Raw genomic sequence first — 57,671 nt, 5'->3', positions numbered from 1 at the left:
GGGATTCCGTCAACATTAACCGCCGAGCTTCTTGCAAACGCACCGTTTTCTGGTATTGCAATGGGCTCATCGCCGTTACGCGTTTGAAATGCTTATGAAACACCGATATGCTCATATTTACGGATTTTGCGAGTTGACTGATCGCCAGCGGGCGGTCATATTGCCGAATGATGAATCGGATGGCTTGAGCGATGTTATAGGAATGGCTTCCGCTGGTCGCCATTTGATAAAGAAGCGCACCTTGTTCGCCTTGAAGTATTTGATACAGAACTTCTTGGGTGATAAGCGGTGCCAGGACTGGAATGCCCTGAGGCTCGTCGAGCAGCTGCATGAGCCGCAAGACGACTTCGAGCAACGCAGGAGACATTTGGTTTACGGTTATCCCTCGGATGGTTTCTGATTCTGCGGAAGCTGGCCGATTCATTTTTTCCACGATTTCCAGGATGACGGCGGCGTCGAAGCTCAGTTTCAAACTGAAATAGGGAATCACGGGAGAAGCTTCGACTATTTTACCTATGATGGGCAATTCAACGGAAGTTACCAAGTATGTCGAAGGATCGAACCGGTACATTTCTCCAGCCAACGTGGCCGTCTTCACACCCTGCGCTACGACGCAAATAGATGGTAGGTTGACGGACTCCAGCGGTTCCGACACATGAGTGGCATGCATCAGAGACAAATTAGGAACGGCCGTTCGATATATTCCGCTAGTGGGGGCATGGCGATGGATCAAAAGCGCCAATTGCTGCAAAAGTTGGTTCATACGCTGTGATTCGTCCATAGTGTCCATGTAGGCCATCCTTTCCAGGGAGAATGATCTTACTTTTATTATAGGGAGGCGAAAGAGAATTAGGCAAGAATCGAACAGGAATAGTCTAACGGGGCGAAACGAATATTTACTATAATGAGATAGCAAGGTTTGGTGAATAATTTATAGATCCACTACATGATAAAGGAGAGGAAAGGGAATGAGCTTGAATGGAAAAGTCGCAATTGTCACTGGGGCGTCGCGCGGCATTGGCCGGCAGGTGGCCATTCAATTAGCACGCTCCGGAGCGAAAGTGGCGGTCAATTATTCCTCGAGCCGTGACAAAGCGGACGAGGTTGTAAAGACGATTGAGCAATTTGGCGGTCAGGCGGTAGCCGTCCAAGCAGACGTGAGTAAAGTGAACGAAGTTGAAGCATTGTTCTCGGAAACACTGGAGAGATTCGGACGTTTGGACATCCTGGTCAATAATGCTGGCTTCATGGAAAACCATACGATCGCGGACGTAACGGAGGAGTGTTTCGATCGGCATTTCGCGCTCAACGTGAAAGGGACTTATTTTGCTTGCCAACAAGCGATGAAGCATATGGCGAAAGGCGGAACCATCATTAACTTCTCGACGTCCGTCTCGGGCGCGATGCTCCCAACATACAGCGTTTATGCCGCAACGAAGGGGGCGGTCGAACAGTTGACTCGCCAATTAGCCAAAGAATTCGGTCCCAAGGACATTGTCATCAATTGCATCGCGCCCGGGCAAGTGGCAACCGATTTGTTCCTGAACGGCAAGACGCCAGAGTTGGTCGATTCGTATCGTCGAATGAACGCATTCGGTCGGCTTGGTGAACCGGAAGACATTGCGAATGCTCTCGAGTTGCTCGTTAGCGACAAAGCCCGTTGGATAACGGGACAGACAATTCGCGTAAACGGAGGGTTTAACTGAATATTGAGGAAGCTGGTTTTGAGAAAGAAGAGACGAACGGACAACGGGCAGCAGCGTTGGTGGCTCGCCTCTTTTTTTTCGCCTTCATGACAAAATTAAAGGATGACCTAAAACTTGCCGTTACAGACAGCACGGAGAACCATACCATAAGTAACGACGAATTTTTTTGACGAAAACCTTTTTGGAAAGGTATAACAGAATTATCTCGAGGATGCAATGGGTATGATTAGTGTTGCGACGGAGAGTTAAGGTGACAATCTATTCTTTACTGATCGTTCTCAATATGCTATATTGATGACGGGAGGGAAATGAAATGGCGAGAAGCAAGGAGTTTGAAGAGCAAGCGGTATTGGATAAGGCGATGAGACTCTTCTGGGAACAGGGTTATGAGAAGACGTCCATGACCGATCTGGTCGAGCACATGGGAATCCATCGCAGAAGTTTGTATGACACATTTGGCGATAAACATCAGCTGTTTCTGAAAGCTATAGATCGTTTTGATAATAAAATAACCGCCTCGCTTGCAGGAGGAATTAAACGCTCCAAGACTGCAACGGAAGCTCTTCAATTTATTTTTGAATTCATGATTATTGGAGAAGAGGACTCACCTCCCGGATGCTTAATGGTGAATTCGGCCGTGGAATTGGCAGCACGAGATCCCGATGTGGATACAAAGTCCACTGAAGCGTTCACAACAGCAGAGCAGCTGCTCAAAGAAATTATTCTTTGGGGGCAACGGGACGGCGAATTCACCACTGAGTACGAAGTCGATGAATTGGCGGAATATCTACATAATGTTGGGGTTGGGTTAAAAGTAATGGCAAGAACCTCAGTTGCTAAAGAGAAACTTTGCCGTATCGCCCATGTATCGATGAAATTTTTAGAAAAATGATGGAGTCATTTTTTCTTCATTTTAGAACGGTCGTTCCCAAAAATATCAGTCGCCTCCTTGCCAATAGCCATTTCTCCCTCATGCAATAAATGTTTGCGCGTATTTTAGAATGATCGTTCTTATACATGAACCGAAGCAAATAAACGATGAGGAGGTAAACAACATTGCATCATACATCAATCTTGGCCAAGCCATTGACACTTAAGAATGGAGTGACCATCAAAAATCGCTTTTTTAAAGCGGCGCTGAGTGAAACCTTGGCTAAAAAAGACGATGGCCCAAGTCGTTTGTTGGTTAATCTGTATCGAACATGGGCAAGAGGGGGAGCAGGACTTCTTATAACAGGGAACGTTATGATCGATCGACGAGCAAAGGGAGAACCCGGAAACGTTGTTGTTGAAGACGAACGTGATCTGGTTCTGCTCGAAGAATGGGCTAAAGCGGGTACTGAAAATGGAACACATCTATGGATGCAGCTAAATCACCCTGGAAAACAATCACCCAAGATGTTATCCCAAGATCCGGTCGCGCCAAGCCCGATCCCTCTTTCTGGCGATATCAAGGGTTTCTTTAATCCCCCTCGAGCTCTTACTGCCGAAGAGATTGAAGATCTAATCCTACGTTTTGGAAATTCCGCAAGAATTGCGAAAAAAGCAGGGTTTACAGGTGTTCAAATTCACGCAGCGCATGGATATCTGATCAATCAATTTTTATCTCCACATCATAATGGGCGCAGCGATGAATGGGGCGGCAGCTTAGAGAATCGAATGAGATTCCTAGTTCGGGTATACACGGAGATTAGAAAACAAGTCGGTGAGCAGTTTCCGATAGGTATAAAATTGAATTCTTCGGATTTTCAGCGGGGGGGCTTTACAGAAGAGGAGTCCATGCAAGTCGTTAAAAAGATATCCGAATTAGGGATCGATTTAATCGAGATCTCCGGCGGGAACTATGAACAACCAAAGATGTTAGTTGCAGAAGCGAGAGAAAGCACTAAGAAACGAGAAGCTTATTTTCTGGAATTCGCGGAGAAGGTAAGAAAGATAACTAGTTCTCCATTAGTCGTAACGGGGGGATTTAGATCTTTAGATGGAATGACAAAAGCTTTAACCGATAGTGGAATCGATATGGTTGGAATAGGAAAGCCATTCGCTTTAGTTCCCGACCTTCCGAATCAAGCTTCCCAAGGAAAATTTACAAGTATTACTACAAATCCTATAAAAACTGGCGTTAAAAGTATTGATAAGAGTGCCTCCCTGTTAGAACTTGGGTGGTATGAGCAACAGTTACTAAGGATTGGTAAAGGAAACAAGCCAAAGCCCAATTATAACGTGTGGAAATCACTGTTTCGCATCCTGTTGACACAAGGCACTGCTGCGTTCAAAAAAAGAAGAAGTTAAGAAAGGATGGTAAGACAATGTCTAAGCAAGAGATGATGAGAGCGATCGGATATTACGAACCGGGAGAAGGAGTACCGCCGTTTCAGGAGGTTGTAGTGGAGAGACCAAAAGCGTCAGGGCGGGATTTGCTCGTCGCAGTGAAGGCGGTATCCGTCAATCCGTCGGATTGGCGGTCGCACAAGGACAAAAAACCGGACGATTCGTCGCTAACGATAGCCGGTCGGGACGTAGCCGGGGTTGTGGTCGAAGCAGGACCGGATTGCAATTTATTCAAAGTCGGCGACGAAGTTTATTATGCTGGAACCATCATTCGCCCCGGCGGATTCAGCGAGTTTCACTTGGTCGATGAACGAATTGTCGGCAAAAAGCCGAAAAGCCTCGATTTCGCGCAGGCAGCGGCTTTACCGTTGACAACCATTACAGCGTGGGAAGCTTATTATGACCGCCTGGGCATATCTAAGAATCCATTGGATAATGAGGGCAGAAGTATCTTGATTATCGGGGCTGCGGGGGGCCTCGGATCGATTGCTACTCAACTGGCCAAGCTTGCCGGTCTTACGGTCATCGCTACGGCCTCGCGTCCCGAGTCAATCGAATGGACGAAAGAACACGGTGCCGATCATGTTATCGATCATCATAAACCGCTTGAGCCTCAGCTAAAGGAGCTTGGCCTGAATGGCGTTCCGTATATTTTTGTTTTGAATAACCCGGATCAGCATTTGAATGAGATGAAGAAGGTGATTTTGCCGCAAGGGAAAATCTGCTCGGTTTTGCCATTTGAACAGCCGGCTGACCTTGGTGAATTGTTTGTAAAAAGCGTGACTTTTGCTTGGGAATTGATGTACACTCGTTCGGCATTTCAGACGGACGATATGATTGAACAGCATCGGTTGCTTAACGAAGTGTCTAATCTCGTGGATGCGGGGAAAATACGAACGACGATAAAAGAGCTTATCACGCCAATTAATTCCGCCAACCTGAAGGAAGCATTTCACAAGAGCTTGTCAGGCAGCACAATCGGTAAAATCGTATTAGAAGGATTTGAATAAAAGCCTGAGCAGACGGCGTATCACAAATGACGGCTAAATTTTAGTTGGAAGAGCATGAAAAACAATGTGTACGTTAAACTAAAAGCTAGAAGTAGTGAGAACGTAGCCCAAGCGAATACGTGGGAGCGTTCTTCTTTTTATGTTGAGCTAACGGGCAGGATAGTTCCAATATGTAGAATTGTAGGACAACCAACTCCGTGGAAATATTATGTCATTCAAAAAAGAACATGACGATTCTTTACTGATCGTTCTCAATATGCTATATTCATTGAGGGAGGGAGATGGGAATGGCGAGAAGCAAGGAGTTTGAAGAGAAAGAGGTTTTGGATAAGGCGATGCGGCTCTTTTGGGAGCAGGGGTACGAGAAAACGTCCATGACCGAGTTGGTTGAGCATATGGGTATTCATCGAAGAAGCTTGTATGATACTTTTGGAGATAAGCATAGTCTGTTCCTGAAAGCGATGGATCGGTTTGACGACAAAATCAGTGCCGCGCTTGCAGGAGGGGTTAGACGATCCAAGACCGCATCGGAGGCATTACAGTTTATTTTTAGCTTCATGATCGACGGGGATGAGGACTCGCCAGCCGGCTGCTTAATGGTGAATTCGGCCGTAGAATTGGCGGCACGCGACGTAGAAGTGGACAACAAGGCCACGAAAGCATTCACGACAGCAGAGCAATTGCTCAAGGAGATTATTCTTTGGGGACAGCGTGAAGGTGAATTCACCTCCACATACAATGCTGAGGAATTGGCTGAATATCTGCATAATGTATGGATTGGGTTAAGGGTAATGGCAAGAACCTCGGCTTCCAAAGAAAAGCTTCACCGTATTACTCATATTTCGATGAAACTTTTGGAAGAATGAGGGTAATCAGTTCAGATATGAAAAGTCTCCCTTCTGCTAACCCATGTTCTTTCAGATCGATTTATTTTATACCTTTTTTAGAATGAACATTCTCAAAAATAATCGCAGAAAGAAGCTCTAAAGCTTTGCTTTACAATGAAGTTTATCAGCGCAGTTAAAATAACAAACAACACAACACACAAAAACAACAGGATAAGGTACGCAGTTTTTTTTGCGAAATTGGGAATGATCGTTCTCAATAAGGAGCGAATATTGAGCAATACTCGCTACCGTATCTACTACGCATCAAAACGCAGACCGAATAGCTTCAAAAAACAATTTCATAAACAAAATACGATAAAAGGAGACATAAAATGAATATTTCTCAACAAGTTGCATTTGTCACTGGCGCGAACCGAGGTTTTGGTCGCCATCTCGCCCTTGAACTTATATCCAGAGGGGCTAAGGTGTATACCGGAGCCAGAAATCCAAAGTCCATTGACATTCCCGGTGCAATTCCTGTAAAGCTTGATATTACGAACCCTCAAGAGGTAGCGGCAGCTGCTATGGCCGCTCAAGATGTTACGCTTCTGATCAACAATGCAGGCTCTGCTACAGGAGCTACTTTGCTTGACGGTGATCTTGATCAAATACAGTTGGAATTTAATACGCACTTCTTTGGCACATTATCCATGATTCGCAATTTCGCACCTATTCTTATTAATAATGGTGGGGGATCCATACTGAATATCCTTTCCGCATTATCATGGTTCAGTAGTGGCGGGAGTGAAGGCGCTTATTCGGCTGCAAAGGCGGCTGCGTGGGCAATGACGAACGAGTTGCGCTTAAATCTGTATCCTCAAAATGTGAGAGTAGCTGGCTTGCATGTGGGCTTTATGGATACAGACATGACATCAGGCATTGAAGCTCCGAAGTCCAACCCTGCTGATATTGCAAAAATTGCAATTGATGGAATAGAGTCCGATAGCTTTGAAATTCTTGCTGATGAACCGAGCCGTCAACTCCAGCGTGCTCTCGCTGGCGGTGTAGCTGCTATTTACCCACAGCTTAAATGATGATAGTTATCTGATTAATCAATTTATTGGGGAGAATTCTAATACACGATCGGATAAATACGGTGGATCGATAAAGAACAGAGCTCGCTTTGCAATTGAAGTAACGAAAGCAATCGTTGAAGAAATTGGAGCAGAACGAACAGGCTTCCGTATTTCGCCAGGAACACCTCTTAACGGAATTAATGAAGGCGAACACGGTCCTGAAGTTTATCTTCACCTTGTAAAAGAATTAGCTCAATATAATTTAGCTTACCTCCATGTTATGCATTTAGGGAACGAAACACTGCTCCGAGAAATTCGCAACATCTGGCCAAATCCATTATTAGTCAATAGAGCTGGACGGGCTCTACAAGATCTTAGTGTAGATATTGATAATGGCCTTGCTGATATGGCGCCAGTCGAAGTATGGTCATTAGCTAATCCGGACTTAGTTGAACGTCTTAAAAAAGGCTTTCCTTTGAATGAAGCAGATCGTAAAACATTGTACTCTGGTAACGGAAACGAGGGTTACACAGATTACCCTACGATGAAAGAACTTCAATCCCAACAACAGTAACATGGATATTGCTTTAAGATGGCGTACAAGTTAAAGTACGCCATCAATTTTTCCAATAAACGAATGTGGAATTAAGATAAATGAGAAAAGGAGAAGATGAAGAATTGAAAGCTGCACAAATGAAAAAATATTCAAAACAAATCCAAGTAGAAATAAACAATATAAAAATACCGGAAATCAATAACCATGAGGTTCTTATCAAAGTAAAGGCTGCAGGTGTAAATCCCTTAGACATCCTAATTTTAAATGGTAGTATTCGCATGATTGCCGATTATGACTTCCCTTTAACTTTAGGAAACGAACTATCCGGCGTTATTGAGGCTGTTGGAAAAGATGTTGTGAAATTCAAGGTTGGAGATCCCGTTTATACGAGGCTACCAATAAATAAAATCGGAGCTTTTGCTGAGTATGTGGCAGTTCATGAGGATGCGATTTCCGTTATGCCTAAAAATCTTTCTTTTATTGAGGCCGCCGCGGTACCCCTCACGGCTTTGACTGCATATCAAGCCTTGCATGATGTACTTCATGTTCAGCCTGATAAAAAGCTATTTATTCCTGGAGGAACCGGTGGCTTTGGTACGATGGCAATCCCGATTGCCAAATCAATGGGGTTATATGTGATTACGAGCGGCAGTGAAAGAGGTAGATCACGTACACTGTCCATCGGCGCTGATCAATTCATTAACTATAAAGAGGAAAATTATTTTGATTTGCTATCTAATATTGATTACGTTATCGATACATTAGGGGCAAAAGAGATTAAAACGGAACTTGCTATTCTTAAACCCCAAGGGAAATTGGTATCATTAAAGGCTTTACCCAATTACCGCTTTGCTGTTGAAAATAACTTTCCGATATGGAAAAAGCTATTGTTTGGTTTAGTAGGTGCTCGTTTAGATCGATTAGCAGTTAAACAGAATAAAGAATATCACTTCTTATTCGTGTCCGCCAATGGCAGGCAATTACAAAAACTGACGAAACTAGTTGAGGATGAAGATATTAAGCCTGCTATAGATTCAGTTTACAAATTTGATGACATTAATATGGCTTTAAATAAAGTTTCTACTGGCCACTCCGAAGGAAAAGTGATTATAACCTTATAAGGATCGGATCATAAGTTAAATTTAGAGGCACCATTTAACTGGGTGTCTCTAAATTTAGCAAAAATGGGGAGTTTGCGGACACTCCCTTTGAGCTAACATTGTCTGTTATCAAATGTCTACTTCACATTAATTCAATAAGTCGAAATACATAGTATCCTTATACCCCAATGGCAGCAACCTAATAAGCAAATATAGAGAACCTCATAGACTATTTAATTTACCGTCTTATTGACAAAATCAATCTCATTTCTGATCCCTTTATGGGCGTCATTCCACAGGCCCTTTGTCAAGCGAATACGCAGCAGGCATGTGTTAGGGTCCTCGTCGTTATTGGCTTCGTAATACCAATCGGCGAATATTGTGCGCAGCTTTGTCATCATCTCCGCGTTTTTCTCGTCACACACCCAGCCCAGGTTTTCACCAATACCATCTGCCGTAAAGTTTTCGACAATGATACAAACGGCGACTTCGGGGTTTTGGGCGATCTGCTGCATCTTGTTTGAGGTCGCGTAGGTGACGGTGTAGAATGCGCCGTCCTCATAATAGGCGTCCACAATGCGGGCGGCGGGACGACATTTGCCATCGGCCCCCGGTTCCAGCGCGATGGTGGACAGAGAGATCAGGCCGTCCTTGTTACCTACTTGTTCTTCCAGCAGCCTCATGGCTTCGTCGTACTTGTTCATTTTATTACCTCCTAAGGTGCAATAAGGCATATATTATTAAATTTATCAGTGTAAAATCCTATTGCATGTGATGAAAAATACGATAATAGTGGGAAATGAAGGTATTTTTGTATGATTAGAATCATGATATCGAGATGCTGGAGCCCTTATTGAAAAAGTTCTTCTTAAAGAAGCAAGGTACAGCATAATTCTGCTAAGATTAATGAGTATTGCTTTCCGTTGGGCTGCACGTTAAGATTCAAGTACAGTTGTTACCGCACATTACAGGCTAAACGAGTATAAAGGAGAATAATCTCATGGAAGTAACCGCGCAGCAAGTGTCGGAATGGATGGTCAAGGAAATCAGGTTAAAGGGATCACTATACCAGACCGATGCGATTGAATATGTGAAGGCCAATTTCGGTGAGCAATTTGTATTCGTGAATGAGAATGGAAATGCGTCGCTGTCCAAAGAGGTAAAGAAGGCTTTCCGCAAGCTCCACGGCGGCCGAATTGCCTGGGACCGTGACGGTTTCTTTTGGGCTTGGACCTGAGGTTCTTATTCTTCAATTGGGAAACAATAAAATACACAAGGGCCGTCCAGAAGGCAGCTTTCACTGACTTTTTTGGACGTACTTGAGGGCAGATTATTATAGTTGTACTCAATGATACATATGGAGTGATGACCTTGAGATACAACGAGTACATTCGCCTGAAAACAGATAGATATCAATCTGTAGGAAAGTTTGGCGACAATATCTACGCGTATGAAGTCCTAACGGGGATCACCGACACCCCGGAGTACCACCAAATTTCTAAGGAGGAATTTGAATCGTTTGAAATTTGGAGCCAAGAGTATAATACGGAAAAATTATATGAAATCATTAACCGCCCTGTCATCTGCAGCGGCTACCTGGGAAGAGCGGAATTGAATACTTCATTGCTTCGTGATATGTAGTCGTATATTTTCAGGGTACAATTTGTGGGTAATTGAATTATCAATTCAAGTAAAGAAAGGACAGGGGGCAGTTCATGCCAGCCTATCCTTTCTTAATAGATGATGATCAACGCGTAATGAGTTTGTCTTTCGACTGAGGTTTACAGATCGATTCTCCAGTTGCCCATCCTCTTGGCGACTTCCGGATCGTGGTACGATAAGAAGAGACTTTCCCGCGTATCGAGGGTCGAAGTTTGTTCCATATTGTTCGCGCGGGGCTCAAAATCGAAAATGTCGATGTTTTCGACGATCCGCTCTTTGTGCACCGATTTTGGAATGACAACGACTCCACGCTGAACCAGCCAGCGAAGCACAATCTGGGCGATGGACTTGTTGTGTTTTTCTGCGATCGAGGCCAGCACTTCGTTGCCGAACCGTATCATAAGTAGCGGCAAGTATTTGAGTTTCAATTAATGCTTTTGTTACTATTCACCTGTATCCAATGTGGAAACCCCATGGAAGAAAGCGAGAAGATGCACTCGAACTTAGCCAATACGCGTCCCAACCAGACCATACGGTAGAGGATCACCGACAAACCTTGTAGGGTCCATTGCACACCTTCTTGCCGCCAGCAGGAAGGTTCGCATAGGGACGCAGGGTAAACAAAAACCATCCGCAGCAGGTGCGATAGGATCCTGCCACGGATGGTTTTTTTTAGAGCGCTTCGCCTACTCGATGAACCCGCAGCAGGTTGGTGGCTCCGGCGCAGCCTGCAGGGACACCTGCGGTGATGACCACCAGGTCGCCATCTTGTACGTAACCGGCCGACTTGGCCAGTTTAACGGCATCTGCTACAGCTGCATCCGTGTTGAAAGCGGACTCGCTGCGGAGCAGCGGGGTTACACCCCAGGTCAAGGACAGGGCGTACAGCACGCTCTCCTTGGTGGATACGGCAATGACCGGTGCAGCCGGCTTGTGCTTGGCGATCATCCGGGCGGTAAAGCCGCTTTCGGTCAGGGCGAGGATGGCCTTGGCGGAGAGCTCGAGGGCGGCGCGGGCAACGGCTTCGCCGATGGCGCCCGTTATGTCGATGGCGGCGGCCCCGTCACCCTTGCAGCTGCAGTGGCCGTAGCGTCCCATGGCGGACTCGGCGCGGGCGGCGATGCGGGCCATGGTCTCGACGGACTCCAGCGGGTACTTGCCTGCGGCGGATTCGCCGGACAGCATGACGCAATCGGTGCCATCGAAGATAGCGTTGGCGACGTCGCCCGCTTCCGCACGGGTCGGACGCGGGTTCATCTGCATGGATTCCAGCATGTGGGTGGCGGTGATGACCGGTTTACCGGCCTGGTTGCACTTCTTGATCATCTCTTTCTGAACCAGCGGCACGTCCTCCACCGGCAGGTCTACGCCCAGATCACCGCGGGCAACCATCAGGCCGTCGGCTACGCTCAGGATGGCGTCCAGGTTCTCCACGCCCTCGTCATTTTCGATCTTGGCGATGACTTGGATATGGCCGGCCTTGTGCTCGCTGAGGATATGTTTGATCTCGAGAATATCTTCGGGTTTGCGGACGAAGGATTGGGCGATGATGTCGATGTTCTGCTCAATGCCGAATTTGATATGCCGGACGTCCTTCTCGGTTACGCCAGGAAGGCTGGTTTTGACTCCCGGAACGTTGACGCCTTTGCGCTGCTTCAGCTTGCCGCCGTTTTTGATGAGGCAGGTGATCTCGGTGCCTTCGGCCTTTACGACCTCCAGACGGACCAGACCGTCATCGATCAGGATGATGCTGCCGGGCTTCACATCTTGGGGCAGCTGCTTGTAGGTGACGTGGATGCGGTCCTTGGTGCCGAGTACTTCTTCGGTGGTCAGAACCACGGTTTCACCGGGTACCAGCTCCGCGTAGTCCGAGGCCATTTTACCGATGCGGATCTCCGGACCTTTGATGTCGAGCATGACGGCAACGTATTGGTTCAGCTCCTTGGCTGCTTCCCGGATGCGGCGGATGCGCTCCGCGTGCTCGTCCAGCTCTCCGTGGGCGAAGTTCAGGCGGGCGACGTTCATACCGGCTTGGATCAGCTTCCGGAGCATTTCGGGGCTTTCGCTGGAGGGACCGATGGTACAGACGATTTTAGTTTTGCTCATGCTTTTTCTCTCCTTAATCATTAACGTTGAACCATTGTGAAAATTTTCCCTAACCCATATAATAAAGCATAACGATTCATCAGAAAAATATATATATTTTCGTTATCCATCAATTTTGATGTAGAAGGCAGGTCATCTTATGAATCTTCACGCCCTTAAAATATTCCACACCATCGCCGAAAAAGGCGGAGTCACCCGCGCCGCGGAGGAATTACGGATCAGCCAGCCTGCGGTTACGGCCCAGGTACGCAACCTGGAGAAGGAGCTGGGCATCCAGCTTTTGGCCGCCAAAGGGCGTGGTATTCTATTGACCGATGCGGGTCGGATGCTGGCCAGCCACGCCAAACGACTGTTTGCGTTGGAGCGTGAGCTGGATGAAGCGGTCCGGGAATACAAGGCCGGGTTCAGCGGGATCCTGCGGATCGTTGCCACCTATCTGCCAGCCAATCTGCTGCTGCCGGAATGGCTGGCTCTCTACAAGCAGGAGCATCCCTCCGTGGAAGTGGTCCTGACGACGGCCAACTCCCGGGAAGCGGTGGAGGGGCTGCTGCAGTACGATGCGGAGGTAGCCGTCTACGGAGGCGGCTGGGAGGAGCAACCGGGCATCGAATGGGAGGAGCTTCTGGAGGACGAGCTCTGGTTTATCGTCCCCAAAAACCATCCATACGCCGGGAAGGAAATTACATTAGCGGAAATGATGAAGGTTCCCTTCATTCTGCGTGAAGAGGGAAGCTCTACCCGTGAGCGTCTCTTCTCCTTGTGCCGGGCATTGAACGTGAATCCTCCCAAGGTCGGTCTGCAATTTAACGGGGTGAACGAGATGGTTCGGGCCGTCATGGCGGGCTACGGAGCTATCTTTATCTCTTCCCTGGCCGTAAGGGACCATGTGGAGCGCGGGGATGTGGACCGTGTGATGGTCAAAGGCGCTTCGCTGCTGAATCCGATTGCCGTCTGTACCCGGAAGCAGGAGATGTTGTCGCCGGCAGCGGCCGCATTCCTCTCACTGGTTCGGGAGCATTCGAAAGGACGGGCAGGTAATTAACTGTTTCGATGGGGCGGGTCACTTCCACATCCCGACTATGAATGAGATTTGAACCGATTACGATGTATCATATTAATTCCAACATATGGTATTATTAGTGCGGACAGATAAGAATATCATTTGTAAAAGGGGTTTATTATGATAGAGCCAATGTTTGAAAATCAAACAGAGTCACAATTAAAGGTGTTAAGTGAAATCAGTACGATTTGTGCAACAATTGGATGCAAATTCTAGTTGCGTGGTGGATGGGCAATCGATTTTTTACTTGGGAAGGTCACCCGTCCACATGACGATATAGACTTGATAACGTGGATACAAAACAGAGAGCAGTTAGAGTGCGCTCTTGCCGAAGCTGGTTATTGAACAGACTCCTGTGAAAGAGCAGTTTCGTGGGAGACAGTCTGATTTTCGCAAGGATGACGTAGACATTACATTTGGCTACATCACCAATACCAATGATGGAAGCATTATTATGAATGACTTGCCAGAGTGGGTATGGCGACACGATTCGTTGTTACCACAGAGCTTTATGCTAAACGGATTATCGGCTCATGTCTTAAACCCTCGACAACTTTTGGAGGAAAAGGAAGTTTACAAACAAATTGGCAGGGAACCTCGATCCAAAGACGAAGATAGCAAAAAGATATTGCATCGTATAATAGCAGAGTTAAATGGACCATTGGGACGAGATACTTAGTGCTAGAAAGCCACTCCATATGTCAGGAGCGGCTTCTTTTATATATGCTGATGTACTCTTTGTGGTCAAATTGTAATTTGTGCTTAGATACAGCGCGGGGAGCAATATCCTAAATATGGGCAAGTTTTTTGCGCACACGACAAAACGGTGCACGAGATGTCGGATGGGTGTTTACGAACCTTGCTATTCTAAAACTGAAGGGAGGTTATTCGAGTGGATTTGCTGGGAAGTCTAAACAAAGCCTTAGAGTATATTGAAGGAAACCTTACGGAGGACATTGACTTGAAGGAAGCGGCTAAACTGGCTCATTGTTCGGAGTATCATTTTTCAAGAATGTTCTCGTTCCTCGCGGGCATCACGCTATCGGAGTACATCCGTCGGAGGCGCTTGACACTAGCTGCATTTGAGCTTCAGACCAGTAATTTAAGAATTGTGGATGTGGCAGTGAAATACGGATACAACTCGGCAGATGCCTTCTCCAGAGCCTTTCAGGGTTTGCACGGGATCTTGCCCTCATCGGTAAAGTCTCATGTCACATCTTTAAAAGCTTATCCGCGAATGACCTTCCAATTAACCATCCAGGGAGGAAGCGCTATGAATTACCGTATTGTAGAAAAAGAGCCGTTTCGTATCGTAGGCATCATGAAGAGAGTACCCATCCAATTTAACGGAGTAAATTCAGAAATTTCATCAATGTGGAACAACTTAACTAGCGATCTCATCGATCAGCTCAAGAAGCTTTCTAATATCGAACCGTTGGGAATCATTCAAGCGTCGACGAATTTTTCCGAAGGACGGATGGTGGAAAATGGGGAGCTTGATCATTATATCGGTGTAGCTACCACACTAGAATGTCCTGAGCAACTGGCGAAATTAGAGGTCCCTTCGAGAACCTGGGCAGTTTTTGAAGCCATAGGGCCGTTTCCAGATACATTGCAGAACGTGTGGGGGCGCATATATTCTGAATGGTTCCCCTCTGCAAATTACGAGTTAACCACGGGACCGGAAATCTTATGGAATGAAAGCAAAGACGTATCATCCCCAACGTTTAAAAGTGAGATCTGGATACCTGTTGCGAAAAAGTGAACGATGGATAAAGGCTAGCCGAGAAGGCTGGCCTTAACTTGCCGTAAAGGCAGCGCGGTGAACCGTATCACAAGTAAGCTCAAAGTCGTGATAAATTTTAAGCATTCATGACGAAATTCTCGCCAGCTTGTTATAATAAAAATATTCGAAGTAAGGGAACCAGGAAATGGAGTGAACGGTATGGCAGATGCTTGGAATACATCCTACACACTCATGCATAAAAATGAACCTGTGGCTGAGATTGAACTGGATGTAGAGACAGTCTCCATTTCAGCGATTGGACAAGTCTATGCCAAGCAGCATGTGCCTGTAGGAATACCTGTCAAGAAGGGGAAAATAGATCGGGCAGCGCTGAATGAATGGTGGAGAGGACGCGCAATTCCGGCCAGCCGGGACGGAATTAAAGAAGCGCTCCTGGAGCTGAATTTGCCTACGACTCAAAAACTGCTGGATAAAAGCTACGGACTCAGCTTGTCCGATCAATATTGGATTCGTCCTTCTGCATCGGGTTTGATGTGGAGTGCCATTAACTTTTTCGACAATTCCTTTTCGGAGGACGTGGGGAATGTGTTGTTCGGCAAAGGCTCATCCGATGCAATGAGTCTGATGTCGCCGGACAATACCTCCGATGGTTGGCTAAAGAAGAAATGGACGATTATAGACGGAAAACGCTTTCTGGTCAAAGGAGGAAGCGGGGCTACTCAGCAGGAGCCGTACAATGAAGTGATTGCCAGCAAGATTATGGAGCGGCTAGGCATCCCCTATGTTCCGTATACGCTGATGGAGCAGGAAGATTATCCTTACAGTGTTTGCGAAAATTTCATAACCCCGCAGACAGAGCTGATTACCGCTTGGTATGTGATGCATACCCAGCAAAAGCCTAATCATATATCGGTGTATCAGCATTACGTGAACTGCTGTAAAGCGCTAGGCATCCCCGGCATTGTTGAGGCGCTTGATCGGATGATGGTTGTGGATTACCTTATTGCCAATGAAGATCGGCATCAGAACAATTTTGGCGTGATCCGACAAGTGGAGACATTGGATTGGATCGGGCCAGCTCCGATTTATGATAGCGGATCATCCCTTTGGTTTTCCAAGCCGCTTGGCTTGATTAGTGCAGACAGCAAGCTGACCTGCAAGCCGTTCAAGCAGAATCATGATGAGCAGATCAAGCTGGTGACCTCCTTCGATTGGCTGGACTTGTCTTTATTGGACCAAATTGAAGATGAGGTAAGGAATATTTTCCGTGGTTCGCTTTTCGTAGACGAGGCTCGCTGTCAAGCGATTTGCCTAGCTTTACGCGGACGAATTGAGCGTTTGCAAGAAATTATTCATACTCGTGAGCCTCAGGCGTGGGTAGATGACCATAGGGACGATGTGAGAGGGAACGTTGCGTACAGCGGTCAGCAGGAGGAAGAAGATGAGTGTTGAATGCTCTATGAGAATAAAAATCGTGACAACGGATTGATGGTTGTCATTATTTTATATTGACAAGTAAAAGGGTGGAGAACAGCGGGATGCTCCATCCTTCTTTTTTTACATCCAAATTTCGCCGTTACCTCCGTTACGGTGAACCACACTATAAATAACGCAATATTTCATAATAGCCATTATGTCTAGCATGTACGCCGCTGGCTCCTTGCGGAGCAAGCCGACGTATCATACATTGGTAAATAGGAATGCTATCAGGTCCCGAAATTCACGAGGAAAAGTTATCGATAATGAAATTATCTGGGAGCGGGGATGCATGTGAAATTGGAGCGGTTGATCTCCATCATTTATAAGCTGTTAAATCATGAAGTTCTCTCCGCATCCATGCTGGCTGAAGAGTTTCAAGTTTCCCAAAGAACGATCTATCGTGATATTGATGTCATCTGTGCCGCCGGATTCCCCGTTGTTTCGTATCAGGGTAGTAATGGGGGATATGGCATGATGGACGGTTACAAAATGGATAAAAGTTTGCTCGGTTCGTACGATATCAATTCACTGATTACTGTACTCCGAAGCTTATCTACCGTGTTTGATGACAAGCGAGCGCAAGGCACCATCGAAAGACTACAGACCATTGAGGCGGAAAAACGTGACGTAAGCTTATCTGTAGACTTGGAAACCTACCGCACAGAGTCTGATGCACTTCGTAATATACGAATGGCCATTGCCCGTCAAACTATCGTCCGATTTGATTACATCAATGCGAGGAATGAACATACTACTCGTTATTTAGAGCCTGTGCGACTTTATTTTAAATACCGTAATTGGTATGTTTACGGGTTTTGCCGAACTCGGCTGGATTACAGGGGATTTAGACTATCTCGGTTGATGAATTTGTCTCTGACACAAGAAACCTTCGAACCACATCAGGATATACCGGAGGAAGGGGAAGCGTTAAATAAGGCTGTGAACGAACAACCGGTGGACGTCCTGATCCGAGTAAATAAGGAGGCTTTAGCGGAAGCCTTGGATCAGTTTAATCAGGTGGATAAGGATTTTCATGACGATGGGAGTATGACGATGCGGATTCCTGTCTTCAGGCCATTGGAAGCAAAATGGTTATGGACGATTCTGATGGGGTTCGGAGGTGGAGCTGAAATCCTCGAGCCCCTCGAACTGCGGAGGGTCATAAAGGAGCGGCTTCAAAAAGCACTCCAGCTTTATGAAGATGTATGACAGACTGCTGTCATACATCTTTTTTTATTATGAGGATAGAAGACAAATCAATAGCAAAGGAGACTAAAGTCATGAATCATCCTGAAGGAAATCACATGCTGGTCGATTTATCAATTTTAGGAGACATCAATTGGATTGCTGTTGCACTCGCTACGGTGGCAATCTCTTTACTGGGAGGTGTATGGTTTACTCTTTTCTTCGGAAAAGCTTATGCTCGTGCTTTAGGAAAGGAGAGTTCACCCAAAGAAAAGCCAGCTCCTATATTTATCGCGGGTCCCTTTGTTTGCGGCTTCGTAACCGTCGTTGCAATGGCCATTTTGATTCAAGCCTTCCAAATTCAATCCGTACGGGATGCGATCATTTTCGGTGGCATTGTTGGAGCAGGTTTACTGGCTGCAACGACCGTCAACACAGGAATAAACCCAAACATTCCACGGCCTCTATTATATGGGCTTGTCAGCGGAAGTTATTTTTTACTATCCGGTTGGATAGTCAGTCTCATACTTGTAGCCATGGGTTGATGGGGTGCAAACCCCAAAGGTGGGCTCTATGGAAATTGAAAGGCTGGTCCCTTTAAGATCGAGGGCAGAATTGAGGAACTGGCTACAGGATTATGGTAAGACGGAAACCTCTTGCTGGATTGTAATCAGTATGACGCCCAGACCCGATACGGTGTTATATTTAGATGCTGTCGAGGAGGCCTTATGTGTTGGATGGATCGATGGAGTCAAAAAGAAAATATCCGAAACGGAGCTTGCGCAGAGGCTGTCGCCTAGAAGACCGAGAAGCTCCTGGACTGAGTTGAATAAGGAACGCGTCCGCCGGCTTGAGAAGCTGGGACTAATGCGGGACGAAGGCCGTAGGGTGCTTCCTAAAATGGATGCAGGCTCCTTTAAGCTTGATCGTGATATTGAACAAAAGCTGAAAGAGGAAAGGCAGATTTATATTAATTTCATGGCATTCCCGGACCTATATAAAAGAGTCCGGATAGACACCATTCAAAGCATTAGGAACCAGCCTGAATTATTTGAGAGCCGATTAAACAAATTTATAGCTAACACCAGAGAAAACAAAATGTATGGCAATTGGCATGATCATGGACGTCTGCTTGATTATTAAGAAGGGGGCTATTACATCGCCTGATCAGTGGGCATTTAGCTTGAATAGACTATTCCCATATAAAAGGGTATGGGTATGGAAATAGCGAAAGAATGTTAATAGAAAATTATGCTTGCACCTTACGTAACGTCATCTTTTATAGTTAAGCTACCGGTAAACAGTTAGCGCTAACGAGGGAGTTGCTATGAAACGATATTGGAAGGTAGGGGACCTCTCCAAAATAACGGGACTCACCGTACGAACTTTGCGATTCTACAATCAAATCGGGTTGTTCTCGCCGTCCGGTCAGACGGAGTCCGGTCACAGGCTTTACGATGAGTCCGACCTGTCGCTTCTGCAGCAGATTTTGTCGCTTAAAGAGCTAGGCTTATCCCTTGAAGAGATCAAGTCAGCCCTCTATGGGGAACGGATTAGTCCGCTGGAGATCGTTAATCTACAAATGGCCCGGATCAAGGAGCAAATCAAGCTGCAGCAAAATCTCCTTGAACAGCTTCAACATGTATCCAAGCTGATGCAGGGGAAGGCGCCGTTAGCTGTTGAGGATTTCACACAACTTCTGCAAGCGATGAAAATAAATCATGAGAAGTTGATCATCGAACGGCGTACGAGCTGGGAGTACCGGTTGGATGTACTGGGAGATTTTCTAACCCATGATAAGGAAGAAATGAAATCAGAGGAGGACAAACTTTGACTGAACGCTTCGTCAAACACGCTACTTTCGTCGTTGAGCGGACCTACGCCGCGTCGCCTGCGAAGGTCTACCAAGCTTGGGCCGACCCGGCCGCTAAATCAAAGTGGTTCTCCAAGCCAGAGATCTTCGAATTCCGTGTCGGAGGGCGTGAATATAGCCGCGGGGGTCCGCCGGAGGGACCGGTCTTTACTTTCGACGTCTGCTACCAAGAAATTATTCCGGAGCAGCGCATTGTTTATAGTTATACCCTAGATTCGGACGACATAAGAATCTCCGTTTCTATCACAACGATCGAGCTCATCCCGACCGTTGGCGGCACGAAGCTGATTTTTACTGAGCAAGGAGCCTTTTTCGATGGGTATGATACACCGGAAGTACGGGAGCATGGAACGAAAGAAATGCTTGATGCACTAGGCAAAACGCTCTAAGGGGGATAAGGCATGACACCGATTGTGGGAAAAAATGAAGTTATAAACTCGCGTAAGTTCGACTTTCCGCTGGAGTTGGTCTTCAAAGCATGGACGACCCCCGAGCAACTGGCTCGCTGGTGGGGACCGAAGGGATTTACCAATACGTTTGAAGAATTCGAATTTACGCCGGGAGGCCATTGGCGTTTTGTCATGCACGGACCGAATGGCGTAGACTATCCCAATCACAGTGTCTTTGAGGAGATCGTACCGTTGGAACGCATCGTGATCCGCCATCTGAACACCCCCGAATTTCTGTTGACGGCCACTTTCGAGGGGATTGACGGTGTAACAAAAGTGACTTGGCGCCAGCAATTTATGAAATCGGCAGCATTCAATCAAGCGAAATCGTTCTTGGCCGAAGCTAATGAACAGAATTTAGATCGGCTGAACGATCTGCTTTCCGAATGTAGTGGATAAATGGAGGGGTACCGGGAGGTACCCCTCCAAGACTTGCCGTTACAAACAGGATGGAGAGCTGCATTATAACCCCCGTATTACCTTCGTTTAGCCAGGGAGAATGGGCTGGATTCGGAGGAAATAGTGGAGTCCATTACGCATCTCGCCTTCTATCTCGGGTGGTCGCGTGCCGCTTCCGCACTTTCGGTCGCTAAGAGTATCTTTTCAATATAAGATGAAAATATAAAAACAGGAAAATAATGGGTTCCCTTAACCGTTGAAGGGCGCAGAATGAGAAACTAACGGAGGATTATGAGCATCGAAGTAAAGCCCCATTCCGTGAATATTATTCAAATCAAATAAGATGGTAGCGACAAATTAGTGGCACGGGAATGAGAACCCGTGCCACTTTACGATATGTTGCAAGAGTAGATAGTGATAAACGGTTTAGTATATTTTGCTGATAGAACCGTTCGGTGGCTTGAATTCAGAGTGCATTACCCACGTCCTGTTAGTTTGGGAATCAGCATCCGCAATACGAACAATTATCATATAATAACTAGTTTATGATATATTTATTGAGGTGTACGGTACGGAATAGCATTGCAAAAGGAAGGGATTTTGATGAAACAGGTTTATCAAGAAGCTAAAGAGTTTGCGAAGTCTTACATAGCGCCTTACACGGATCAGACAGATAGAGACGCTAGATTCCCTGAAGAATCTTTTAAAGAGCTGGGTGAGAAAGGCTTTTTTAAACTTTTGATTCCGGAGGAATACGGCGGATTCGGCAAAGGACTGGAGGAGCATGCTCAAGCTTGTCATGCATTTGCGGAGACCTGCTCTACGACAGCTCTTTGCTACATGATGCATAATGTTGCGGTTATGTGCCTGGTAACGCACGGTAGCGATGAGCTGAAGAAAAGGGTGTTTACGGACATCGTTGAAAACGGAAAATTCATGGCTTTGGCCTACAGTGAATTCGGGACAGGCACTCACTTCTATAAGCCGGAAATGGCTACTGAGGTTAACGGCGATCTCACAACGTTTAACGGAAAGAAGAGCATGGTTACGTCGGCATCCCACGCGTCTTACTATCTTGTTCTTGCCCCCTCTGTGGAAGAAGGAAAGATCAACAACTGGGTAATTCCTCTGGAAGCAGAAGGTCTATCTTTTGAAATGTCAGGCTGGCAGGGACTGGGGATGCGAGGCAATTCCTCTTGTCCGATGAACGTCGATCATGTCACGCTGGACTCATCTTACCGCATCGGAGCAGAAGGCTCAGGCGAGGAGCAGGTATTTAATGTCGTCGCTCCGTTCTTTATTACAGGGCTCGCAGCCGTGTACGGAGGCACGGCCCTCCATATGTTTGAGGTAGCAAGCAGCCATGCTGTGAGCCGAAAATATCCGGATGGAAGCTCGTTAGCCCATATTGAAACCGTCCAAATTCACTTGGGGAATATATACAAGCAGGCGACCGCGGCGAAAGCGATGACGATGGAAGCGGCGAGAGCCGGTGCGAACGGAGAAGCGGACGCACTTACCAAGATTTTGGCGGCGCGGGTTTTTGCTTCGGAAGCGGCTATCGAATGTGGAAGACTGGCGATGAGAGTAGGCGGAGGTAAAGCTTACAATAAGGCTCTTCCGCTCGAAAGACTGCTCCGGGATTCTTATGCCGGTCAAATTATGGCTCCAAGTGCCGATGTGTTGTCGGTATGGCTTGGAAAAGCATTAACGGGTCAGATGATTCCCTAAGAAGTAAAGGAGTGAGCTAAGATGGGTCAAAATACAATTAAAGTAGGGGCCGTCATTTATGATCCTCGGGTTACCGTCATCTGGGGGATCATTGCTGATTTTTTCAAAGAGGAAGGCATGGAGATCGAATGTGTCTTCTATAAGGACTATGAGGGACAAGTTGATGGCCTGATGAATCGGGAGATCGACATTGCCTGGAATTCGCCGCTCGCTTGGCTGGATACGTACTTAAGAACCGAGGGCAAATGCCAGATCAGCTCCATGAGAGATACGGACAGAGACAGAAAGACGATCTTCGTCGTTCGCAAGGACAGCGGCATTACCGATCTCGAGGGGCTGAGAGGCAAGACGATTGGCTTTGGAGCCATCGACTCTCCTCAAGCACGGTTGATTCCCATCAATCATCTGCATAAGCATGGGCTTGAATATGGAGCGGACTATGTAGAGAAACGGTTTGATATCGGCGTGGGCCTCCACGGGGACCATGTTGGGGGCGAGCTGGATGCCTTGAAAGCACTCATAGCGGGAACCGTTGACGCATCTGTCATGCTGGACTTAAATTTTGAGGCTTGGAAGAAAGACGGCACTTTGGATGAGAATCAAATCGTAAGCATTGACGCAACAGATCTCTTTGACCACTGCATTTTCACAGCACATCCTGATTTTTCGACGGAGCGGTTTGTGGAGTGGCAGAACGTGCTTCACCGGATGGATTATACGAATGAAGCTCATCAGAAGATGATGGATTTGGAAGGCCTCAAGCAGTGGGTCGAAGGTAGAATTACCGGATTCCAGCAGCTGAGAGAAGCCAATGACTATTTAAACTTCTTCAAATAAGTTCAGGTAAGCAACCTTTAAGGAAAAGAGAAGCGTGGAACATTCCGCTACTTCTCTTTTCCTTATCTATATTTATATTTATATTTACTTTGGGAGAAACGAACAGATGAAAAAACAGCTACCCTTATTTCCTACCTCCTTAATCGGAAGCATGCCCAGATCCAAATTGGTGCTAAGCGCCCTAAGAATGATGAGAAGTGGCCGGATTGATCCGAGCGATTTCAATCGGCTCATTGAAGAGGAAACAGGCAAGGTCGTCAAGCTTCAGGAGGAGCTGGGGATGGATGTGATCACCAGCGGCGAGCTGGGACGAGATAATTATGTGTCCTTCGTCTCCGATAAAATTGGCGGCGTTCAAATGATGAGCATGAGTGAAATGCTCGATTATGTGGAGGATAAAAAGGCTTTTGAAGAAATGCTGACTATACTTGATGTTCCGGCGGTGAGCCTGAAAAATGCCATTTGTGTAGGCAAGCTCCAGTATAAGGGCGATATTGTGGCGAATGAGCTTTTGAGCTTGAAGAAGTTCACCGACAAACCGGTGAAGATCACATTGCCAGGGCCCTATCTGCTTACCCGCTCGATGTGGCTTCCAAGTCTCTCCGGTAAGGTCTATGGGAGCAAGGAGGAGCTTGGGCAGGATGTGATCCGGATCATGAAGGAGGAGATCGACCACCTGATCAGTATAGGGGTTGACGTGATTCAATTGGATGAACCGGTATTAACTGAAGTGGTGTTTACGGAGGGCAAGCCAAGGTCGTTTATGTGCGCAGCGCTTTCCGAGAGAAAGGACCCGAAGGAAGAGCTTGAATTTGCCGGAGCTTTGATCGGAGCGTTGATGGAGTATATCGACCGGACAAGGACGGTAGCTTCGCTCCATGTATGCAGAGGGAACTGGAGCAAAAATGAAAGCACCTTATTGACCGGACCTTATACACCGCTGCTCGAATTATTTGCCAAGGTGAGTCCCGATCTGCTGGCGCTTGAATTCTCCACACCAAGGGCAGGAGAGCTAGACTCCTTACTAGCCGATTCCAGAATTGCAGCGAATGCAGCGCTAGGTTTAGGTGTCATCAATCCGCGTACGGATGAAGTGGAGGCGGTTGATCCGATCGTCAGAAGAGCTCAAGAAGCCATGAACTATCTTCCAAAGGAGCGATTGTGGCTGAATCCCGACTGCGGCTTCGCAACCTTTTCGAATAGCCCCGTCAATGTGCTTGAGACGATTTCAGATAAAATCCGTGCGTTAACCGAAGCAGCTTCTATCTTAAGGAGTAGCGTGTATGAAGCGGGGAAATGACGAAAGAAACGCCTTGTATGAGTCCAAAATGTTCGATGTCACCTTTAGAGCAACCTCGAATGATCTTTCCACGGTGAAGATTTATACGAGTAAAACCAGCTTTCAAATCGAAAAGCAAATCAGCTTTGACTCGGAGTATCCATCCATCACCAGTCTGGAATACTTCGCAGGATCTGTTTTAAGCAGCATGCTTTTGTCGTTTTTGGAGCAGTCGAAAAAGAGGGGCTCTATCATGGAAGAGCTTGAAGGAGTATTGAGCCTTTCTCTAGCGAACCCGTTAACCTTAATTGGTGTAAAAGGGTACGAGGAAGAACCTTTTATCTCTAAAATGGCAGTAACTATTTATTTATATGTTGAGCTGGAGGGCAAGGAGTTTGAAGACTTTTGCGCGGAAGCCCTTGCTAACTCTCCGATTTACAATACGTTAAGAAGATCAATGGAGTTCGAGGTTCTATTTAAAAAGCTTGTATGAGTTATTTGGAAGGTGTATAACTACTACAACCGAATAGACTAAAATGGATATGACAATCCAGACAACAAAATAAGGGAAGGAGAGTTATCCATGAAACAAGCAGGGCAGAAGTATTATAAAGAATTAATCGATTTACAGGATGTACAAGGGGTCGAAGCTCAAATCCAAGGTTTACTTGAGGTTAAGATCGAATCGGTCTCTGAGCTGGAAAAGTGGTTAAAGGATGAAAAGGACTTAATGATGAAAATCGCCGAGGCGTTGACAGGGCACCAAGTTGACTTCTACCGAAACACAGAGGACCCGGACATCAAATCGACGTACCTTCATGATCAGCAAACCATTCAGCCCCTATTAATGAAATATGAAGCCCTATTGAATGAGAAATGCTGTGAATCTCCTTTTTTCAATCAATTGGATGAACCGCGTTATGGCTTGATGCGGCGCGTGCGTGAAACGAAAATTAAGCTTTTCAGGGAAGAAAACATTCCATTAATGGTGAAGGAACAGGAGCTTAATACGAAGTATAGTGAAATTATGGGCGGGTTAACCGTTGAATGGGAAGGCGAGGACAAGCCTTTTCCGTATATCCAATCCATGCTGGATCATCCAGATCGAGCCGTCCGAGAAAAAGCCTATCACGCGATGATGTCTGCCTACCGTCAAATTAAGCCCGATATGGATGCCATCATGGATGAGCTTGTTCAATTACGCCATCAGATTGCTTTAAACGCAGGCTTTGAGAATTATCGGGATTATATGTTTGTAGCCAAAAATCGGGAGTATAGTATCCAGGATTGCTATGACTTTCATGAAAATGTAGAGAAACATATTATCCCAGCCTGGAATCGACTCGCCGATATTTTTAAGTCCAAGCTTGGTGTCGATACATATCGCCCTTGGGACAACACCGCTAAATTGATGAAGAACCCACCCTACTCCGAGGTCGCTAAGCTGATGGATGGCGTTTCTGAAATGTTAGGAAAGACCGACTCCTATTTCAAAGATCGCTTTGATTACATGAGAGAGCACGGGCTGCTGGATCTTGGAGATCGCAAAGGGAAAAGCCCGGGTGGTTTTTGTACCTCCTTACCTGTTTCGGGGGACACGTTTGTCTTTGCTAACTTTAGTCCATCCTTCTTCTCTCTGATTGCCTTAATTCATGAAATGGGCCATGCGGTGAATGGGTACCTCGAGTCCGCCGAGCACGGTCCTCAGGAAGAGCACCGGCAACGGGCGGAAGTCGCTGAACTATTTTCACACGGAATGGAATTGCTCTCATTGGATAAGCTGGATCGCTTTTATCCGGAAGAAGAAGACTTCAAGAATGCTCAGCGTGAAGAGCTAAGACGGGCATTTACCATGTTGATTGGCCCACTCGCAGGAGATCTCTTTCAGCACTGGATGTATACGAACCCTAAACACACGGCCAAAGAGCGGGATGCCAAATTCTATGAAATCTCAAAACGTTATAGCTTAAACCCTGTCGACACCACGGGGTATGAGGACGCCATTGGAATGAGCTGGGCAGGCACCCTTCATTATTTCGAAGTTCCTTTCTATAATATTGAATACTCGATCTCGATGCTGGGGGCTCTACAATTACTTGAGAATTATCGCAATAACCCAGAGCAAGCTGTCGAATCCTATAAAAAAGGGGCAGGTGCGGACTACAATCAATCGATTGCCGCGATTTATGAGGAAACAGGGGTACGCTTTGACTTTTCAGAGCCGACCGTGAAGCGTATGGGTGAATTCCTGGAGAAAGTGATTCAGGACATTCATTAACGAAGAGGCTGCAAATATATTTACATGATATAATTTGGAACATATCGATGAATTGGAGAGGAGCTTGCTTGTATGGCACAATCTTTAAATGCTAAAGTAGCGATCGTAACCGGAGGAGCAAGAGGGATCGGGAAAGCAACGGCTATTGCACTCGCAAAGGAAGGCGTAAACGTTGGTTTACTGGCAAGAACAGAAGCGACACTTAAAGAGGTAGCAGCTGAAATTGAAAGCTTAGGCGTAAAAGTGGCTTATGTAGCGGTGGATATCACCTCCCAGGAACAAGTGGAGGCGGCTGTTGAGGCTTTAAAGAATGAGCTGGGTCCTGCGGATATTCTCATTAACAGCGCAGGGGTTGCCACCTTTGGTACACTTCTGGAGATGGATCCAGAGGAATGGAAGGGTATGATCGATACGAATCTCATGGGCACTTATTATGTTACACGCGCCGTACTACCTCAATTGATCGAGAAAAATAAGGGAGATATTATCAATATCGCCTCCACCAACGGGCTGAACGGAGCTGCTACAGCAAGTGCTTACAGTGCTTCCAAGTTTGCCGTAATCGGTTTTACCGAATCGCTTGCCCAGGAAGTCCGTCGAAACAATATTCGTGTATCGGCGCTGGCACCAAGTACCGTTGCGACAGATATGGCGCTTGAGTTAAATCTGATTAAGGAAAATATTGATTCCAAATTCATTCAGCCGGAAGACCTGGCCGAGTTCATTGTCGACCAGTTAAAAATAAATCCCCGGATGTATATTAAATCAGCAAGCTTCATCGCAACGAACCCATTTTAAGAAAGCAATTTAGAAAAAGCGAAATCGTATATAGATGAACCACTTCTAGCCTGTGTTAATGCCAGGCTATTTTTTTTGATTCATCCACATTGGACCTGGAGCATAGATCCATTTTGATAGTGATAAAGCATCATTCCTTAGCGTTGTGTATATACTAAGTATATACAACGGAATGAGGGCGTGATACGATGGTACAAAGGAATCAAAAAAGAGGAGGCTTATCCATGCCGACAACCGTGCAAAAGTGGGGAAACAGCCTTGGTATTCGTATCCCAAGCCAGATCGCCGAGGCGATTGCGCTTCGCCAAGGTACCGAAGTTGATTTGATCGTAGGTGACGATCATACGCTTATCGTGGTACCAGCAAAGAAAAAGCCGACATTGGAACAGTTGTTGGCTCAGTGCAAACCAGAGAATCGCCACGATGAAATGGACTTTGGCGTAGAAGGGAAGGAATCGCTCTAAATGAGTGTAGACCGAGGAGATCTAGTATGGATAAACTTCAATCCCCAAGCAGGTCACGAACAAGCCGGGAGAAGGTCTGCCATCGTATTGTCACCTAAAGCGTTTAATGAAACGACCGGTTTTGTTTCTGTTTGTCCGATTACACATACGGTTAGAGGATGGGGCTTTGAAGTAGAGCTGCCTGATGGCCTTGTATTTGACGGGGGTATTTTAACGGACCAAATCAAAAATCTCGATTGGCGAGCAGGGCGTATTGATGTCGTCGGTAAAGCCCCCGATGAAGTTGTTGAGGAGTGTTTAGACAAAATACATACCTTTTTGTAAGCGGGTCTCTTCCTTCAAGTAACATCATTAGAGTCAAAGGTTTTTTCCCAGACATAGCTTTTAAAAACAGCTTCAAAGCCAAGTCTTTTGTAAAAGTCCATAGTGGATCCGACGTAAGCGGATTTTGCTCCGCAATCTGCGATCCGGTGGAGTCCCTCCAAAATGACGGCTCGACCTAACCCCTTCTTGCGGGCAGTAGGTATGGTGCCGACAGGCTCCAGAATACCATGTTGATTCCAGGTGTCGTACCATAGCGTACAGAATGAAACGACCTCTCCCGATTCGTCAACAATCGACAGATCCAAATCCGCTCGGTAATCGGGGGCTAGCTTCATCCGTTCGAAAGCAAGGGGAACGGTTGTGTCACGGGCATCATCAAAGTCAAAGTAACCGAATGCTTTGGCATGAGCAAGAGCTTTTGCTTCACTCGAAACGTCCGGTCCGGATTGAATGCGATAACCCTGGGGGAGATCAACTGACCCCAGATTGCTTAAAGGAAGAATCGATATGGTGTCATCCCAATCTAATTTCTTATAGCCTCTCGAATGTGCGATGGATTCCCGTATGGAATCACCGTCTGGAATTCGTAAACGGATGACCCGTTTACCTTTATCCTGCACAGTTAAGGAACTCTCTGAAAAAACGAACATTTCTTCAAGTATCACAGAAGACAGAGGGAATCGTACTTGGAAAAAGGCTTCACCACTCTCTTCACCTTCCGAGTTTACAACTCCGACGATTGTACCCGTTTCATCTTCCCAAATTCCTACTGTTTTTTCCCATGAGTCGAACGTGTCATGCATGGTATGGCTGACTGCCCTGCAGAAGTTCCATCTGTCGATAAGCCAATTGCCGAGATTGTCCGATTCCCGGAAGCTGTCAACAAGCATGTCCCGGATTTTTATGAAATCCTCTGTCTGATAACTGCGATATTTAACGTTCACACGATCACCGCTCTCGTATTAACCATTTTGTCCACAAACTGACTCCGGACTATGAATATCATATCAAATAGTCTTTTTTCATGTGTAAGCAAATCGCACATATTTCCAGAATTCAGGTAAAAAGTAGGTAGATTCATGCCAAACGATCATTATAATGGAAATAAGGTATACCTAAATGGCTGTTCAATTCTACAAAGGAGTTATGGTGCGATGTCTATGAATCAGCAGATTCACAAGGAATCCATGGAGTATCTAACGACGGCCCCTCTTCGCGAAAATGACGCTAAGTTTATCAGTGCATTGGATAATGTAGCCTATGAGTTTTTAACAGCAGATGAAGCCGTTTTGATCGAACAGCTGTATTTTAAACTGAAAGACCTCGCACTGCGAAACAAAATTCTGTACGGTCTAATCCGGTGCAAGGATTTGGAACTGAAGGATTTTTTTCAGAAAGCCTATAAAAAGGAACGATACTTGGACATGAGATTGCTCGCGGTCCATGGCTTAGCCCATTATGCTTCAGAAGAAGAGATCGACAAGGTCATGGATCATTTCCTTAAAATTTTGATAAAAAGGCCGGAGACTACCCCCTATAACTACCAAGAATATGAGTTTTTAAGATCTGCCTTCGGGCTGCCTCTCCTCATTAAAAAATTCGGCTATTCCTGCTTTGAAAAAGTACTGCAGCAAGTTGAGAAACAGTATCAAGATATGCCGGAAGCGTTTAAAGGACATTTTACCTATGATGAAGATGGAAAGCCAGTTCTGTTGAGACTTCCAAGCGAAACGAAAAAAATGATGGATCGCTTTTTTGCCTCGAAGTACGGTCGCTAATCGGCTGAACAAGGAGGGTCTTAAGACTTTGAATAAGGAGTGGTTTGATTGATCGTCCTAAAAGATATCGGGAGGTTCGAGGAGCTGCCGGAAATTGCGATGCATATTTATAAAGGAGATATTCCGGCTTTAGAAGCTGCCATCGCCGCAGGCTGGAATATGGAGGAGGGCATCGTACTCAGTAAGCACATTACACTAAGTCCATTAGATCTGGCGCTCGTATCGGAGCAGATGGAGGTTGTAAAGCTGCTGGTAGAGCACGGCGTCAACCTGAATGTTCACCATACTCCAGCTTTTTTGAGAGCTGTTCGCTACTGCGGGGAGGACATGGTTCGCTATATTGCAGCGCAAGGAGCCGAGATGGACAAGCTCAATCGAACGGGGTCAGGCGCATATTCACAGGCCTACTGTGGCAACAAAAAGAATATTCCGCTTATTCATGAGCTGGGATTAGATATCAAGCTGCATGGCGGTCCCGTATTGCGTCAAGCCGTATTGGACCATGACCTGAAGACACTCACGTATTTACTCGAGCAGGGGGTGGATATCAATTATAATAGGCCGGATATGGTTTATCCTTATGGGGCGACTCCGTTAACGGTAGCGGCTCGGATGGGAAATATGGCCATGGTCAAATTTTTGGTTGAACACGGCGCGGACGTGACTATAGCGGAAAAGAACGGCGAGCGGGCGTATACGATTGCGGTCAGCAATAAGCATACGGACATGGCTGATTATTTGAAAGCGCTGGAACCGGCTGATTTTCACGATGCGGAGAACAAGAAATACGAGCTTAAAAAATATAAATTACCCGATGAACTGGTCAGCTTTCTTACAGGGGACAATCTGCGCCTTGAGTTGGGGGAAAATGAATATGGAATCGGGTATATCGACTTTTTTACATTAACCGATACGATTGAGATGAAGGTCGGCAGGCAAAAGCTGCTGCGTCTTTCAGCCGATATCGACAATTACTCTGACCTGCAGCTGGTTTGGAACCCGAAGAATAAAGGCCGGGTAGGCTGTTATGACGTGGAGCACCAGACGTATGCGGATTTATGCAGCTTTGCAGAGTTCCTCGCGCAGCCTGAATTACACCTTATGAAGTTTCTTGAGGGAGAGCTGGAAAATGCCTAATGATACCAAATGAATAATTTGGCCGAGAGAACACAGTGAGGGTGGGGTAAGGGCATGAGAGTAAAATTAGAAGGAATCACGGTTTTGGCGCTTGATATTCCTAGATTAACTAGGTTTTATCGTGATGTTCTCGGATTTAAGGTTCTAATCGAAGAGGAGCACTACACGGAATTTGAGAATGATGGCGTCCGCCTGGCTATTTTCTCGGCGCCATTAATGGCAGATAACACAAACGGTCACTTTCATTTTTGAAGAACGTAAAGGGCAGGCCTTTGAGCTTAACTTCGAATGCAACTCTCCTGAGGATGTCTACGCTAGGTATGATGATTTTGTTTCAAAAGGAGCTACAGGGATAACCGCACCAAAGGTCACGTCCTGGGGGCACACCACGGGCTTTTTTGCAGATCCAGAAGGCAACATCCATTCCCTTTTTGCAGTTAACCCCGCTACGGCGGAGAATCCTAAGAGATGTAGTTCAAACAGCGGCCTTAGTACAAGAGGATTATACGCTGCTTAAGGCCACGCGGGACATCCCAAAGGCGCAGTTTTCACTAAGCTTTCAGGACGCCCCTTCTATGTGCTGGTCCCTAACCTTCTTGCTGCTTGTCCGCAGGAAGCCACAATTCCATATAGCTTGCCTCCGGTGTGCTGTCGTAATAAAGCTCCGGTGCAAATAGCACATTGGTCATGCCGTGCTTTTTCAGCCATAGTTCGCTGTAATTGAGTGCTTTATAGAGAGCGGAAGTGACCAGCTCCTCGAAGTTTTCCGCCTCGAAGCCGAAAACCACATATTCCCGGGCCGGGAGCTGCCATACTTTGAACTCTCCGGGGTCCGCATCCGGCAGTGCCTCGGCTCCGGCAAAATAGGTGAAGCTGCCCTTGGGTGCATCCCCCGAAAAGGCTACTCCCAGCTCCCGGCCGCCAGGAAGCCGGCTTATGCTGCCCTTACGCTCGTGGAATTTCCTCCACACCTCTCCAGGCACGTCCACTCCGGTAGCTTCTCCAAGAGGCAACTGACCGTCAATGGGAACATAGCCACTCAAGCCAATAAACATGATAGGTTGCTCCAACGTTCTCCGGTTAATCTCCAGAATCAGACCGTCGCTGATCAGTGGCACTCCTTCATCGATCATCGTGTAGCCCAGACTCAAATCCGGTTTGGTAAACTGGTTCAGCCTTGCCGGATGGTCCCGGTACTGCTCCGGCGTCATGCCGTAGGCCTCTTTAAAGGCCCGGGTAAAGCCCTCATGGCTGCCGAAGCCCCACTCCAAAGCCACATCTAGAATACGGTTTTCCTTGTTGCCCAGCGCTTCGCAGGCATGGGCCAGGCGGCGGTAGCGGATGTATTCCCGGACAGGCTTCTTCACAAGGCGGGAAAACAGCCTTTGGTAATAAAACGGGGATAAGGCGGCCAAGGCGGCCAAATCATCGATTTCGAGGTTTTCGCTGATGCGGCTCTCCATATAATCCAACGTTTTTTGAATGGCTTCCCACGCGTGCATAGATGCACCTCCTTGCTTTTCAGCATACCACAGGCGCAGACGAGCGGATTTGACGGCCTCTGCCTTTTTTGGGACACTTGGACAAGGAAGACTTCCTTTGCAAACAGGCAGGGGCCCGCGCCGCCCCTAAAATGCACCTCATTCAGATTATTGAGGGAGAGTTGTTAAATGACTATGGAACATAATCAAATGAATATTTTAGCCCGGAGAACAGACTGTATTCTATATTATGCGGAACCGGCCTTATCGAACGAACATCAAGCAGGCTGGATCGGCGGGAATGCACCCGAATTTTTTGACGATCAATCAGACCTCATCCACAAAGGTAACCAAAAATATGTTTTTTACTTAAGCCTTGTTCATCCCTTCAAACCGGAGAGCATGATTTCGATCTTCATTCCTGAAGACTATGAGGAGTATTTGGAAAACAACATTTATCCGAATTGCTCGATCAAGGTGATTGAGCACCCCCTTTCAACGGAAAGCGGCAAAGCGATGTATACTAACCCAGCTCTTGTAAAACACGCCATTTCAGACGGGGAACTAAGCAATGACGAAAAATCAATGGATCAGTCCTTTTTGATCAAAGTTGGCGGCAACCCGAGACTGATTCAAAATGAAGACTATTATTTTACGAAGCTGAAAGAAGAGTCATTTTCTTTTCTATTTCAAGTAGATGAAGAGGGCTACCCCGAAACGTTGCTTCAAGAGGATTACAGTTATCCTTTTGGTTTTGGATCACTATATATTTTTGCCCAAATCGGGACAACGGAGATCCAGCATCCCGTAGCGGGTTTTTGGCAATTTTCATGATAGGAGGAGTCCATTTTGAGAAAAAAATATAGTGAAGGCGATATATTTATCATTCCCATGAAGGATGGACGATTTGCCGTATGTCAGGTGGTGTGCGCGCTGAAAGGCCGTTTCAAAAAGGCGTTTTCGTTTGGTGTAATTCGTCTGGGGACGGATGATACCAATGTGGAGGATGGAGATTTTCTCAGCTACCGGTACGGAAATCGGCAACGCAACGTGATTTTTACCTCTCCGGAGAATCTTCGAAACGGAACATGGAGGATCGTAGGCCATATTGCCTTGACTCCTGAAAAGGAAGAACTAAAAGTATTCCAATGCGCCGGGCATTTGTACCGTGGAGACGAGTACATTCGAAACCTTAGCCAGGAGGAATATGGCAAGTTCAATGCGTTGGGCGTGGCCGGTTTTGAGTTGGTGCAGATTCATTTGTCGGAGATGAAGCAGTGACAGTTGGCGGAAAATATCTATTCATAAAGTGATCGGATGCCCTTAAACTGGATCAAAAGAAGCCTAAAAAAATCGCGTCCTCCAAGGGAGAACGCGATATATATCAGCTTGACTCCGTGTTTCGACTTCGTCACTTAAGCTTTCGGGCGACCACCGCTAACCGACCGTTTTCGGTCGAATATTCGCACGTAGACAGAACAATAAGCTTGTCACCATAACGGGGGGTTATACCCGTTTCGTAAAGAGCAAGTTTTTTGATGTTCTGAACATACGAATCGATTTCGGCGGGCGTACTTACCTGATCAATCTGGTAGTATTTAAATACATTGTCCGATTTGCGATAAACTTGTGATAGAAAAACGGCAACAACCTCATACTCTTCCTTTTCGTAAAGCGTACTAAACTGGAACGTAGCATGCTCCTTATAGAAGCTTTCCTGCTTGTACTTCATCAAATCTTTGAACATCCAGCCGTTTTTCATATGATGCCCGTGAATCAGTAAAATATCGGAACCGTTGATCCGGCTGTGCTCATCCAAAAAGGGGAGGCCGAGGTGGCTCTTCTTTTTATCAAAATCATGATCAAGATAGTACTGCTTATCTTGTGGATTCTGCATAACCGGGTACTCAATTCGGGTGCCGTCAATCTTCAGCCAACCGACGATGTCCGGGTTTCTCTCGTAAAGCTCTCGAAATTCGGAAAGCATGACCGGCTCATTCGCTTTCGTAATTAAAGGGGAGGGGAGTGCTTCCCCTCCTCTTTTCTTCGATTCTTCCTCCCAAGTTTTTGCTAGCTTATCGATTTTCACTTGGTCGGCATAACCCCACAGAAAAATTCTCGCTATATTGGTCAAAGAAAATACCAATACAAGGAAGGAAACGGCGATAAGAACTTTTTTAATTTTACTCATTTTCTTACCGCCTTTCCGGTTACTAAATATGTTTCTTCTTGCCGCTGAGTAAACAGAAGCCAATCGTAATCAAGGACATCAGCGCCAAAACCATATAGAAAATTGGCGATGGACTGCTATCCCCTGTTTTCGGAGCATCGTCCAGCTCGTAATCGTCATTGACAGCTTTATTGTTGATGCTGCCGCCTGCTTTGCTGCCTTTGTTGACTCCGTTGTTGGTGTTGCTAGCTCCGTTATTGGTGTTGCCAGCACCATTGTTGTTGCTAGTTCCGTTGTTGGTGTTGTCAGCACCATTGTTGTTGCTAGTTCCGTTGTTGGTGTTGTCAGCTCCGTTATTGGCGTTGCCAGCCCCGTTGTTGGCGTTGCCAGCCCCGTTGTTGGCGTTGCCAGCACCGTTGTTGGTGTTGCTAGCCCCGTTGTTGGTGTTGTTAGCTCCGTTGTCGACGTTGCCAGCCCCGTTATTATTGCTAGCTCCGCCGTTGCTGTTATCGGTTCCGCTATTGCCACTGCCGGACCCAGTTCCACCGCCAGTTCCACCGCCATTGCCGCCGCCACTGCCGCCGCCACTGCCGCCGGAACTTATCGGCTTCAACTGCACATCGTAGCGTACGATGTCGCTTCCGACCGAGATCGTTGGGCTTTTATACGTATCATAACCGGCTTTGGTTACAACCAGATAGTAATCCGTGTTCGGGAATACCATGTACGCATAGGCGCCATTAGCGTCGCTGTTCTGACTTGGGCTGGTGTTATCGTTCGGCGCAAAGCCCGGAATCGCTGGCAGCGTTACTTTCGTGCCAGGCACAATGCTGTTGGCCTTGTTTCTCGGCGTATCAGCATAGTACAGCGTCACTTCGGCATCTTTGATCACCATACCGGTCGTTGCGTCTGTAATGATACCATACGGGTCAACGAGCCCCTGGGAAATATTTAATTCCCCGCTGTCCTTCACGTCCAGATCCGCTTGAAGGACTGTCAATTCTTGGCCCGGTGCCACTTCGTAGCGCACTTCCATTTTGTAGGTCTTCGCGTCTAAACCTTCCGCTGAGAAGACCCCGTTTGACTGCAGGCTGAACGCTTTGGGCTTGCCGTGTTTATCCACCACATATTGATTGCTGGAATCCCGCAAGTAAATACGCATCTTGCCAGCGAGCTCGCCGCTCAGCAGCGAATCCTTCCCGTCAGGCTGCTTCAGAAGCACAATGCCTACCGCCGTAATAACCGCCGGAACAGTCTCGTTCGTCACACCGTTTTTCACATTTGCTTTTTGCGTGAACTCGACAGGCACATCCTTCCCGCCTACCTGATACCGCTTCGTAAAGGTGATCGTATAATCGGTATCGGCCTCGGCAATGACCGAATATTCACCCTTCTCATTTGTCCGAATCGTTTGCTTCTCGCCTGTCTTCAGATTGGTCACCGTGATGGACGCATTCGGAATGACTTTTCCTGTGTTGTTGTCACGCAGCACGCCTTCCAGAACCGGAAGCTGGCGGGTATTCACAAAGTGTGCTTCAGCCGCGCTTTTTGCCGGAATGGTACCCGTGCGAATGAGATTTTCAGGATCCGTTACATAGCCGTCATCCGTATAATTATCCTCGGTCACCGTATATTGGAGATTCGCAGGAAGTCCTTGCACAATGAACACTTCGGTATCTTTAAGCTCAAAGGTACCTCCACTTGTGATGGTGGCTTTGCTGCCGTCCGACTTCTCGTAAGGATAGGAGTCGTTTGCTCCCTCACCTGTGAAGGTGACCTTGTACTTGAACGTCTTCGTTTTGTCGCCGCCATTGCCTTTAACCGTGTTGCCGATTAGCAGGCTGCCCATCAAAACTCGTACGTTCTTGAATTGAGAAGCTTCATCAATACCCTTCATGATCCCGGAATAGTACCGCTCCTCAGGAGTAGTCACGTAATCATCGGCTGTGTAGTCTTTCTGGGTAACTGTGTATTTCAGATTCTTAGGCAGGCCCAGAATATCCAGCGTCTCTCCATCCTTAAGCCGGAAGGTACCGCCAGTCTTGATTGGACCTTTGCCCCCGTCCGACTTCTCGTAAAGGTAGCTTTCGTCCTTGCCTGTACCCTCAAAGCTGACGGTATACTCAAACTCTTTCGTCTTGTCGCCGCCGTTGCCCATGACCGTATTGCCGATGGTCAGCTTGCTGACGATCCGTTCATTAACAAAGTCCGCCTTGTGGTCGCCTTTATTCACAATGGTACCGGACCAGTCTCTCGTTCCCGGATCTGTTGTGTAACCGTCAACGGTCGTATAATCGCCTTCGGTTACGGTATAAGCCATACCCGCTGGCAATGCCGGCAGCGTCGCAGTTTGCCCATGCTTAAGGGTAAACTTGTCACCGCTCTTCATCTTGCCATACGTGTTATCTGGCTTCTTGTAAGTGTACTCTCCATCCTTGCCCTCGCCATTGAAGGTCACGGTGTATTCGAACTCTTTGTTCGGATCACTTCCATTTCCCTCCACCTTGTTGGTGATGGTCAGCTTGCCTTGGGCCGGTGTGGGCACAATCAGCGGATTGTTCGAATCCACCTTCTGTCCGTCAACAAGGACAGGCTTGCCAGGGGCATCGATGACACGTACACGGTATATCGTAGTCGTAGGCAGGTAAGTGAGGGGATCGATATACGTTTGCTTGAGCAAATAATCCCCCGGCACTTGAATAATGAAATCCGTCCTGCCGTCCGCACCCGTCGTTTTTTCCGCCATTTCATTGTTTTCTTTATCCTTGGCCGGTGTCCCGTCAGGATTGAACAACTTGAACTTTACGTCCTTCAGCGTTGTTGTGCCGTCGGGTCCAACCTTCTTGAGGAAGAGCAGACCGTTTTCATTGGCACTTCCCGCCACATCGTTCGCGTCCAGCGTAATACTGCTCTGCGCTCCGATTGGCGGAAGGGCTTCATCGCCCATCAGCTTAATGGAGTTCCCGGCCGTTCCCGGCTGCATTCCCTGGGATTCGGTCTGGTAAACGAGCTGATAGAGCTTGTTCGGGTCGGCAAAATCAAACCTAATCGTCGATCCCCCGGTTGCCGGGTCTGTGCCTGCGGTGACCTTCACCTCACTGTTCGGATCCGCAAGATTCAGCGGACCTCCGTCACGTTCCAGGGTGCCGTCTGCCTTCAACTTGCCTGGATAGACTGCGATATCGGAAGGTGCGAGGGAAAGTCCGCCCTCTGCATTGTGGCGCAGCTTCAGTCCCTTGGCAAGGGTATCCAGCAAATACACGCCTGGCTTCATCTCGAACGGAGGCGTATAATTCACCGTCCATTCCTGTACACCGGAAACAGGTTTTTTGACGGTTTTGCTCAGAGACTGCACAGGCACAATAATTCTATGAGATTCAGTAGCGCTATACGGCTTGTCCCCCCATTTCATGGAGAGCACAGCCTGATTCTCACCGGCATTATTGTTACCTAGCTGGTAGGTCGCAAGCGCGGCATTGGTAGGACGCGCCTTCACCAGAATGACGTAAGGGCTCTCCAGCTTGGAGAAGGTGAATGTGCCTTCATTGCCATCCTTGGTGAAGCTCACCACATGCTGAGGCGTACCCGGCGCAATAACGGAAGCGGCCTGAGCGTATCTACCATTTCCGCCTTTACCATCAGCTCTATAGCCTGTACTGCCTTTATAAAGTCTATAAGCTTCGCCAGGTGCATAATCTACAAACTCCCAGCCCTTCGGCAGCGTATCCACCAGCTTGATGTCGCTGGCTACACGAGTGCCGCCATCCTTGGCCATCTCCTCCGTATTGAAGCCTGGCATGTTCACCGCAAGCCGGAAGGTAACCGTTTGATCCTTGCGGTCATAGCCTGCCAGGATGTAATTGTCTGGACGGGAGTTGTCCGTATACCAGTTCGGATCATTGGCCAAGGGGGTTCTTTTCCATATGCTGTCGCTCCATTGGCCTGAATAGTTGCGGTTCCAGTCGGCTGCAACCCCCTCTAAACCCGCCGTGTTTGCATACAGCATTTCCTTGTTCAGCATCCGCACAAAGTTCGAGGTGTTGGCCTCGGCACGGCTCATATAATTGTCGCCATCAAAGAGCAGCCCCCGGTTGCTCCATGTGTTTCCGGCGTTATCCTGGCGGAACAGGTTATCCGGGTTGGTAGTGACGGTCTCAAAAGAAACGCTCCCCGGCACATCTCCTTTGTACCCGGTCACTTTGATTAGGTCCGCCACCCGGTCGCCGTTCACCGTCAAGGGGATCACTTCACCTGTCAGTCCATTACTCACAGTCAGTGTATTCTCGCGGTATTTTTGCCAAAGCTGTTTGGTGTCGATCTGGCTCTTAATCGCCTCCAGAGTTGCCGGCGTTACCTTAGGATTGGCATCCAAACCATTCAGTACATCGAGAGAATCGCCGTGAACCAGCAAATCATAGACGACTGGAGCATCCAGCTCATACTGCAACGTCAAGTTTATCGTCCACTTCGTGCCTGCAATGTTGTGCAGCGCGGTGGAAGTGGTGGCACTTTTGGTGAAGGCATGTGCACCGATGTTAACCTTTGCAGCATCCACAACGGCAGCGGGAGCGGTCCAATCGGTCGCATCGTTGTTCTGGATGGCAGTTCCCCCATCCTTCACATCCAATTCCCAGTTTGCGCGCGCTTTGTAATCAAAAGTTGACTTGCTGCTGTCTGTCACCTTTGTGACAACCGTCAAATAGAGGGGGCCGCCCAGATCCCCGCCGATAGCGGTTCCGATTTCGTACTCCCCTGCGGCGTTACGGGTAATTGGGGTAGATGTACCGCTGTCCCCATTCTTGTAGGTTGCGGAAACAAACTCCGTCCCCGCAGGCAGGTTGTCTGTGATCTTAACATTCTGCAAGCCGGTTCTGGACAGTACGCTGTTATTGTTAATCCTCTTGTTGACCTCAACTGTCCATGTGATGAGCGTATCGTTTCCGCTTTTGCCAGGCTTGCCGCTCACTGCAATCCAGTTGGGGCGTATGGCGATCCGATAGGTATTAGATAAAGCCTTCTCATCAGCAGCGTCACCCAAAAGCTTTGCGTCATTAATAATACGGTTCCACCCATACTGATCAAAATTGCCATTCTTTTCAAAGTAATAAGTATTCTTAGGAATCCACGTTTTGAAGGTGACAGTCGCCGTGCTTCTGACGTTATCTACAGTGGATATGTTTGGGAACTTGTAGGATAGTGTGCGATCAGCAGTATAATCAGGATCTGCCGCATTTCCATCCACAGTGAAGGACCCCGGCACATATACGCCGACGTTCGCAAGCGCATCCGAGAAGGTCAACCCGTCCAGCGGCATAGGGATGGACTTATTGTCCATGTCGTTAGCAGTCACAACTGCTCGCCACGTAATGGTGCCCTCTTGGAAAGAGGGGTTGTTAATCCCGCCGTCATCGCCACCGTTGCTTAAGGAATTTACGGTAATGTTATACTCCGGCACCAAATCCGAGTTTTTGAACTTATAGCCATCTCCGAAAATGGTCGTATCCCCGCCGCCGCCAGGGGTCTGATCTGCCGCCTTGGCAGCAGCGGAAAAGCCGATTTTGACGTCGCGTCTACTGCCGTCATATACCCCTGCGCCATCAAACGTTATTTTGATGGAATCATCAAAAAACTGGACGGTAGCAATTTTCAGCCCGCCCTGATTGATGGGCATAGGACCTGCAGGCGTCAAATTCACACCAGGGAAGTAGGTCGCCTTATCCAGAATGGCATAATCCCCCTGCTGAACCACGCTTTCGGGCGGAGCATTGAGATTGTCGCCCTTGGTCGGCACGGCGATACTATCCAGTGCAAGGGTAAAGTTCTCCCGACCGTTAATCTCGCCCCCCGCCGGAATCACAACCTCAGGGTTTCCCTGCTTCACCGTGAGCTTGAATATCGGATTGGCGCTGACCAGCACAGCCGTTTTGTCCGCTGGATCTGCTGCGGGCGCCGCTAAAGTAGACGGCTGAGTGTATACCGCCTCAGTTGCCGACGGCGATTTGGCCGCATTCTGTCTGCTGGATTCGTCGTCTGCGTATGCAGCGGCAGGGAATACCACTGTCTGCAAGACAAGCAAAGCGGCCAGGCAAAAAGCCAGCATAGATTTACCTAAACTGCGTTTTTGTTTCAATACGAAAATCTCCTCCTTTTCTAAAATTTTTGGGAGCGGTCAGTAACCTCGCTCCCTCATCTTTGGTCATCCTCGCTGCTTACGACAGAAAGTAACCAAATTCGCCATTTTATGGCGTGCCCGATCATTATAATAGAGAGAACTATACAAATTCTAAACACTTATGAGATTTTAATAGGCAGTAGCAGAAGGGCAGCAATCAAAAAAAACGAACGATGATTTTCTCCCGGAAAATCAATCGTTCGTTTTTTATTTGTCAGTTCGGAAGATTACGAACCGGATTGGTGAGTCTTTTGACTATTTTCGCTTTTTCCCAACGGCGCCTAGGAAAAGAATAAATTCATCATTACCGTCTAAACCTAATATCTCGTCGATGAGGTTTTGGTCATAAATACCGATCGCACAAGCTCCTGCATCGATCGACTCGCTTGCGAGATAAAGATTCTGAGAAACATGTCCAATATCGATCAGGATTTTTTTATGTGCGGAGACATCATATTTCCATTCGGAACGGTACGGAATGGTACTCCACGCGAACATGACCGCAGCTTTTTTCGTGAAATTCGGGACAAAGGGCTGGTCTAAAGTAATGGCATCGATTTTTTGATCAATTTCATCTAATTCAGACATAAATAAGAGTTTGTGTTCCACGGGTAAATATCGGTAGGTGCCTTGGCGAAGTCCCTCCACCCGCATGATAAAAAGGTAGGTTTCAAAGGTATGCGTTGCGCCGCTGCACGGCACAGTTCGAAGGGTATCTCTAGTCTTCGTTGTGCCTGTTATCCCCTGAGTAGCCCATAATAGATAGGACAACTCCTCAAGACTTAAACTTTCCTCCGAGTAAAATCGGGTACTTCTTCTATCCTTGATGCAGTCATAAATATTTTGTTTTTTTACAACGTCCTCGTTACATTCAGGGAGATCAATAATGACGGATGATGAGGAATAAGGTTTTACGATCAGTGGTTTTGGCAGACCCTTTATCTTATCTGTTCTCACATGTTTAAATTCAAGAAAGTTAGACTTCAAGAAACTTCTTTGCTGTTCATATCGCCCCATGCTAGAACCTCCTATGGTATCTTTACTCGATAAAAGTATACCCGTCCAGGTATTCACAGTTGTGATTTGAGTCACGTACTTTTAAATCTCCCTGTGGCAGCTCACCGGAAATCTGAAGTGTCATGTATAGCAGGAAAACAATGGGGTGTGTTAGAGTATAGAAAAGAAGGAAATCGATTCCAAAATGGAATAGTTACTAATGATTATAGTCCACAAACGGGAGAGTTGAGCAATGGACGATGAACGAAAAACATGGATGACCCAATGGTCTGATGAAGTGGACCCGGAGCGGGTGCTCCCCGAATACCCTAGGCCCCAGATGGTTAGGAGTGAATGGCTGAATCTAAACGGTTGGTGGGATTATGCCATTTTGCCGCAGGGTGCGGATCGTATGGGTGAAAACGACGGGCGAATTCTCGTTCCCTTCCCGGTCGAATCCGTGCTGTCGGGCGTAAAGAAGCCGCTAATGCCGGATCAACGCTTGTGGTACCGCAGATCGTTTCGGCTCCCCGATTCATGGAGGGAGGGAAACGTGCTCCTGCATTTTGGGGCGGTGGACTGGAAGGCGGAAATATGGGTTAACGGACAGGCAGCGGGGAAGCACACCGGAGGGTATTACCCTTTTTCGTTTGATATCACCAGTTTGCTGATCGACGGGGATAATGAGATCACAGTTGCGGTATGGGATCCGACAGATCGTTACGGGCAGGAACGCGGCAAGCAGACATTGAAGCCGGGAGGGTTATTCTATACGGCCGTATCCGGCATCTGGCAGACCGTCTGGATTGAACCTGTACCTCAAGCCTATATTCAATCTCACCGGTTAACCCCGGATTTGGACAATCAATCGTTATCCGTAGGCATAAATGTGGCTGGCGGCGAAGGTGCCGAGTGGCGTTTCGAGGCTATCGTCTTTGAAAAAGAATCCATTATCGTATCCGGCATCAGCGCAGTGGATGAACCGCTCACGCTTTCGATTCCAGAGCCTCGGCTCTGGAGCCCGGATTCGCCTTTCCTGTATGATCTGACCGTTAGGCTGCTTGATCGCGACAATCGTATCGTAGACGAGATCGGGAGTTATTTCGGCATGCGCAAGTTTAGCATCGGGACGGACCGCGAGGGGACGAAGCGACTGCTGCTAAATAACGAGCCCTTGTTCCAGCACGGGATTTTGGACCAGGGCTACTGGCCGGATGGGCTGTATACGGCGCCTACGGATGAGGCGCTGGAATTCGATATTAGGATGACCAAGAAGCTTGGCTTCAATATGACTCGTAAGCATATTAAAGTAGAGCCGGCCCGCTGGTACTATCATTGTGATCGTCATGGACTTATTGTGTGGCAGGATATGGTGAATGGGGGAGGGACATGGAACCATCTTCACCACCTTGTCTATCCAAACCTTGTCATTGGCGGAGTGCGTGTAAATGATCGGCCCCGCAAGGCGCTGGGAAGACATGAATCTCAAAACCGGGATAATTACCGCAAGGAGCTGCGGGAGATGATTGATGCGCTCTATAATGTTCCCAGCATTGGCATGTGGGTCCCGTTTAATGAGGCATGGGGGCAGTTCAATGCCGCTGAGATTGCCGAATGGGTAAGCCGTTACGACCCAACGCGCGTTGTGGACCATGCAAGCGGCTGGCATGATCAGGGGTATGGCGACATCAAGAGTGTCCATATCTACTTCCGCAAGCTGGCAATGCCCAGACGCATTGGGGATAGAGCGGTCGTTATTTCTGAATACGGAGGCTACGGCTTGGTTGAGAAAGGTCATGAGTGGCGGGAGGGTAAGGCATTTGGGTACAAAATATTCAAGTCAAGAGACGAGCTGACCGCCGCATATACTTCTCTAATCCGAAACCAGCTGAAGCCGCTGATCGCCAAAGGGGTGTCTGCCGCCGTATACACGCAGCTGACCGATGTGGAAACCGAAATAAACGGTATTTTGAGCTATGACAGAGAGGTTGTCAAAATGGATGCGGAGCTACTGTACAGCCTGCATAAGGAGCTGATCACCCATAACTGATCGCATTTCCCGGAGAAATTGGATGCTCGTCTGGATTCTTGGAATGGCCGGTCAAATATGCTGGAATATCGAGAATTCCTGGTTCAACACCTATGTGTATGACAAAATTGCCAAAGATCCTGCCATTATTTCATGGATGGTTGGCGTAAGCGCCGTCGTCTCGACACTCGCTGCTTTTCTTGTGGGTACGTGGAGCGACCGTATAGGCAAGCGCAAGCCGTTTATTGCAATCGGTTACATTTGTTGGGGAGCGCTCACGATTGCTTTTGGCTTGGCGGAGTTTCTTCCCAAGGATCCGCTGATCGTTGCCGTCGTCTTCGTTGTAGCGGCTGATGCCGTAATGAGCTTCTTCGGCTCTACGGGTTATGACGCCGGTTACAATGCATGGACGACCGACATCTCGAACGCGAGTAACCGCGGTAAGCTCGGGGGCGCATTCGCCGCCATGCCCGTGCTCGCTACGATCTTCGGAGCTATCGTATCAGGGATGATTGTCGATGCGTTCGACTTTTTTCCTTTCTTCGCTCTGATGGGCGGCATCGTGATGCTGACGGGAGTGTTTGCGCTCTTCACCCTTCGGGACCATTCCCGATTGACCGCTAGAAAGCATGAGGGTGGTTATGGGGCGCAATTCGCCGAGGTGTTTCGCATCCATACCGTTTTGGCGAATAAGGAGCTATTCTGGGTGTTCATTGTCAATGGCGTATATTTTATCGGGTTCAACGTTTATTTTCCTTACATTACGATCTATCTGAACAACTACTTGAATATGGACTACGCGATGGCCGGAACGCTGCAGGGAGTCGGGCTGCTAGCCGCCATCTTCTTGACGATTCCAGTGGCGAAGGTGATTAACCGCGGCCGGATTGCTCCGGTAATAGGGTACGCGATCGCCGCCAATATCGCCGGCCTCGTCCTCATTTCGATGTTCTCGAATCGTATGGTTCTGCTAATCGGCATTTTCGGTGCGGGCATAGGCTATGTGTTGATGGTGCAAACCATAACTGCTTGGATCAAAAATCTGTATCCCGAGCACCAACGCGGCCAATTTGAAGGGGTCAAGATGGTGTTCGCCGTATGTGTGCCCATGGTGATCGGACCGCTGATCTCGGGTTATTTCATTAACCGTTACGGGGTTCACATGGAGATCGATGGCGTAGCAGGCATGGTTCCAACCGAATCGTTATTCATCGTCTCGGCGGTCATGACGCTCCTCACTCTACTCCCGCTCATCCCCGCGGCCAAGCATGCGAAGAAGCGGCTGCATGCCTTATAAACGAGGCTACTTAATTGTGGAGGGATCGACTTATGCAAAATCGGATTCATACGCCCGGTCCTTTACTGGGCAGCGACGGTATCCTAATGCAGCGTGGATACTCGACCCAAGCCGTTCTCACCTTCAATCGGGAGGCCATCAAGGCGCCGCCCTGGCGCGTGAAGGAATGGGACTTCTATCAAGTGTCGAACGATCAGTTTTGCTTGCAGATGACCATCGGGCATGTCTCCTACGCCGGCGATGTATCCGTGAGGCTCTTCGAGTTTGAAACTGGTAAACGGTACGATATTTCGAACATGCTTATATTTCCATTCGGTCGGTTGAAGATGCCGACAACAGCCGAGCAAGGCGATCTGATGTATCGAAAAAAGGGCTTCCTCATGCAATTTCAAGTGACGGACGGAGAGCGCAGGCTTATTTGCAAGTCCGACGGCAACGGCAAGCAGTTACCAATCGACATCGATATTCGGCTAATTCAGCCTGATCCTACCTCGATTGTGATGGCAACGCCATTCGATGAGGATAGACGCTTTTTCTATTACAACCATAAAATCAATGGTATGCCTGCTAGCGGTGTTGCCCGAATTGGGGAGCAGGAATATCAGTTCGAGGCCGATACCGCCTTCGGTCTTCTTGATTGGGGCCGGGGCGTATGGCCGTTCAGTCATGAGTGGTTCTGGGGAAGCGGCAGCGGTTATACCTTCGGCAAACGGTTCGGCTTTAACATCGGCTATGGCTTCGGCAACACGTCCGCCGCCACGGAGAACATCTTGTTCTATGACGGTGAAGCGCATAAGCTCGGCCAGGTTCACTTCGACCTGCAAGGAGGCGGCGGTTACATGGCCAAGAAAACCTTCACCAGCGATGATGGGCGATTCGAGATGCAGTTCACGCCGATCTATGATCGGTACACAGAAACGAAGCTGAAAATTATTGATACACATTGCCACCAAATTTTCGGAAGGTTTAACGGGAAGGCCGTTTTGGACGACGGCACGGTCATCGAGGTTAAGGATCTCGTGGCCTTTGCGGAGCATGCGGTCAACCGTTGGTAATGGGACTTTAACACAGTCCCTAATTGATGATGGACAATGGGAGTTGATAGTGAGGAGCTTATCAATTATCACTAATAAAAATTAAGATGCTCTCATAAAGGAGGGCATCTTAAGATTTTAACCGATGAACCAAGGCTTTAAAAATCAAAGTTGTCAGGGTCTGGTCCCACTCGATGATTTTGATTCAGACTATTAATACATTCCATATCTTCCTTCAATAATTCGAAGTCGAATATATTTGAGTTCTCGATAATTCTTTGTTCCTTTGTTGATTTTGGAATAGTGATAACGCCATTTTGCAAATCCCAGCGTAATATAATTTGTGGAACCGTTTTGCTATACTTTTTAGCAATTTCTATTAAAATGGGGTCGTTTAATAATTGACCTTGCATTAAAGGTGACCAGGCTTCTAATTGAATTTCGTTATCTTGACAAAAAGTTTGAACTTCCTTTTGTGTTAAGCGTGGGTGGTATTCCACTTGATTTACCATTGGTTTTACTTGTGCCTCTAGCATTAAGTCTTTAAGGTGGTGAACCTGGAAGTTACTTACTCCAATAGCTTTTATTTTTCCTTCTTTATAGAGAGTTTCAAGCGCTCTCCATGCCTCTTTGTACTTGCCTTCTACAGGCCAATGTATAAGGTAAAGGTCTAAATAGTCAAGGCCAAGTTTTTTCAAGCTTGTTTCATACGCTGCTATCGTTGCTTCGTAACCTAAATCGGAACTCCACACTTTAGAAGTGATAAATAATTCTTCTCTAGAGATTCCAGCATCCTTTATTCCTTCCCTTATGGCTTGTCCAACACCAGCTTCATTTTCATAAATTGCAGCAGTATCTATACTGCGATATCCATGCTTGATTGCAAATTTGATGGCATTGACAAGTTCGGGACCTTCTTCAACTTTAAAAACCCCAATACCCAGCCAAGGCATTTTGATCCCATTATGCAAAGTTGTTGTACTCTGTAAACTTTTACTCATTTATAAGACCTCCAATTATTAATGATTAAAATGAAGCGATTATAAAAATACCCTCGCATCACCACCTTGTTTGCTTGAAAAAGCAGCCTTTTAGATAGCAAGCTCTTTTGTTTCTTTTCGCTGCTCTTTGCCTTCGAGCGATCTACTCCAACCCGTAAGTAGGACAGCCGCTAAAACCATGAGCGATCCAATCCATGTAGTATGAATAAGACCGATCGAATCAGTAACAAATCCGCCTAAGAAGGAACCAATCGCAATGCCAGCATTGAATGCAGCAATATTAATAGCCGATGCTACATCTACCACAGCAGGGACAAAACGCTCTGCTAATATGACAACATACACTTGTAATCCCGGCACATTCATAAAAGCCATCATGCCCATTAAGAAAATGGTTATCAATCCAACTATTTTAAATGGTGCTGTAAAATATAAAATTAATAGGATAATCGTTTGGACAATAAACATATAAAATAAAGCCTTAATTGGATTTTGATTGGATAGTCTTCCACCAATTATGTTCCCAATTGCAATAGCTATTCCATAGACAAGTAAAATCACGGCAACAATGCCTTCTTTAAACCCAGTGATATTTTGTAACAAGGGGGATAAATAAGTAAAGACAACGAATGTTCCTCCGTAGCCTAAAGCTGTAATGATAAAGATAAGCATTAGGCGACCATTTGTGACTAATTTGAACTGATCTTTGAGTGTAGTTTGTTTTCCTTTACGTAGATCGGATGGAACCAGGATACTGTTGGCGATTAGCGCAAGGATACCGACAGCTACGATGACGATAAAGGCTATTCTCCAGCCCAATTGCTGACCGATGAATGTTCCGAAGGGTACCCCTGTGACAGTTGCTACCGTAAGCCCCGTGAACATGATCGATATCGCACTAGCTCTTCGATTTTCTGGAACTAGATCCGCTGCAATCGTGGAGCCGATTGACATGAAAACACCATGTGAAAAGGCAGAAATAACACGCGCTACAAGTAAAACTCCGATATTTATAGCAGAAGCAGCGATACTATTTCCAATAATAAAAATCACCATAATCCAAAGTAGTAAAGATTTTCGTGGCATCTTGGAGGTCATAGAAGTTAGGACAGGTGCTCCAAAAGTTACTCCTAGGGCATATAAAGAAACGGTTAGGCCGGCTGTCGTGACAGATATATTTAAATCCTCTGCAATTAATGGCAGGAGCCCCACACTGATAAATTCGGTGGTGCCAATGGCAAATGCACTTACTGCTAGGGCAAGCAAGGCGAAGGTGCTTCGCTTTTTATCTAAAGACATTTTTTCCTCCTGAAATATGATATTGGGTTAGTGCGCGCACTTCATGAAACCGATAAAAATTGGATACTGTTATGTCTAACCCGCAAATGCTATTATGAGATAAAAGGATATTAAAGAGAAGTACGCACTTTTAAGTAATATAGATACTTAAAAGTGCCATAGGAACTTTTTAGTGCCTATATATTAGGAGGAACTTACAATGCAACAGAAGAAGTACAATATTTCGGTAGAAGCAACTCTCGAGGTCATTGGTGGAAAATGGAAATGTGTGATTTTATGTCACTTAACGCATGGAAGGAAACGCACAAGTGAATTGAAACGTCTGATGCCAAACATTACTCAAAAAATGTTAACGCAGCAACTACGTGAATTAGAAGAAGACGGAGTCATTCATCGAATTGTTTATAACCAAGTTCCTCCCAAAGTGGAGTATGAGCTAAGTGAATATGGTTGGAGTTTGAAAGAAATTCTGGATTCTTTATGTGCTTGGGGAGAAAAACATATTACCAAAGTTTACGGAAATAAATTTGATGTTTTAGAAGAGAACATACTGAATAAGCATCTGAAGTAATTTGATATTAAGCCTCATGTGGTTGTAGGCTGCGCCGGAACCCGCAATCGTTACTGTGCAAGGGTATAAACGCGAATAGTGTCGTACCTGAAGAGGTGAATGCCGTGAGGCATTTGATAAAATTGGGTGGTACCACGTGAGCACAACTCTAATTGACGCAAGTCGGATTGAAGAAGAGCTTAGTTCATTGGAGAAGCAAAACATGTAGCTAGAGAGGAAAGGGCCATCCATCGGATGGCGGGGATTTCTAATTGGGCATTCGCCCAAGCGCCCTTTCCGCGAATGCATATAATGATTATGCCTATTCATTGAAAGGAGCGATCACATATGGGATTTTTTCCAACGCCGGGAAGCAGCGGAGGATTTCCGGGATTCCCGGGCGGACCAAGCGTGCCAGGAGGGCCGGGGTTTCCAGGTGGATTTCCGGGGACTCCGGGATTTCCGGGGGGTGCACCGGGAGGCGTTCAAGCGCCGACGGCTCCTCCACCGCAATTCGTACCGCAAATGTCGGCCACCACATTTGCTGTTGACCCCGGCGGGATCAGACGCTGCCTGTTCCGTAACACATACGTTTGGCTGAACAACGGCGAGCAATTCTGGTTCTTCCCGGTATTCGTCGGGCGTAATTCTATTGCAGGGTTTAGATGGTTCGGTTATTTCTGGGCGTACTTTGGCATAGATTTGAACCGGATTAGCTCATTCACGTGCTTCTAAGGAAGATAACAAAGAGAACAGCCTGCGGGCTGTTCTCTTTGTTTTGGGGCAGTCCGTGTTTGCTGCTATGATTTAATGTCTATCGAAGTAGGTTCGCCAGTAACTTATTAGATATTATTTTTACATCGTTGCTGTTACAGTTTTTGAAAGAAAGCACTCGAAGCGAAAGTTTTTTTCTCATTTACCCAACCTTTTTCGTTTTCGCTGCAGTATTTAATGGAGTGCCATTCAAGAAGAAGGAGCTTTCAAGTCATGGATAAACCCCAAGCCGACCGTGTTATCAAGGATTACATCAAGCCGCTGTACGGATTTGCCTTGAACAAAACGGGCAATATCGCCGAAGCCGAGGAGCTGGCGGGAAGAATGACGCTGGAGGTATATCAGACGCTTCTCAAAAAGTCAGAATTCCTTGATCTGAACAGCTATGTCTTTAAGATCGCGCATTATGTGTGGGCGAAATACGTTGGTGAGAAAGTGAAAGTGTCCAACCACTTGCGGATAGATGACAACGAGGTGATGTCCAATGACGAGGGCTTGGACGCGATGATCCGTCAAGAGACGGCTGGCGCATTGCGGCGGGAAATCGCTTTTTTATCTCATCAGCAACGGGAAATCGTAGTCAAGTATTATTACGGCGGCATGAAAATTAGCGAGATCGCGGCTGCGATGGGGCTTTCCGGGGGCACGGTCAAATGGCACTTATTCGAAGCGAAAAAGGAGCTGAAACAAAACATGAACACCATCCGATCGATGGGAAATCTCGGCATCAATCCAATCCGCATGGTAGGTTTAGGGCATAGTGGATCCCCGGGGAACAAAGGCGACACCTCCGACTTTCTGGCGACGACAATCCGGCAAAACATCGCCTACTCCGCTTATCACAAACCGCTTACCGTAAATGAAATTGCCGAGGAGCTGGGCATTTCGCCTGTATTTATCGAGGATGAAATCAATTTTTTAGAAGAGTATGGTTTTATGGATCAACTCTCGGGCGGGAAATATCGTACTAATATGTACATTGATGATCCGTCCCAAGCAAAAAGTGAGGCACTGCACCGTTTGTTCACAGAGTATGCTGAGATGGCTGTCGAGCATTATTTCAAGGCGTTTTTCTCGATGGCTGAAGTGTTCCAAGACACGGGTGTTTACATTCCAGACGGCGATGTCAATTTGTTGTTATGGAGCCTCATCCCGTATGCCGGTAAACAGTTGAGCTTCAAAGAACTCAATAAGGTGAGTCATGAAGAAGTTTCCGTCAGCCGAAAAGATGGCGGCGATTACGTGGCATATGCAACAATTGACAGAAAGTTTGATGTCAGCTTTGATCGCAACCTATATTATTGGTGCGGCGATATGAATCGGGAATCCGATGAGCTTGCCATGAAAGCATGGCAGTTCGACATGTGGTGGTGCGGTCGGCAGGGCGGCTGGAGAGATAATCTGAATTCGGATTTTATCAACTTGGTGCACGTGATTCATGGGGATTTGCCGCAAAACCATGCGAATATCGATATCTACCGTCGTCTATTCGACAAACACTATTTGCTTCGAAAGGACTCGGGCTTTGAAGTAAATATTGTCTATTGTAAAGATAAGCAAACCGGAGAACGTCTGCAAGCGGCGATTCCACAACCGTCCGAACGAATCAAAGAAGCTGCAAGAAAATTGGATCAGGAGGTCTACCGTTTGTATCTTGACGGTCAGCCAGAACATGCGCATAAATATGTGCGTTACTGGTCGCAGAACAACATGGCGTCAGGAACCATGCGCGTCTACGTACTTAAGCATTTAATCGATATTGGAATGTTAAAAGTCCCTGACCCCACCCGGCAAAAAGGCATTTCCACGATCCTGTTCATGAATGGCAAATGAGGTCAAGGGTAGGGCCGTCCGTATCAAATTTAACAAATATATCGTGAACTCTTTCGTGGGCGGGCTCATACATTGGTTTGTATGAATACCAAAACGGAGGGATTCAATTGAATAACATGGTACCATCATCTGTAATGCCTCAAATGACAATGGGCATGAACCAGCCGATGCACTCGATGCCACCCACTATGCAACAGCCAGTTCAGGTCGTCGTCATCGAGCCTTACGTGTACGCAGCCGTGCGTAGTCTGATCGGAAAAAGAGCGGTTCTCGACACGGTTCGGGGATCAGTAAGCGGTATGGTAGTTGACGCAAAGCCGGATCATGTCGTAATTCAAGAAAGGGATTCAACCTTCTTCGTTCGCTTGTGCGAGGTTGTCTGGATCATGCCAGAAACCGGAAAATAAAAAATATTATTATAACAAAATAAAGCGGCTGCCGCTGATGGCCCCAAGCCATGGCTGCAGTCGCTTTATTCATCTTTCTTCGTCGTATTCGACGGCATGTCATTTTAACAGGACTTCGTCGTGTAGGAAATCGATTTTACTGAACTGCTCGTTTCACATTACTGTACTGCCTCCCCAACCGCTGAAAGAACTTTACCAACAAAGGCGGGTGTTCCCCAAATAATATACCGTCCTTTTTTCTCCTTCTCATCGAAAAAGTATTGGAACTTCGCTTTTCCCCGCGCAGGGTCCGCTTGATTCATGTGCCGCATGATGATTTCGGAGATTTTTAAGGCCTCCAGGTTTTCAACATAACAATCGAGCACTGTACATACTTGAAGTTTTCCCTCAACCTCGCTGTCTTTTCCTTCCATAAAAGCCTGAATGTCGTCCATAGCTTCTGATTTTAGTTCATCAATTTTACTGCCCATAAACATTTCTGCATCCTCCTTTCTAATTCTCCATTCTCCTCCGACTTTTGTCGCTTTTAGTTGGTTCTCTCGGATGTATCTTCTGATCGTTCTAGGGTGCATTTCGAGCATCTGGGCGAATTGATCGACGGTTAGTAAATCAGCCATTTGAACACCTCCATGTCCGTTTGATTACATATTAGTACTTATTGTTAGTTATTTAAAGACCTAAATGTAATAATAGGGAATCGTGAGCGCGAGGGGGAAGAAGAAACTTTATCGTTTCAATGATCACTTCTTTGTTTGTCTTCAGAACCCAATATTCTTAAAATAGTTTTTAGTCCAGCCAATTACCGGCTATTCGTCCATGCCCGAGATAAACGACTTACGTACACTGAACTATATTTATAGGGAGGTGTCGTTATTGAGTTGTCTGGATAGAAACAAACGCTGTAAAAAGAAAATCGTAATTGAATGCCGCCCAAAAGGAAAAAAGAAAAAACGTCGACTTCGAGTTTGTAAAAAAATAGTGCGGGTACCGTGTCCCCCTCCTAAAGGACAGCAATTACTTCAAGAACTTGCCGGAGCAATTGCAGAAGCTGGGCCCCAAGGATTTGCTGGCGCACTTGGACCTCAAGGAATAGCGGGACTTGTAGGAGCGATTGGTGCAATTGGACCTGAAGGACTTGCCGGAGCACTTGGCCCCCAAGGAATAGCAGGACTCGTAGGAGCAATTGGTGCACTTGGCCCCGAGGGACTTGCAGGAGCACTTGGCCCCCAAGGAATAGCAGGACTTGTAGGAGCAATTGGTGCACTTGGCCCCGAGGGACTTGCAGGAGCACTTGGCCCCCAAGGAATAGCAGGACTTGTAGGAGCGATTGGTGCACTTGGACCCGAGGGACTTGCAGGAGCACTTGGCCCCCAAGGAATAGCAGGACTTGTAGGAGCGATTGGTGCAATTGGACCCGAAGGACTTGCAGGAGCACTTGGCCCCCAAGGAATAGCAGGACTTGTAGGAGCGATTGGTGCACTTGGACCCGAAGGACTTGCAGGAGCACTTGGTCCTCAAGGAATAGCAGGACTTGTAGGAGCGATTGGTGCAATTGGACCTGAAGGACTTGTAGGAGCACTTGGCCCTCAAGGAATAGCAGGACTTGCAGGAGCAATTGGTGCAGCAGGGTTGGCAGGACCAGCGGGACCAGCGGGACCAGCAGGACCAGCAGGACCAGCAGGACCAGCAGGACCAGCAGGACCAGCAGGACCAACAGGACCAGCAGGACCCGAAGGACTTGCAGGACCAGTAGGACCAGCAGGCGCAACGGGACCAGCGGGACCAGCAGGACCGACAGGTGGAGTAATAGGCTTTGCAGATTTTTTTGCCTTGATGCCTCCTGATAATGCAGCAACTGTCGCTCCCAACACGGACGTAAGTTTTCCACAGGACGGTCCAATCAGTGGGACTGAAATTACGCGTGTAAATGCGAGCTCATTTAACTTGGCGACAATTGGTACTTATCAGGTTTTGTTTCAGGTAGGTGTAAATCAACCGGGCCAACTCATTTTAACACTCAACGGCGCTGATCTGGCTTATACGGTGGTCGGGCGTGCAACAGGTACTTCTCAAATAGTAGGAATGGCTCTTGTGCAAACAACGGTCATTAATTCAGTACTCACAGTTCGAAACCCTGCTGGCAACGCCGCGGCACTCACGATCACTCCATTAGCAGGAGGAACAAGGCCAGTTTCCGCACATCTTGTTATTACGCAAATTGCATAGACGACAACCCGGGCCGCCGAATGCTTCGACGGCCTTTTGAAATTACGCGCTTTGTTTGACCGATAGACCCGTTAAGCTGAACTGTATCACAAATAAGGGCAAGTTTTTTTGCGGAATTCCTTGTGGCGCATGGATTTGAATATATATGTGTAGATAAAAGAAGAAGTGAGGCACAATGGCTTCGCTTCTTTTGTTTTATAAAACAGACCATAAAAGCAAGAATGGGGACGAGATCGGGGGCGAAGACTTGTTAGAATGATTCTAATAAACATAACGAGGAGGAAATATGATGAGCAAAATTCAGAAATTCAAGGAGCTGCATTTTTCAGAGGATATCTTGTTTCTAGGAAACGCCTGGGATTTGCTTTCGGCCTTAATACTTGAGAAAGCAGGATTCAAAGCCATTGGTACGACCAGTTGGGGGATCGCTAACTCACTAGGATATGCGGATGGAGAATTGATTAATTTTGAAAGGCATTTAGGAATCATTAAAACTATAGCAGAGAACGTAAAGGTTCCAGTGTCTGCGGATATTGAAGCGGGGTACGGAGAAGATAGGCAAACCATTGTGGATCATGTGCTAAGGACAGCAGATACAGGGGTTGCTGGTATCAATATTGAGGATTCACTCAAAACACAAAATGGATTAAGAGAGATCGCTGAGCATTGTGACCTTTTAAGGAATATAAGGGCGGCGTTGGAGAGCCATGGATATAAGGATTTTTATGTTAACGCAAGAACGGATACATACCTTCAAAGACAAAATCCTCTATTGTAGACGATTGAGCGAGCGCAGGCCTACGTTGAGAGTGGGGCTAGTGGGATTTTTATTCCCGGTTTAGTGGAAGAGAATGAGATTAAAGAAATCACAATGAATCTTAATGCTGCACTGAATGTGATGTCATTACCTGGCCTAACAAACTGTAATAAGCTCAGAGCATTGGGCGTAAGACGATTTAGCTTTGGGAATGCCCTATCTGATAAAGTGATTGCTTACATGGAAAAGAATGCGGCTGAACTTCTGGAGCATATGGATACCTCTCATCTGTATGAGAACTAGTACTGTTTTCGACCTCGCCTGAAGATTTTTTTGAATAGATACGTGGTATTCGGATTTAAGAGCGAGGCGTGAGGGCCACTCTTTATTCGCTAAAAAGGGATCATAGTATATGAGGTCTGCAGAAGTCTAAGTCTACAGACCTTTTTTGCTTTAATAAGCGAAGCGTCTTCTGCATTTCGGGAGGCACTACTTCAAGTAAACTTTGACAGAATAACTATAATGAATTTTTACATTTGTACTAAAAATTATTCCAGTTAAAATCATAGTGAAATACAGTTTTCCTGCTTTTCATTAAATGTCGAAAGGGTGATGATAGATGAGTAATATAACAGTTTTGTCCGTCCGTTTCATTTCTTGGAGGGTGATTACTGTGCTTTAACCCTCCTGAAAAATAGGAGGTAAATCTGTGAACAGAGATTATATCGCAAAACATTGGTATGCCAGTGTGTATGAACAGTTTGAAAACCAAACACACGACGTCGATTTTCTGTTAAAGGTACTTACAGAGCAAACGGGAAATCAACCACTGAATATACTTGAAGTTGCCTGCGGTGGGGGTAGGATCTGTGTCCCTCTAGCAATGGCGAATCATTTCGTTACAGGCTTTGATGCCGATGAGCATATGCTCCTGCGCTGTTATCGCCGAATGGAGGGTTTGCAGAATATACGCTGTTATCAGGCGGATGCAGCAACTTCCGGTTGGGGTGTCGATTTTGATGTTGTAGTCATGGCAGGCAATATCCTGATTAACATTGAAAGCAAGATGGACTACAAAGAGGCGCAAAAATCCCTTATTAAAAAAGCTTCAGAAGCCCTTCGCACGGGTGGACACCTTTATATGGATTTTGACTTGCATTATAATCCAACTGATCGATTCAATAGCTTACAAGAAAGCAGCTATTTCAAAGGGACAGACGAATTGGGCACGACGGGTTGCACCGTTACCTATGGCAGCGTGTATGATCCAATAACCCAGATTTGTACCGGAACGGGTCACTGGGAGCTCATCACAAATAGCGGTGAGCAAATCATTATGCCCAAGTGTTGGTATAAGCACATTCCTACGCTAACGCAAGTTTACGATTGGCTGTCAGATGCCGGTTTTACCATTGAGCGCACCTATCAAAACTACACGGCTGAACCGATTCTGAAGCCGATCGTTGAGGCTACAAGTCGCGCTATTATATGGGCAAAAAAGGCATGCATTATTTGCGCATCATCTGCAAGGATTTTTATCTGAATAACTGATTAACTAATATCAGAGGGGAGGGAACGGGATGACATGGGTTGAAAGAATGAATAAAGCGCTCGACTATATCGAAGATAACCTCTGCACGGATATTGATATGACAAAAGCAGCAAGGATTGCTTGCTGTTCCAACTCCAATTTTCAGAGAGTATTTTCAATAGTAGCAGATGTTTCCTTGCATGAGTATATCAGACGTAGGAAGATGACCCTTGCTGCTTTTGAGCTACAGAACAGTAACATTAAGATTATTGACCTTGCGCTAAAGTATGGTTACGACTCTCCAGAATCTTTTACACGAGCCTTTAACCATATTCATGGGACAACGCCGTCATCGGCGCGCGATAAAGGCGTGATTCTCACAGCCTATCCCCGAATCTCTTTCCTACTGACAGTTAGAGGAGTTGTTCCGATGAATTACAGAATTGAATCAAAGGATGCATTTGTTGTTTATGGTATCGAAAGTATTATGACCACGGATAACGGGGAGAATTTCAATTCTATACCTCAATTTTGGCTAGATGCACTTAGTGACGGCAGGATCGACAAACTTACCAGATCAACGAACATGATTCCAGAAGCACCGAACAATTTATGTTTGGTCAATGCTATTTGCGATTACCGTCCGGTTGAAGGTAATAATTCGTTTCCTTATATGCTTTTCGCCTATAAAACAAGCAAAAGCCAAACGGAGGGGTATGAAGAAGTGATTGTTCCAGCTGCAACATGGGCGATTTTCAGAACTGAAAATCATACAGTGGCTGGTACAAGCGAAGCTATTCAGAATCTTACCAAGCGAGTATACACCGAGTGGATGCCGACGGCCGATTATGAAAAGATTGACGGTTATGAATTGGAACTGTATTACGGCAACGGCAGCACATGCTGGAGCGAAGTGTGGATT

The 57,671-nt window shown here is 46.8% G+C and carries 56 protein-coding genes and 3 pseudogenes (2 of these 59 only partly in view); 47 read left to right on the top strand and 12 right to left on the bottom strand.

Going from position 1 to position 57,671, the window contains the following annotated elements; translation table 11 throughout:
* Positions 1–781 carry the 5' portion of an AraC family transcriptional regulator N-terminal domain-containing protein gene (locus tag ACFQ3W_RS09395; protein WP_379318963.1) on the bottom strand. The gene continues 146 nt to the left of window position 1, outside the view, so only the first 781 of its 927 coding nucleotides appear in the window; the start codon lies at positions 779–781; the stop codon falls past the left edge of the window.
* Between the two features lie 187 nt (positions 782–968).
* On the opposite strand from ACFQ3W_RS09395, the gene ACFQ3W_RS09390 reads away from it, so the two are divergent.
* The 8 genes from ACFQ3W_RS09390 to ACFQ3W_RS09355 all read left to right on the top strand — a co-directional run bounded on the left by ACFQ3W_RS09390 (position 969) and on the right by ACFQ3W_RS09355 (position 8,627).
* Complete coding sequence (locus ACFQ3W_RS09390) at positions 969–1,706, top strand: SDR family oxidoreductase (protein WP_379318962.1); 738 nt, start codon at positions 969–971, stop codon at positions 1,704–1,706.
* Positions 1,707–2,019: 313 nt separating this feature from the next.
* A complete protein-coding gene (locus ACFQ3W_RS09385; RefSeq protein ID WP_379318961.1) occupies positions 2,020–2,598 on the top strand; it encodes a TetR/AcrR family transcriptional regulator in 579 nt (192 codons plus the stop codon).
* Positions 2,599–2,780: 182 nt separating this feature from the next.
* The gene (locus ACFQ3W_RS09380; protein ID WP_379318960.1) at positions 2,781–3,998 is read left to right on the top strand and encodes an NADH:flavin oxidoreductase/NADH oxidase family protein; all 1,218 of its coding nucleotides are present in this window, start codon (positions 2,781–2,783) and stop codon (positions 3,996–3,998) included.
* Positions 3,999–4,015: 17 nt separating this feature from the next.
* The gene (locus tag ACFQ3W_RS09375) at positions 4,016–5,047 is read left to right on the top strand and encodes a zinc-binding alcohol dehydrogenase family protein (protein WP_379318959.1); all 1,032 of its coding nucleotides are present in this window, start codon (positions 4,016–4,018) and stop codon (positions 5,045–5,047) included.
* A 287-nt stretch (positions 5,048–5,334) separates the two neighbouring features.
* Complete coding sequence (locus ACFQ3W_RS09370; protein ID WP_379318958.1) at positions 5,335–5,913, top strand: TetR/AcrR family transcriptional regulator; 579 nt, start codon at positions 5,335–5,337, stop codon at positions 5,911–5,913.
* A gap of 353 nt (positions 5,914–6,266) precedes the next feature.
* Positions 6,267–6,968: an SDR family oxidoreductase gene (locus ACFQ3W_RS09365; RefSeq protein ID WP_379318957.1), complete on the top strand. Its 702-nt coding sequence runs from the start codon at positions 6,267–6,269 to the stop codon at positions 6,966–6,968.
* The gene (locus ACFQ3W_RS09360; protein WP_379319060.1) at positions 6,943–7,524 is read left to right on the top strand and encodes an oxidoreductase; all 582 of its coding nucleotides are present in this window, start codon (positions 6,943–6,945) and stop codon (positions 7,522–7,524) included. The genes ACFQ3W_RS09365 and ACFQ3W_RS09360 overlap by 26 nt, the downstream gene beginning before the upstream one ends.
* Before the next feature lie 80 nt (positions 7,525–7,604).
* A complete protein-coding gene (locus tag ACFQ3W_RS09355; RefSeq protein WP_379318956.1) occupies positions 7,605–8,627 on the top strand; it encodes an NADP-dependent oxidoreductase in 1,023 nt (340 codons plus the stop codon).
* 212 nt (positions 8,628–8,839) lie between these two features.
* Here the strand turns inward: ACFQ3W_RS09355 and ACFQ3W_RS09350 are convergent, their stop codons facing one another.
* Positions 8,840–9,310, bottom strand: a complete 471-nt coding sequence (locus tag ACFQ3W_RS09350; protein WP_379318955.1) for a pyridoxamine 5'-phosphate oxidase family protein — start codon at positions 9,308–9,310, stop codon at positions 8,840–8,842.
* 296 nt (positions 9,311–9,606) lie between these two features.
* Here ACFQ3W_RS09350 and ACFQ3W_RS09345 point away from each other — a divergent pair, with 296 nt between their 5' ends.
* Both ACFQ3W_RS09345 and ACFQ3W_RS09340 read left to right on the top strand, forming a co-directional pair.
* Entirely contained in the window at positions 9,607–9,843 is a 237-nt protein-coding gene (locus ACFQ3W_RS09345; protein WP_379318954.1) for a DUF6953 family protein, read from the top strand.
* Positions 9,844–9,977: 134 nt separating this feature from the next.
* Positions 9,978–10,247: a hypothetical protein gene (locus ACFQ3W_RS09340; RefSeq protein ID WP_379318953.1), complete on the top strand. Its 270-nt coding sequence runs from the start codon at positions 9,978–9,980 to the stop codon at positions 10,245–10,247.
* A gap of 140 nt (positions 10,248–10,387) precedes the next feature.
* On the opposite strand, the pseudogene ACFQ3W_RS09335 reads toward ACFQ3W_RS09340, so the two are convergent.
* Together ACFQ3W_RS09335 and pyk are read right to left on the bottom strand one after the other, a co-directional pair.
* Positions 10,388–10,660, bottom strand: a pseudogene (locus ACFQ3W_RS09335) (aldo/keto reductase); the annotation flags it as partial.
* 280 nt (positions 10,661–10,940) lie between these two features.
* Entirely contained in the window at positions 10,941–12,374 is a 1,434-nt protein-coding gene (gene pyk, locus ACFQ3W_RS09330; protein ID WP_379318952.1) for a pyruvate kinase, read from the bottom strand.
* 139 nt (positions 12,375–12,513) lie between these two features.
* Between pyk and ACFQ3W_RS09325 the strand changes: the two genes are divergently transcribed.
* The 20 genes and pseudogenes from ACFQ3W_RS09325 (at position 12,514) to ACFQ3W_RS09230 (ending at position 28,277) form a co-directional block, all read left to right on the top strand.
* Positions 12,514–13,416, top strand: a complete 903-nt coding sequence (locus ACFQ3W_RS09325) for a LysR family transcriptional regulator (RefSeq protein ID WP_379318950.1) — start codon at positions 12,514–12,516, stop codon at positions 13,414–13,416.
* Between the two features lie 234 nt (positions 13,417–13,650).
* The gene (locus tag ACFQ3W_RS09320; RefSeq protein ID WP_379318948.1) at positions 13,651–13,779 is read left to right on the top strand and encodes a nucleotidyltransferase domain-containing protein; all 129 of its coding nucleotides are present in this window, start codon (positions 13,651–13,653) and stop codon (positions 13,777–13,779) included.
* Positions 13,760–14,113, top strand: coding sequence for a hypothetical protein (locus ACFQ3W_RS09315; protein ID WP_379318946.1), 354 nt, complete (start codon positions 13,760–13,762; stop codon positions 14,111–14,113). Before ACFQ3W_RS09320 ends, ACFQ3W_RS09315 begins: the two co-directional genes overlap by 20 nt.
* Before the next feature lie 213 nt (positions 14,114–14,326).
* Entirely contained in the window at positions 14,327–15,199 is an 873-nt protein-coding gene (locus ACFQ3W_RS09310; protein WP_379318944.1) for an AraC family transcriptional regulator, read from the top strand.
* Between the two features lie 180 nt (positions 15,200–15,379).
* Entirely contained in the window at positions 15,380–16,633 is a 1,254-nt protein-coding gene (locus ACFQ3W_RS09305; protein WP_379318942.1) for a HipA domain-containing protein, read from the top strand.
* Between the two features lie 318 nt (positions 16,634–16,951).
* Positions 16,952–17,869 carry a helix-turn-helix transcriptional regulator gene (locus ACFQ3W_RS09300; protein WP_379318940.1) on the top strand — a complete coding sequence of 306 codons (918 nt, stop codon included), beginning with the start codon at positions 16,952–16,954 and terminating at the stop codon, positions 17,867–17,869.
* A gap of 71 nt (positions 17,870–17,940) precedes the next feature.
* On the top strand, positions 17,941–18,390 hold the full coding sequence (locus ACFQ3W_RS09295; RefSeq protein ID WP_379318938.1) for a DUF1761 domain-containing protein: 450 nt from the start codon (positions 17,941–17,943) through the stop codon (positions 18,388–18,390).
* A gap of 28 nt (positions 18,391–18,418) precedes the next feature.
* Positions 18,419–18,988, top strand: coding sequence for a YdeI/OmpD-associated family protein (locus ACFQ3W_RS09290; protein WP_379318936.1), 570 nt, complete (start codon positions 18,419–18,421; stop codon positions 18,986–18,988).
* Positions 18,989–19,172: 184 nt separating this feature from the next.
* On the top strand, positions 19,173–19,679 hold the full coding sequence (locus ACFQ3W_RS09285; protein WP_379318934.1) for a MerR family transcriptional regulator: 507 nt from the start codon (positions 19,173–19,175) through the stop codon (positions 19,677–19,679).
* Positions 19,676–20,107: an SRPBCC family protein gene (locus tag ACFQ3W_RS09280; RefSeq protein ID WP_379318932.1), complete on the top strand. Its 432-nt coding sequence runs from the start codon at positions 19,676–19,678 to the stop codon at positions 20,105–20,107. The genes ACFQ3W_RS09285 and ACFQ3W_RS09280 overlap by 4 nt, the downstream gene beginning before the upstream one ends.
* Before the next feature lie 12 nt (positions 20,108–20,119).
* Positions 20,120–20,566: an SRPBCC family protein gene (locus ACFQ3W_RS09275; protein WP_379318930.1), complete on the top strand. Its 447-nt coding sequence runs from the start codon at positions 20,120–20,122 to the stop codon at positions 20,564–20,566.
* A gap of 90 nt (positions 20,567–20,656) precedes the next feature.
* Positions 20,657–20,779: pseudogene (locus ACFQ3W_RS09270) on the top strand (carboxymuconolactone decarboxylase family protein); the annotation flags it as partial.
* Positions 20,780–21,169: 390 nt separating this feature from the next.
* Entirely contained in the window at positions 21,170–22,297 is a 1,128-nt protein-coding gene (locus tag ACFQ3W_RS09265; RefSeq protein WP_379318928.1) for an acyl-CoA dehydrogenase family protein, read from the top strand.
* A gap of 21 nt (positions 22,298–22,318) precedes the next feature.
* Positions 22,319–23,134 carry a phosphate/phosphite/phosphonate ABC transporter substrate-binding protein gene (locus tag ACFQ3W_RS09260; protein ID WP_379318926.1) on the top strand — a complete coding sequence of 272 codons (816 nt, stop codon included), beginning with the start codon at positions 22,319–22,321 and terminating at the stop codon, positions 23,132–23,134.
* Positions 23,135–23,240: 106 nt separating this feature from the next.
* Positions 23,241–24,434, top strand: a complete 1,194-nt coding sequence (locus tag ACFQ3W_RS09255) for a 5-methyltetrahydropteroyltriglutamate--homocysteine methyltransferase (protein ID WP_379318924.1) — start codon at positions 23,241–23,243, stop codon at positions 24,432–24,434.
* Positions 24,418–24,906 (top strand): hypothetical protein, encoded by a 489-nt coding sequence (locus ACFQ3W_RS09250; RefSeq protein WP_379318922.1) that lies wholly within the window; start codon positions 24,418–24,420, stop codon positions 24,904–24,906. The genes ACFQ3W_RS09255 and ACFQ3W_RS09250 overlap by 17 nt, the downstream gene beginning before the upstream one ends.
* A gap of 90 nt (positions 24,907–24,996) precedes the next feature.
* Positions 24,997–26,691, top strand: coding sequence for a M3 family oligoendopeptidase (locus ACFQ3W_RS09245; protein ID WP_379318920.1), 1,695 nt, complete (start codon positions 24,997–24,999; stop codon positions 26,689–26,691).
* A 72-nt stretch (positions 26,692–26,763) separates the two neighbouring features.
* The gene (locus ACFQ3W_RS09240; RefSeq protein WP_379318918.1) at positions 26,764–27,489 is read left to right on the top strand and encodes a 3-ketoacyl-ACP reductase; all 726 of its coding nucleotides are present in this window, start codon (positions 26,764–26,766) and stop codon (positions 27,487–27,489) included.
* A gap of 224 nt (positions 27,490–27,713) precedes the next feature.
* A complete protein-coding gene (locus tag ACFQ3W_RS09235; protein ID WP_379318916.1) occupies positions 27,714–27,953 on the top strand; it encodes an AbrB/MazE/SpoVT family DNA-binding domain-containing protein in 240 nt (79 codons plus the stop codon).
* Positions 27,954–28,277, top strand: coding sequence for a type II toxin-antitoxin system PemK/MazF family toxin (locus tag ACFQ3W_RS09230; protein WP_379318914.1), 324 nt, complete (start codon positions 27,954–27,956; stop codon positions 28,275–28,277).
* A gap of 14 nt (positions 28,278–28,291) precedes the next feature.
* Here the strand turns inward: ACFQ3W_RS09230 and ACFQ3W_RS09225 are convergent, their stop codons facing one another.
* On the bottom strand, positions 28,292–29,221 hold the full coding sequence (locus ACFQ3W_RS09225; protein WP_379318912.1) for a GNAT family N-acetyltransferase: 930 nt from the start codon (positions 29,219–29,221) through the stop codon (positions 28,292–28,294).
* Positions 29,222–29,431: 210 nt separating this feature from the next.
* Here ACFQ3W_RS09225 and ACFQ3W_RS09220 point away from each other — a divergent pair, with 210 nt between their 5' ends.
* From ACFQ3W_RS09220 to ACFQ3W_RS09205, 4 genes are read left to right on the top strand one after another with little or no spacing between them, the layout of a single operon-like run.
* The gene (locus ACFQ3W_RS09220) at positions 29,432–30,055 is read left to right on the top strand and encodes a hypothetical protein (RefSeq protein WP_379318910.1); all 624 of its coding nucleotides are present in this window, start codon (positions 29,432–29,434) and stop codon (positions 30,053–30,055) included.
* Between the two features lie 48 nt (positions 30,056–30,103).
* Positions 30,104–31,192, top strand: coding sequence for an ankyrin repeat domain-containing protein (locus tag ACFQ3W_RS09215; protein ID WP_379318908.1), 1,089 nt, complete (start codon positions 30,104–30,106; stop codon positions 31,190–31,192).
* Between the two features lie 54 nt (positions 31,193–31,246).
* Complete coding sequence (locus ACFQ3W_RS09210) at positions 31,247–31,444, top strand: VOC family protein (protein ID WP_379318906.1); 198 nt, start codon at positions 31,247–31,249, stop codon at positions 31,442–31,444.
* Positions 31,416–31,709, top strand: a complete 294-nt coding sequence (locus tag ACFQ3W_RS09205; protein ID WP_379319059.1) for a VOC family protein — start codon at positions 31,416–31,418, stop codon at positions 31,707–31,709. Before ACFQ3W_RS09210 ends, ACFQ3W_RS09205 begins: the two co-directional genes overlap by 29 nt.
* Before the next feature lie 70 nt (positions 31,710–31,779).
* Here the strand turns inward: ACFQ3W_RS09205 and ACFQ3W_RS09200 are convergent, their stop codons facing one another.
* Entirely contained in the window at positions 31,780–32,694 is a 915-nt protein-coding gene (locus ACFQ3W_RS09200; protein ID WP_379318904.1) for an AraC family transcriptional regulator, read from the bottom strand.
* Positions 32,695–32,862: 168 nt separating this feature from the next.
* Between ACFQ3W_RS09200 and ACFQ3W_RS09195 the strand changes: the two genes are divergently transcribed.
* Both ACFQ3W_RS09195 and ACFQ3W_RS09190 read left to right on the top strand, forming a co-directional pair.
* Complete coding sequence (locus tag ACFQ3W_RS09195; RefSeq protein ID WP_379318902.1) at positions 32,863–33,507, top strand: hypothetical protein; 645 nt, start codon at positions 32,863–32,865, stop codon at positions 33,505–33,507.
* A gap of 15 nt (positions 33,508–33,522) precedes the next feature.
* The gene (locus ACFQ3W_RS09190; protein ID WP_379318900.1) at positions 33,523–33,954 is read left to right on the top strand and encodes an immunity 26/phosphotriesterase HocA family protein; all 432 of its coding nucleotides are present in this window, start codon (positions 33,523–33,525) and stop codon (positions 33,952–33,954) included.
* 130 nt (positions 33,955–34,084) lie between these two features.
* Here the strand turns inward: ACFQ3W_RS09190 and ACFQ3W_RS09185 are convergent, their stop codons facing one another.
* The 3 genes from ACFQ3W_RS09185 to ACFQ3W_RS09175 form a co-directional block, all read right to left on the bottom strand.
* Positions 34,085–34,864, bottom strand: coding sequence for a class B sortase (locus ACFQ3W_RS09185; protein WP_379318898.1), 780 nt, complete (start codon positions 34,862–34,864; stop codon positions 34,085–34,087).
* Positions 34,865–34,886: 22 nt separating this feature from the next.
* Positions 34,887–40,973 carry a carboxypeptidase-like regulatory domain-containing protein gene (locus tag ACFQ3W_RS09180; RefSeq protein WP_379318896.1) on the bottom strand — a complete coding sequence of 2,029 codons (6,087 nt, stop codon included), beginning with the start codon at positions 40,971–40,973 and terminating at the stop codon, positions 34,887–34,889.
* A gap of 297 nt (positions 40,974–41,270) precedes the next feature.
* Positions 41,271–42,032, bottom strand: coding sequence for a SagB/ThcOx family dehydrogenase (locus tag ACFQ3W_RS09175; protein ID WP_379318894.1), 762 nt, complete (start codon positions 42,030–42,032; stop codon positions 41,271–41,273).
* 232 nt (positions 42,033–42,264) lie between these two features.
* Between ACFQ3W_RS09175 and ACFQ3W_RS09170 the strand changes: the two genes are divergently transcribed.
* From ACFQ3W_RS09170 to ACFQ3W_RS09160, 3 genes are read left to right on the top strand one after another with little or no spacing between them, the layout of a single operon-like run.
* Positions 42,265–44,061: a glycoside hydrolase family 2 protein gene (locus tag ACFQ3W_RS09170; protein ID WP_379318892.1), complete on the top strand. Its 1,797-nt coding sequence runs from the start codon at positions 42,265–42,267 to the stop codon at positions 44,059–44,061.
* A 22-nt stretch (positions 44,062–44,083) separates the two neighbouring features.
* A complete protein-coding gene (locus tag ACFQ3W_RS09165) occupies positions 44,084–45,337 on the top strand; it encodes an MFS transporter (protein WP_379318890.1) in 1,254 nt (417 codons plus the stop codon).
* A 32-nt stretch (positions 45,338–45,369) separates the two neighbouring features.
* Entirely contained in the window at positions 45,370–46,392 is a 1,023-nt protein-coding gene (locus tag ACFQ3W_RS09160) for a DUF2804 domain-containing protein (protein WP_379318889.1), read from the top strand.
* 137 nt (positions 46,393–46,529) lie between these two features.
* Here ACFQ3W_RS09160 and ACFQ3W_RS09155 read toward each other — a convergent pair whose 3' ends face one another.
* Entirely contained in the window at positions 46,530–47,372 is an 843-nt protein-coding gene (locus ACFQ3W_RS09155) for an aldo/keto reductase (protein WP_379318887.1), read from the bottom strand.
* Positions 47,373–47,462: 90 nt separating this feature from the next.
* Complete coding sequence (locus ACFQ3W_RS09150; RefSeq protein WP_379318885.1) at positions 47,463–48,671, bottom strand: MFS transporter; 1,209 nt, start codon at positions 48,669–48,671, stop codon at positions 47,463–47,465.
* A gap of 199 nt (positions 48,672–48,870) precedes the next feature.
* Here ACFQ3W_RS09150 and ACFQ3W_RS09145 point away from each other — a divergent pair, with 199 nt between their 5' ends.
* The 4 genes from ACFQ3W_RS09145 to ACFQ3W_RS09130 all read left to right on the top strand — a co-directional run bounded on the left by ACFQ3W_RS09145 (position 48,871) and on the right by ACFQ3W_RS09130 (position 52,235).
* Positions 48,871–49,242, top strand: a complete 372-nt coding sequence (locus tag ACFQ3W_RS09145) for a winged helix-turn-helix transcriptional regulator (protein WP_379318883.1) — start codon at positions 48,871–48,873, stop codon at positions 49,240–49,242.
* 327 nt (positions 49,243–49,569) lie between these two features.
* Positions 49,570–49,956, top strand: coding sequence for a collagen-like protein (locus ACFQ3W_RS09140; protein WP_379318881.1), 387 nt, complete (start codon positions 49,570–49,572; stop codon positions 49,954–49,956).
* A gap of 252 nt (positions 49,957–50,208) precedes the next feature.
* Positions 50,209–51,828 (top strand): sigma-70 family RNA polymerase sigma factor, encoded by a 1,620-nt coding sequence (locus tag ACFQ3W_RS09135; RefSeq protein ID WP_379318879.1) that lies wholly within the window; start codon positions 50,209–50,211, stop codon positions 51,826–51,828.
* A gap of 116 nt (positions 51,829–51,944) precedes the next feature.
* Entirely contained in the window at positions 51,945–52,235 is a 291-nt protein-coding gene (locus ACFQ3W_RS09130; RefSeq protein WP_379319058.1) for a DUF2642 domain-containing protein, read from the top strand.
* A gap of 158 nt (positions 52,236–52,393) precedes the next feature.
* Here the strand turns inward: ACFQ3W_RS09130 and ACFQ3W_RS09125 are convergent, their stop codons facing one another.
* Positions 52,394–52,852 (bottom strand): helix-turn-helix domain-containing protein, encoded by a 459-nt coding sequence (locus ACFQ3W_RS09125; protein ID WP_379318877.1) that lies wholly within the window; start codon positions 52,850–52,852, stop codon positions 52,394–52,396.
* Positions 52,853–53,213: 361 nt separating this feature from the next.
* Between ACFQ3W_RS09125 and ACFQ3W_RS09120 the strand changes: the two genes are divergently transcribed.
* The 4 genes and pseudogenes from ACFQ3W_RS09120 to ACFQ3W_RS09105 form a co-directional block, all read left to right on the top strand.
* Positions 53,214–54,461 carry a collagen-like protein gene (locus ACFQ3W_RS09120; protein ID WP_379318875.1) on the top strand — a complete coding sequence of 416 codons (1,248 nt, stop codon included), beginning with the start codon at positions 53,214–53,216 and terminating at the stop codon, positions 54,459–54,461.
* Positions 54,462–54,750: 289 nt separating this feature from the next.
* Positions 54,751–55,521 (top strand): annotated as a pseudogene (locus ACFQ3W_RS09115) (isocitrate lyase/PEP mutase family protein).
* Positions 55,522–55,927: 406 nt separating this feature from the next.
* Positions 55,928–56,761, top strand: a complete 834-nt coding sequence (locus ACFQ3W_RS09110; protein ID WP_379318873.1) for a class I SAM-dependent methyltransferase — start codon at positions 55,928–55,930, stop codon at positions 56,759–56,761.
* Positions 56,762–56,798: 37 nt separating this feature from the next.
* On the top strand, positions 56,799–57,671 hold the 5' portion of the coding sequence (locus ACFQ3W_RS09105) for an AraC family transcriptional regulator (protein WP_379318871.1). Its footprint extends 21 nt past the window's final position; the window shows 873 of its 894 coding nt (coding positions 1–873); its start codon is at positions 56,799–56,801; the stop codon falls past the right edge of the window.

Source organism: Paenibacillus puldeungensis (assembly GCF_042678945.1).
GTDB classification, from domain to species: Bacteria; Bacillota; Bacilli; order Paenibacillales; family Paenibacillaceae; genus Fontibacillus; species Fontibacillus puldeungensis.
This window is presented reverse-complemented; position numbering and strand designations above follow the sequence as displayed.

Excerpts from the sequence above, each read along its gene's own strand:
- ACFQ3W_RS09390 (WP_379318962.1), top strand. The coding sequence starts at position 969 with ATGAGCTTGAATGGAAAAGTCGCAATTGTCACTGGGGCGTCGCGCGGC.
- ACFQ3W_RS09385 (WP_379318961.1), top strand. The coding sequence starts at position 2,020 with ATGGCGAGAAGCAAGGAGTTTGAAGAGCAAGCGGTATTGGATAAGGCG.
- ACFQ3W_RS09375 (WP_379318959.1), top strand. The coding sequence starts at position 4,016 with ATGTCTAAGCAAGAGATGATGAGAGCGATCGGATATTACGAACCGGGA.
- ACFQ3W_RS09370 (WP_379318958.1), top strand. The coding sequence starts at position 5,335 with ATGGCGAGAAGCAAGGAGTTTGAAGAGAAAGAGGTTTTGGATAAGGCG.
- ACFQ3W_RS09365 (WP_379318957.1), top strand. The coding sequence starts at position 6,267 with ATGAATATTTCTCAACAAGTTGCATTTGTCACTGGCGCGAACCGAGGT.
- ACFQ3W_RS09355 (WP_379318956.1), top strand. The coding sequence starts at position 7,605 with ATGAGAAAAGGAGAAGATGAAGAATTGAAAGCTGCACAAATGAAAAAA.
- ACFQ3W_RS09350 (WP_379318955.1), bottom strand. The coding sequence starts at position 9,310 with ATGAACAAGTACGACGAAGCCATGAGGCTGCTGGAAGAACAAGTAGGT.
- ACFQ3W_RS09345 (WP_379318954.1), top strand. The coding sequence starts at position 9,607 with ATGGAAGTAACCGCGCAGCAAGTGTCGGAATGGATGGTCAAGGAAATC.
- pyk (WP_379318952.1), bottom strand. The coding sequence starts at position 12,374 with ATGAGCAAAACTAAAATCGTCTGTACCATCGGTCCCTCCAGCGAAAGC.
- ACFQ3W_RS09325 (WP_379318950.1), top strand. The coding sequence starts at position 12,514 with ATGAATCTTCACGCCCTTAAAATATTCCACACCATCGCCGAAAAAGGC.
- ACFQ3W_RS09305 (WP_379318942.1), top strand. The coding sequence starts at position 15,380 with ATGGCAGATGCTTGGAATACATCCTACACACTCATGCATAAAAATGAA.
- ACFQ3W_RS09295 (WP_379318938.1), top strand. The coding sequence starts at position 17,941 with ATGAATCATCCTGAAGGAAATCACATGCTGGTCGATTTATCAATTTTA.
- ACFQ3W_RS09290 (WP_379318936.1), top strand. The coding sequence starts at position 18,419 with ATGGAAATTGAAAGGCTGGTCCCTTTAAGATCGAGGGCAGAATTGAGG.
- ACFQ3W_RS09285 (WP_379318934.1), top strand. The coding sequence starts at position 19,173 with ATGAAACGATATTGGAAGGTAGGGGACCTCTCCAAAATAACGGGACTC.
- ACFQ3W_RS09275 (WP_379318930.1), top strand. The coding sequence starts at position 20,120 with ATGACACCGATTGTGGGAAAAAATGAAGTTATAAACTCGCGTAAGTTC.
- ACFQ3W_RS09265 (WP_379318928.1), top strand. The coding sequence starts at position 21,170 with ATGAAACAGGTTTATCAAGAAGCTAAAGAGTTTGCGAAGTCTTACATA.
- ACFQ3W_RS09260 (WP_379318926.1), top strand. The coding sequence starts at position 22,319 with ATGGGTCAAAATACAATTAAAGTAGGGGCCGTCATTTATGATCCTCGG.
- ACFQ3W_RS09255 (WP_379318924.1), top strand. The coding sequence starts at position 23,241 with ATGAAAAAACAGCTACCCTTATTTCCTACCTCCTTAATCGGAAGCATG.
- ACFQ3W_RS09250 (WP_379318922.1), top strand. The coding sequence starts at position 24,418 with ATGAAGCGGGGAAATGACGAAAGAAACGCCTTGTATGAGTCCAAAATG.
- ACFQ3W_RS09245 (WP_379318920.1), top strand. The coding sequence starts at position 24,997 with ATGAAACAAGCAGGGCAGAAGTATTATAAAGAATTAATCGATTTACAG.
- ACFQ3W_RS09240 (WP_379318918.1), top strand. The coding sequence starts at position 26,764 with ATGGCACAATCTTTAAATGCTAAAGTAGCGATCGTAACCGGAGGAGCA.
- ACFQ3W_RS09235 (WP_379318916.1), top strand. The coding sequence starts at position 27,714 with ATGCCGACAACCGTGCAAAAGTGGGGAAACAGCCTTGGTATTCGTATC.
- ACFQ3W_RS09230 (WP_379318914.1), top strand. The coding sequence starts at position 27,954 with ATGAGTGTAGACCGAGGAGATCTAGTATGGATAAACTTCAATCCCCAA.
- ACFQ3W_RS09220 (WP_379318910.1), top strand. The coding sequence starts at position 29,432 with ATGTCTATGAATCAGCAGATTCACAAGGAATCCATGGAGTATCTAACG.
- ACFQ3W_RS09210 (WP_379318906.1), top strand. The coding sequence starts at position 31,247 with ATGAGAGTAAAATTAGAAGGAATCACGGTTTTGGCGCTTGATATTCCT.
- ACFQ3W_RS09200 (WP_379318904.1), bottom strand. The coding sequence starts at position 32,694 with ATGCACGCGTGGGAAGCCATTCAAAAAACGTTGGATTATATGGAGAGC.
- ACFQ3W_RS09195 (WP_379318902.1), top strand. The coding sequence starts at position 32,863 with ATGACTATGGAACATAATCAAATGAATATTTTAGCCCGGAGAACAGAC.
- ACFQ3W_RS09185 (WP_379318898.1), bottom strand. The coding sequence starts at position 34,864 with ATGAGTAAAATTAAAAAAGTTCTTATCGCCGTTTCCTTCCTTGTATTG.
- ACFQ3W_RS09175 (WP_379318894.1), bottom strand. The coding sequence starts at position 42,032 with ATGGGGCGATATGAACAGCAAAGAAGTTTCTTGAAGTCTAACTTTCTT.
- ACFQ3W_RS09170 (WP_379318892.1), top strand. The coding sequence starts at position 42,265 with ATGGACGATGAACGAAAAACATGGATGACCCAATGGTCTGATGAAGTG.
- ACFQ3W_RS09165 (WP_379318890.1), top strand. The coding sequence starts at position 44,084 with ATGCTCGTCTGGATTCTTGGAATGGCCGGTCAAATATGCTGGAATATC.
- ACFQ3W_RS09160 (WP_379318889.1), top strand. The coding sequence starts at position 45,370 with ATGCAAAATCGGATTCATACGCCCGGTCCTTTACTGGGCAGCGACGGT.
- ACFQ3W_RS09155 (WP_379318887.1), bottom strand. The coding sequence starts at position 47,372 with ATGAGTAAAAGTTTACAGAGTACAACAACTTTGCATAATGGGATCAAA.
- ACFQ3W_RS09150 (WP_379318885.1), bottom strand. The coding sequence starts at position 48,671 with ATGTCTTTAGATAAAAAGCGAAGCACCTTCGCCTTGCTTGCCCTAGCA.
- ACFQ3W_RS09145 (WP_379318883.1), top strand. The coding sequence starts at position 48,871 with ATGCAACAGAAGAAGTACAATATTTCGGTAGAAGCAACTCTCGAGGTC.
- ACFQ3W_RS09140 (WP_379318881.1), top strand. The coding sequence starts at position 49,570 with ATGGGATTTTTTCCAACGCCGGGAAGCAGCGGAGGATTTCCGGGATTC.
- ACFQ3W_RS09135 (WP_379318879.1), top strand. The coding sequence starts at position 50,209 with ATGGATAAACCCCAAGCCGACCGTGTTATCAAGGATTACATCAAGCCG.
- ACFQ3W_RS09130 (WP_379319058.1), top strand. The coding sequence starts at position 51,945 with ATGGTACCATCATCTGTAATGCCTCAAATGACAATGGGCATGAACCAG.
- ACFQ3W_RS09125 (WP_379318877.1), bottom strand. The coding sequence starts at position 52,852 with ATGGCTGATTTACTAACCGTCGATCAATTCGCCCAGATGCTCGAAATG.